Annotated in this window: 51 protein-coding genes (2 of these 51 running past the window's edge); 18 read left to right on the top strand and 33 right to left on the bottom strand. The window is 46.3% G+C overall.

Annotated elements, in window-relative coordinates; genetic code table 11:
- Positions 1-1,116, bottom strand: the 5' portion of a protein-coding gene (locus tag MMB75_RS20550) for a sugar ABC transporter substrate-binding protein (protein WP_045244962.1). 138 nt of this gene lie to the left of the window's left edge; only the first 1,116 of its 1,254 coding nucleotides appear in the window; it begins with the start codon at positions 1,114-1,116; the stop codon falls past the left edge of the window.
- Between the two features lie 572 nt (positions 1,117-1,688).
- On the opposite strand from MMB75_RS20550, the gene bglX reads away from it, so the two are divergent.
- The 3 genes from bglX (at position 1,689) to MMB75_RS20535 (ending at position 8,487) form a co-directional block, all read left to right on the top strand.
- Positions 1,689-3,863 carry a beta-glucosidase BglX gene (gene bglX / locus MMB75_RS20545; RefSeq protein ID WP_080942701.1) on the top strand — a complete coding sequence of 725 codons (2,175 nt, stop codon included), beginning with the start codon at positions 1,689-1,691 and terminating at the stop codon, positions 3,861-3,863.
- 13 nt (positions 3,864-3,876) lie between these two features.
- On the top strand, positions 3,877-7,317 hold the full coding sequence (locus MMB75_RS20540; protein WP_045244960.1) for a GH36-type glycosyl hydrolase domain-containing protein: 3,441 nt from the start codon (positions 3,877-3,879) through the stop codon (positions 7,315-7,317).
- Between the two features lie 165 nt (positions 7,318-7,482).
- Entirely contained in the window at positions 7,483-8,487 is a 1,005-nt protein-coding gene (locus tag MMB75_RS20535; protein WP_019685866.1) for a LacI family DNA-binding transcriptional regulator, read from the top strand.
- A gap of 94 nt (positions 8,488-8,581) precedes the next feature.
- On the opposite strand, the gene MMB75_RS20530 is transcribed toward MMB75_RS20535, so the two are convergent.
- The 6 genes from MMB75_RS20530 to MMB75_RS20505 form a co-directional block, all read right to left on the bottom strand.
- On the bottom strand, positions 8,582-9,259 hold the full coding sequence (locus tag MMB75_RS20530; protein ID WP_039276632.1) for a hypothetical protein: 678 nt from the start codon (positions 9,257-9,259) through the stop codon (positions 8,582-8,584).
- 90 nt (positions 9,260-9,349) lie between these two features.
- Positions 9,350-10,567, bottom strand: a complete 1,218-nt coding sequence (locus MMB75_RS20525) for a stalk domain-containing protein (RefSeq protein WP_025363770.1) — start codon at positions 10,565-10,567, stop codon at positions 9,350-9,352.
- Positions 10,568-10,929: 362 nt separating this feature from the next.
- On the bottom strand, positions 10,930-11,415 hold the full coding sequence (locus tag MMB75_RS20520; protein ID WP_017425683.1) for a cytochrome c biogenesis protein CcdC: 486 nt from the start codon (positions 11,413-11,415) through the stop codon (positions 10,930-10,932).
- Between the two features lie 39 nt (positions 11,416-11,454).
- Complete coding sequence (locus tag MMB75_RS20515; RefSeq protein WP_017425682.1) at positions 11,455-12,222, bottom strand: ABC transporter permease subunit; 768 nt, start codon at positions 12,220-12,222, stop codon at positions 11,455-11,457.
- Entirely contained in the window at positions 12,219-12,932 is a 714-nt protein-coding gene (locus MMB75_RS20510) for an ABC transporter ATP-binding protein (protein WP_039276627.1), read from the bottom strand. Before MMB75_RS20510 ends, MMB75_RS20515 begins: the two co-directional genes overlap by 4 nt.
- Entirely contained in the window at positions 12,929-13,342 is a 414-nt protein-coding gene (locus tag MMB75_RS20505; RefSeq protein WP_039276624.1) for a GntR family transcriptional regulator, read from the bottom strand. The genes MMB75_RS20510 and MMB75_RS20505 overlap by 4 nt, the downstream gene beginning before the upstream one ends.
- 213 nt (positions 13,343-13,555) lie before the next feature.
- On the opposite strand from MMB75_RS20505, the gene MMB75_RS20500 reads away from it, so the two are divergent.
- Complete coding sequence (locus tag MMB75_RS20500; protein WP_025363769.1) at positions 13,556-14,128, top strand: hypothetical protein; 573 nt, start codon at positions 13,556-13,558, stop codon at positions 14,126-14,128.
- Positions 14,129-14,387: 259 nt separating this feature from the next.
- Positions 14,388-14,933, top strand: coding sequence for a GNAT family N-acetyltransferase (locus MMB75_RS20495; protein ID WP_025363768.1), 546 nt, complete (start codon positions 14,388-14,390; stop codon positions 14,931-14,933).
- A 50-nt stretch (positions 14,934-14,983) separates the two neighbouring features.
- Here the strand turns inward: MMB75_RS20495 and MMB75_RS20490 are convergent, their stop codons facing one another.
- Positions 14,984-15,316, bottom strand: coding sequence for a hypothetical protein (locus tag MMB75_RS20490; RefSeq protein ID WP_016820215.1), 333 nt, complete (start codon positions 15,314-15,316; stop codon positions 14,984-14,986).
- A 186-nt stretch (positions 15,317-15,502) separates the two neighbouring features.
- Between MMB75_RS20490 and MMB75_RS20485 the strand changes: the two genes are divergently transcribed.
- Positions 15,503-16,327 (top strand): alpha/beta fold hydrolase, encoded by an 825-nt coding sequence (locus MMB75_RS20485; RefSeq protein WP_257126568.1) that lies wholly within the window; start codon positions 15,503-15,505, stop codon positions 16,325-16,327.
- A gap of 82 nt (positions 16,328-16,409) precedes the next feature.
- On the opposite strand, the gene MMB75_RS20480 is transcribed toward MMB75_RS20485, so the two are convergent.
- From MMB75_RS20480 to abnB, 3 genes are all read right to left on the bottom strand, one after another.
- Positions 16,410-16,625, bottom strand: coding sequence for a cold-shock protein (locus MMB75_RS20480; RefSeq protein ID WP_013308357.1), 216 nt, complete (start codon positions 16,623-16,625; stop codon positions 16,410-16,412).
- Between the two features lie 131 nt (positions 16,626-16,756).
- The gene (locus MMB75_RS20475) at positions 16,757-16,957 is read right to left on the bottom strand and encodes a cold-shock protein (RefSeq protein ID WP_007428290.1); all 201 of its coding nucleotides are present in this window, start codon (positions 16,955-16,957) and stop codon (positions 16,757-16,759) included.
- Between the two features lie 384 nt (positions 16,958-17,341).
- Entirely contained in the window at positions 17,342-19,777 is a 2,436-nt protein-coding gene (gene abnB / locus MMB75_RS20470) for an arabinan endo-1,5-alpha-L-arabinosidase AbnB (RefSeq protein WP_257126567.1), read from the bottom strand.
- Between the two features lie 430 nt (positions 19,778-20,207).
- Between abnB and MMB75_RS20465 the strand changes: the two genes are divergently transcribed.
- The 5 genes from MMB75_RS20465 to MMB75_RS20440 all read left to right on the top strand — a co-directional run bounded on the left by MMB75_RS20465 (position 20,208) and on the right by MMB75_RS20440 (position 25,605).
- On the top strand, positions 20,208-20,549 hold the full coding sequence (locus tag MMB75_RS20465; protein WP_017425676.1) for a DUF805 domain-containing protein: 342 nt from the start codon (positions 20,208-20,210) through the stop codon (positions 20,547-20,549).
- Between the two features lie 154 nt (positions 20,550-20,703).
- The gene (locus MMB75_RS20460) at positions 20,704-22,299 is read left to right on the top strand and encodes a spore germination protein (protein WP_257126566.1); all 1,596 of its coding nucleotides are present in this window, start codon (positions 20,704-20,706) and stop codon (positions 22,297-22,299) included.
- 35 nt (positions 22,300-22,334) lie between these two features.
- Positions 22,335-23,540 (top strand): Ger(x)C family spore germination protein, encoded by a 1,206-nt coding sequence (locus MMB75_RS20455; protein ID WP_257126565.1) that lies wholly within the window; start codon positions 22,335-22,337, stop codon positions 23,538-23,540.
- Positions 23,541-23,842: 302 nt separating this feature from the next.
- Complete coding sequence (locus tag MMB75_RS20445) at positions 23,843-24,964, top strand: GerAB/ArcD/ProY family transporter (RefSeq protein ID WP_257126564.1); 1,122 nt, start codon at positions 23,843-23,845, stop codon at positions 24,962-24,964.
- A 242-nt stretch (positions 24,965-25,206) separates the two neighbouring features.
- On the top strand, positions 25,207-25,605 hold the full coding sequence (locus tag MMB75_RS20440; protein ID WP_016820211.1) for a hypothetical protein: 399 nt from the start codon (positions 25,207-25,209) through the stop codon (positions 25,603-25,605).
- 74 nt (positions 25,606-25,679) lie between these two features.
- On the opposite strand, the gene pyk is transcribed toward MMB75_RS20440, so the two are convergent.
- Entirely contained in the window at positions 25,680-27,095 is a 1,416-nt protein-coding gene (gene pyk / locus MMB75_RS20435; protein WP_016820210.1) for a pyruvate kinase, read from the bottom strand.
- Positions 27,096-27,273: 178 nt separating this feature from the next.
- Between pyk and MMB75_RS20430 the strand changes: the two genes are divergently transcribed.
- Positions 27,274-28,062 carry an AraC family transcriptional regulator gene (locus MMB75_RS20430; protein WP_016820209.1) on the top strand — a complete coding sequence of 263 codons (789 nt, stop codon included), beginning with the start codon at positions 27,274-27,276 and terminating at the stop codon, positions 28,060-28,062.
- Positions 28,063-28,233: 171 nt separating this feature from the next.
- Here MMB75_RS20430 and MMB75_RS20425 read toward each other — a convergent pair whose 3' ends face one another.
- The 5 genes from MMB75_RS20425 to MMB75_RS20405 all read right to left on the bottom strand — a co-directional run bounded on the left by MMB75_RS20425 (position 28,234) and on the right by MMB75_RS20405 (position 34,638).
- Positions 28,234-29,652: a sucrose-specific PTS transporter subunit IIBC gene (locus MMB75_RS20425; protein WP_016820208.1), complete on the bottom strand. Its 1,419-nt coding sequence runs from the start codon at positions 29,650-29,652 to the stop codon at positions 28,234-28,236.
- 67 nt (positions 29,653-29,719) lie between these two features.
- Entirely contained in the window at positions 29,720-31,195 is a 1,476-nt protein-coding gene (locus MMB75_RS20420; RefSeq protein WP_045244959.1) for a glycoside hydrolase family 32 protein, read from the bottom strand.
- 181 nt (positions 31,196-31,376) lie between these two features.
- Positions 31,377-32,399 carry a LacI family DNA-binding transcriptional regulator gene (locus MMB75_RS20415; protein ID WP_090890786.1) on the bottom strand — a complete coding sequence of 341 codons (1,023 nt, stop codon included), beginning with the start codon at positions 32,397-32,399 and terminating at the stop codon, positions 31,377-31,379.
- Between the two features lie 168 nt (positions 32,400-32,567).
- Complete coding sequence (locus tag MMB75_RS20410; protein ID WP_257126563.1) at positions 32,568-33,410, bottom strand: aldo/keto reductase; 843 nt, start codon at positions 33,408-33,410, stop codon at positions 32,568-32,570.
- Positions 33,411-33,441: 31 nt separating this feature from the next.
- Positions 33,442-34,638 carry an MFS transporter gene (locus MMB75_RS20405; RefSeq protein WP_257126562.1) on the bottom strand — a complete coding sequence of 399 codons (1,197 nt, stop codon included), beginning with the start codon at positions 34,636-34,638 and terminating at the stop codon, positions 33,442-33,444.
- 140 nt (positions 34,639-34,778) lie between these two features.
- Here MMB75_RS20405 and MMB75_RS20400 point away from each other — a divergent pair, with 140 nt between their 5' ends.
- A complete protein-coding gene (locus MMB75_RS20400) occupies positions 34,779-35,144 on the top strand; it encodes a winged helix-turn-helix transcriptional regulator (protein WP_013368959.1) in 366 nt (121 codons plus the stop codon).
- Between the two features lie 78 nt (positions 35,145-35,222).
- Here the strand turns inward: MMB75_RS20400 and adhP are convergent, their stop codons facing one another.
- Positions 35,223-36,239: an alcohol dehydrogenase AdhP gene (gene adhP / locus MMB75_RS20395; RefSeq protein ID WP_016820203.1), complete on the bottom strand. Its 1,017-nt coding sequence runs from the start codon at positions 36,237-36,239 to the stop codon at positions 35,223-35,225.
- A gap of 241 nt (positions 36,240-36,480) precedes the next feature.
- Here adhP and MMB75_RS20390 point away from each other — a divergent pair, with 241 nt between their 5' ends.
- Together MMB75_RS20390 and MMB75_RS20385 are read left to right on the top strand one after the other, a co-directional pair.
- The gene (locus tag MMB75_RS20390) at positions 36,481-37,314 is read left to right on the top strand and encodes a carbonic anhydrase (protein ID WP_025363760.1); all 834 of its coding nucleotides are present in this window, start codon (positions 36,481-36,483) and stop codon (positions 37,312-37,314) included.
- 260 nt (positions 37,315-37,574) lie between these two features.
- The gene (locus MMB75_RS20385; protein ID WP_143069152.1) at positions 37,575-38,102 is read left to right on the top strand and encodes a hypothetical protein; all 528 of its coding nucleotides are present in this window, start codon (positions 37,575-37,577) and stop codon (positions 38,100-38,102) included.
- 107 nt (positions 38,103-38,209) lie between these two features.
- Here the strand turns inward: MMB75_RS20385 and MMB75_RS20380 are convergent, their stop codons facing one another.
- Positions 38,210-39,496, bottom strand: a complete 1,287-nt coding sequence (locus MMB75_RS20380) for a Gfo/Idh/MocA family protein (RefSeq protein ID WP_257126561.1) — start codon at positions 39,494-39,496, stop codon at positions 38,210-38,212.
- A 137-nt stretch (positions 39,497-39,633) separates the two neighbouring features.
- Between MMB75_RS20380 and MMB75_RS20375 the strand changes: the two genes are divergently transcribed.
- A complete protein-coding gene (locus tag MMB75_RS20375; RefSeq protein ID WP_257126560.1) occupies positions 39,634-40,470 on the top strand; it encodes a helix-turn-helix transcriptional regulator in 837 nt (278 codons plus the stop codon).
- 10 nt (positions 40,471-40,480) lie between these two features.
- Here the strand turns inward: MMB75_RS20375 and MMB75_RS20370 are convergent, their stop codons facing one another.
- From MMB75_RS20370 to MMB75_RS20305, 14 genes are all read right to left on the bottom strand, one after another.
- The gene (locus tag MMB75_RS20370; protein WP_017425663.1) at positions 40,481-41,311 is read right to left on the bottom strand and encodes a carbohydrate ABC transporter permease; all 831 of its coding nucleotides are present in this window, start codon (positions 41,309-41,311) and stop codon (positions 40,481-40,483) included.
- Positions 41,301-42,173 carry a carbohydrate ABC transporter permease gene (locus MMB75_RS20365; protein ID WP_017425662.1) on the bottom strand — a complete coding sequence of 291 codons (873 nt, stop codon included), beginning with the start codon at positions 42,171-42,173 and terminating at the stop codon, positions 41,301-41,303. The genes MMB75_RS20370 and MMB75_RS20365 overlap by 11 nt, the downstream gene beginning before the upstream one ends.
- Positions 42,174-42,211: 38 nt before the next feature.
- Positions 42,212-43,510: an ABC transporter substrate-binding protein gene (locus MMB75_RS20360; protein WP_151256113.1), complete on the bottom strand. Its 1,299-nt coding sequence runs from the start codon at positions 43,508-43,510 to the stop codon at positions 42,212-42,214.
- 268 nt (positions 43,511-43,778) lie between these two features.
- A complete protein-coding gene (locus MMB75_RS20355) occupies positions 43,779-44,336 on the bottom strand; it encodes a GNAT family N-acetyltransferase (protein ID WP_019685841.1) in 558 nt (185 codons plus the stop codon).
- Positions 44,337-44,413: 77 nt separating this feature from the next.
- Positions 44,414-45,448 (bottom strand): iron chelate uptake ABC transporter family permease subunit, encoded by a 1,035-nt coding sequence (locus tag MMB75_RS20350; RefSeq protein ID WP_019685840.1) that lies wholly within the window; start codon positions 45,446-45,448, stop codon positions 44,414-44,416.
- A 274-nt stretch (positions 45,449-45,722) separates the two neighbouring features.
- Entirely contained in the window at positions 45,723-46,172 is a 450-nt protein-coding gene (locus tag MMB75_RS20345; RefSeq protein ID WP_016820194.1) for a hypothetical protein, read from the bottom strand.
- 47 nt (positions 46,173-46,219) lie between these two features.
- Positions 46,220-47,191: an ABC transporter ATP-binding protein gene (locus tag MMB75_RS20340; RefSeq protein WP_172494045.1), complete on the bottom strand. Its 972-nt coding sequence runs from the start codon at positions 47,189-47,191 to the stop codon at positions 46,220-46,222.
- Complete coding sequence (locus MMB75_RS20335; protein ID WP_019685839.1) at positions 47,178-48,215, bottom strand: ABC transporter ATP-binding protein; 1,038 nt, start codon at positions 48,213-48,215, stop codon at positions 47,178-47,180. Before MMB75_RS20335 ends, MMB75_RS20340 begins: the two co-directional genes overlap by 14 nt.
- Before the next feature lie 59 nt (positions 48,216-48,274).
- Complete coding sequence (locus tag MMB75_RS20330) at positions 48,275-49,120, bottom strand: ABC transporter permease (protein ID WP_016820191.1); 846 nt, start codon at positions 49,118-49,120, stop codon at positions 48,275-48,277.
- Between the two features lie 4 nt (positions 49,121-49,124).
- Positions 49,125-50,075 carry an ABC transporter permease gene (locus tag MMB75_RS20325; protein ID WP_016820190.1) on the bottom strand — a complete coding sequence of 317 codons (951 nt, stop codon included), beginning with the start codon at positions 50,073-50,075 and terminating at the stop codon, positions 49,125-49,127.
- Positions 50,076-50,148: 73 nt separating this feature from the next.
- Positions 50,149-51,768: an ABC transporter substrate-binding protein gene (locus MMB75_RS20320; RefSeq protein ID WP_019685838.1), complete on the bottom strand. Its 1,620-nt coding sequence runs from the start codon at positions 51,766-51,768 to the stop codon at positions 50,149-50,151.
- Positions 51,769-51,927: 159 nt separating this feature from the next.
- Positions 51,928-52,290, bottom strand: coding sequence for a DUF1304 domain-containing protein (locus tag MMB75_RS20315; RefSeq protein ID WP_019685837.1), 363 nt, complete (start codon positions 52,288-52,290; stop codon positions 51,928-51,930).
- 135 nt (positions 52,291-52,425) lie between these two features.
- On the bottom strand, positions 52,426-53,937 hold the full coding sequence (locus tag MMB75_RS20310; RefSeq protein WP_025363748.1) for a methyl-accepting chemotaxis protein: 1,512 nt from the start codon (positions 53,935-53,937) through the stop codon (positions 52,426-52,428).
- A 259-nt stretch (positions 53,938-54,196) separates the two neighbouring features.
- Complete coding sequence (locus tag MMB75_RS20305; RefSeq protein WP_039276598.1) at positions 54,197-55,450, bottom strand: cation:dicarboxylate symporter family transporter; 1,254 nt, start codon at positions 55,448-55,450, stop codon at positions 54,197-54,199.
- A 211-nt stretch (positions 55,451-55,661) separates the two neighbouring features.
- On the opposite strand from MMB75_RS20305, the gene MMB75_RS20300 reads away from it, so the two are divergent.
- Together MMB75_RS20300 and MMB75_RS20295 are read left to right on the top strand one after the other, a co-directional pair.
- A complete protein-coding gene (locus MMB75_RS20300) occupies positions 55,662-56,966 on the top strand; it encodes a sensor histidine kinase (protein WP_016820185.1) in 1,305 nt (434 codons plus the stop codon).
- Between the two features lie 5 nt (positions 56,967-56,971).
- A protein-coding gene (locus MMB75_RS20295) for a response regulator (RefSeq protein ID WP_016820184.1) crosses the window boundary here: on the top strand, positions 56,972-57,671 show its 5' portion. The gene runs 230 nt beyond the window's last position; the window shows 700 of its 930 coding nt (coding positions 1-700); its start codon is at positions 56,972-56,974; its stop codon lies beyond the right edge, outside the window.

Below are 57,671 nucleotides of genomic sequence, written 5' to 3'. Positions count from 1 at the left end.
TGCTGCGGAATGATCCAGCTGTTTGCGAATCGTCAGAAGCATCGGATCACTCTTCAGTTTGGCATCTTCCCACGATTTAGTAGTCGCAGGCAAGTTACTGGACAGCTCCATCCATTTCAGTTGTGTTTCTGGTTTGCTCATGTAAGCCAGGAATTTGGCCGACTCCTCTGGGTGCTTGCTGAATTTCATAATTGAAAGGTTGGCTCCACCCAAGACGGATAGGTTGTTTACTTTGCCAGGAAGCTCCGCAATATTCCACTTGCCTTCCAGTTCTGGTGCCTTGCTCTTGATTTCTTTAATCATGAAAGGACCGCTGATAAACATTGGAACGATCCCCTCGCCTTGCAAACCTTGAACGGAATCAATTCCAATATCCACTGCGTTAGAGCCATTTTGGAAAAAGGTATTTACATACTTCACAGCATCTACAAACGGTGCTTGGTTGAATAGCGGATTGCCCTGCTCGTCAACCAGCTTGGAACCGTTCTGGAGAGCAAACATAAAGCCCATGGACTGCTCCTTTGCACTAAAGGAGATACCATATTTGCCTTTACCCCGAGCCGCTAGCTTTTGAGCAGCATCGGACAGTTCCTCCCACGTTTTAGGTGCTTCATTGTATCCAACCTGTTTTAGTAGGTCCGAACGATAGAATAAAACTCGCGTTTCAGTGTACCAAGGTACGGCGACCGGTTTAGCTTCAAATTGAGCCGTACTCACAGCGCCCTTGAAGAAATTTTTCGCTTCAAGCTCAGGGTATTTGCTGATGTAAGGCGTGATGTCTGTTAGTGCACCCGCAGATGCTAATTCCGGCACCCATGATGTACCGAGCTGGACAACATCTGGACCTGATTTTGAGGCAACCGCCGTGAGCAATTTGTCGTGAGCGTTATCCCAAGGCAACGCCTGTACATCAACGTGAATATTTGGATTTTCTTTTTCAAAATCTTTTACAATTTCAGGCAGCAACTTCCCTTCCGCTCCCATTCCCCACATGGTGATGGTCGTCTTGCCATTTGCATCTTTGCCCGACGAATCATCCTTGGATGAACAACCTACCAGCGCACCCCCCAGTAATAAGGTGCTTGCCAAAATGATCCCCAATGTTCTTTTCATCATACGAATTCCTCCCGAGATGATCAGTTTACCGATCATGCAATATGATAACGGATTCAAGCACATGAATTTTGCAAAAATTCAATAAGCGACTTCCAATGACCAAATATTGCAATTTGGAGCGACTAAAATCGAATTTTGCAAAATCCTGATACATGCAAATACATAGCAGTTAAAGCATACCGTTATAACAATTATGTTTAAAGCCTAAGGACCATACTCATCAATAGAAACGTTTCGATAGTCATTATAGAACAAATTGAAACCGTATTCAATAGGGATATTATTTTTTATTTACTTAGAATCACATCTCTTTTTCATTTATTTCAATCTTTATTACGCTATTTGTCCTATAAAAAACCCCCGTTTTGCATTTGACTCTCCATTTGGAAGCGTATATAATCCAACTGAGTCCAACAATAGAAACGTTTCGATTAATAATACAACAGAAGATTATGCTTCTATACTAGCTATTAGCCTGTTCAGCACTTTTTTGAATCAACTTTATCCAAAAAATCTCATGAATCTGAAAAAGAGAGCTGTTTTACCAACCATACAGCTTACGGAGGATTATGATGGAACAACACCTGAATTCCTATTTACAAAACATGACTCTTGAAGAAAAAGTTGACCAACTGCTTCAGCTTGTGGGTGGCTTTTTTGAAGAAGCGGGTACAGAGGGCCAAATTACTGGGCCTATGGCTTCTCTCGGCATCACAGAGCAGACGGTTCACAACGTTGGTTCCGTGCTCGGCCTTGCAGGAGCCCAGGAAGCAATTCGTGTTCAGCAGGCTCATTTGAGTAAAAACCGTCTAGGTATCCCGCTTTTAATTATGGCAGATATTGTACACGGCTTCAAAACGATTTTCCCTATACCACTGGCTATGGGTTGCTCATGGGATATGAAACTTGCAGAAGAGAGCGCTACTATCGCTGCTCGGGAAGCAGCCGTATCCGGTGTTCACGTCACATTCGCTCCTATGGTCGATCTGGTACGTGACCCACGTTGGGGTCGTGTAATGGAATCTACTGGGGAAGACCCTTATCTCAACAGTCAATTTGCCCGTGCGTTTGTGCGCGGATTTCAGGGTAATGATCTGACGAATGATACCGAGCGGGTAGCCGCATGTGTGAAGCACTTTGCTGCTTATGGAGCCGGTGAAGGCGGACGTGATTACAATACCGTAGATGTATCCGCATGGCAGCTGCGAGAGTATTATCTCCCTTCCTACAAAGCTGCTTTAGATGAAGGCTGCGAAATGGTGATGACGTCCTTCAATACCGTAGAAGGCGTAGCGGCAACGGGCAACAAGCGCCTGATGCGTGATCTGCTTCGTGATGAATGGGGTTTTGACGGTGTACTCATTTCGGATTGGGCCGCGATCAAAGAGCTTATTCCTCATGGCATCGCCGAGGATGAACGGGAGGCAGCAAAAAAAGCATTGCTGGCAGGCGTAGATATTGAAATGATGACCTCCTGCTACAATGGGCACCTGCCTGAGCTGATTCGCAGCGGACAGCTGGATGAAGCGCTCGTTGATGAAGCAGTGATGCGTATATTGAGGCTCAAACAAAAGCTGGGCTTGTTCGAGAATCCGCTACGCGGCGCAGACCCTGAGCGTGAACGTGAAGTGGTATTCTGCGAAGCCCACCGTGCGGTTGCTAAAGAACTAGCCATTAAATCATGCGTGCTGCTCAAAAATGATTCTGTGCTTCCATTGAATCGCAATCAACATATTGCATTGATCGGGCCTTTTGCAGAGAGCGGCGATATTCTGGGCTCTTGGTCATGGAGCGGTTCACAAGAGGAAGCCATTCGTGTTGTTGATGGATTCCAATCGAAAATATCCTCCTCGCTGCTCACGGTAGCGGCAGGATGCTCTGTAGACAACATAACAGAGGAGCAATATGCAGAAGCTCTGCATGCTGCCAGTCAAGCAGAGATCATCGTACTAGCGCTTGGCGAGCGCTCAGATATGAGTGGTGAAGCAGGCAGCCGTTCAAATATTCGCCTGCCGCAGGCTCAATTGGAATTGGTGAAACACCTGAAGACACTGAACAAGCCCATGGTAGCCGTACTATTTAATGGTCGTCCATTGGATCTGCACGGCGTCATTGAAGAAGCAGACGCTGTACTGGAAGCCTGGTTCCCTGGTGGCGAAGGCGGCGCGGCAATTGCCGATTTGTTATACGGTGATGCTGAACCTACGGGTCGTCTGACGATGTCCTTCCCGCAATCGGTCGGACAGGTGCCAGTGTATTACAATCATTTTAATACTGGACGTCCGCAGTTAGATCCGAACACAACAGAACGCTACGTGTCTCAATATCTAGACGTACCGAACGAACCTTTATTCCCGTTCGGCTATGGCCTGAGCTACACCGATGTAGCCTATGACAGCTTACAACTTTCAGGCGATACTCTTATTCCCGGTCAAGCACTGACCGTTAGAGTGCAGGTAACGAACACAGGAACACGTCCAGTCGAGGAGACCGTTCAGTTCTATGTCCGTGATATCAGCGGTGATACGGTTCGCCCCATGAAGGAACTGAAAGATTTCTGCAAAATCCTGCTTGCCCCAGGCGAAAGCCGGGAAGTGGAGTTTACAGTGACCGAGCCTCAGCTGCGCTATCATCATGCAGATTTGAGCTTTGACAGTGACAGCGGTGAATTCGCCGTCTTTACAGGACCTAACAGCCGAGATACTACTGAAGGCCGTTTTCGGTTAGTAAAAGAAACAGGAAAGTGAGGCGTTCCCTTTGATGAATACAAGTCTAGACCAAAATATTTTGCTGCGGGCCGGAGACCTGTCTTTTACCTTCTTAAGCAGCGGTGATGTGTACAAGATCGCTCACGGCTCAACGATGATCAACCAACTGTTGACCAATTCAGTCGATGGTTCCCTGAACAATCTGTACTTGAGACTGTATCGTCCTTCCGGCGTAAGCATCACTCCTCTGCTGGGAGTTCGTTCGCCCGGCATAATCCGACAAACGGATCAGCAGATTATATGGGAAGGTTTCACTGTCGGTGTAGGCTATCAGGTGACCTTCACACTCAGCCGCCTGGGAGTATGGTTCTGGGATGTAACCCTACAGGGCGATGATGTTGAAGCAGATATTGTGTACGGTCAGGATATCGGCATTGCCGATACCGCTGCTGTGCGCAGTAATGAAGCTTATTTGTCTCAATATATTGACCATACTGTCTATCATGATGAACAAAGAGGCTATACCGTTTGCTCACGTCAAAACCAGCCTCAAAGTCAGGCATTCCCATACATTCAACAAGGCTCGTTAACCCGCACTGTTGGTTACTCGACAGACGGATTTCAGTTCTTTGGACTTTCTTACAAGGAAACGAATGAGCCGGAAGCACTGCGCCACGACACGCTCGCCAATGAAGTGTATCAATACGAATTCGCTTATACGGCGCTGCAATCTGAGCGGGTAAAACTCGCTGGGGAAGCTCGCTTTACGTTTTACGGTCTGTTCCAGCCGAGCCATCCGGCTGCAGTGACGAAGCTGGAGTATCAGGACCTGGTAACCAAAGCACGCGATGAAGTAGCTGCCGTTCTAGCGGACGCTTCTGAGACCAGCATACCAGCACACGCGGCAAGTGATCTTCAGGCAGGGCGTGTGGCCCCAGCTCAAACCATCGGTGAACCGCTGCGCACACTGGACTTGACCGATGCCGAAGTGAATCAGCTTTTCCCGAAACGCCAGGAAGAAGAACGGGATGGCGATACACTACTTTCCTTTTTCACGGATAGCTATGAGCATGTCGTACTCAAATCCAAAGAGCTTCGTGTAGAGCGTCCTCACGGACACATTTTAATGGGTGGGCATTACTCTGGAGGTAAGGAAGAAACCATTACAACCACTTCCTATATGTACGGGGTATTCAATTCCCAGCTCGTGATCGGCAATACGAATTTCAACAAAATGATCACCAACGTTCGTAATGCGCTCAACATTCCTAAGACATCCGGTCAACGTATCTACGTCGGAATTCAAGGAAAATATCGCCTGCTCACCATGCCTTCCCTGTTTGAGATTGGCTTTAATTATGTGCGCTGGTATTACAAAACGGCTGACGATACATTCATTATTACAAACCATACGAATGCTGATAGCTCAGAAGTGCGGCTTCACATGCGCTCGGCAAGTGGTAAAGCCTATCCATTCCTGATCACTCAGCAAATGTGTATGCATGTGAACGAATATGAGCTTCCGTTTCATATGGAACACGAAGGTGATGACCTGCTCTTTAGAGCTGATTCCGCTTCCCTGAGCGCCGAGGCCTATCCCGACCTGCTTTACCGAATGCACGTAGAGGGCGCTCCATTACAGCATGTGAGCGACGCTCAAGCACTGCTACAGGGTGGAGCCTCTCCTGATGCATCCCTGGTCGTTTTGGAACTGGGCGACAGCAGCGAATGGACCTGCATTGTACAGGGCTGGCTGCATGGCCGCTCGACCGGAAAGGACCGAGCACACAAGGAGCTACACGCCTCCTTTGAAGATGAGCGCGAGCGCTACCGGGAGTATTTTGCCGAGCTTATGAATGGCTTCCATCTGACGCTTGGCCAACAGGAAACCAGCGAGCTATTCCGTGTGAACGCAGTGGCCTGGTGGTACACCCACAACATGCTCGTCCACTACTCTGTGCCTCACGGTCTGGAGCAATACGGCGGAGCAGCCTGGGGAACACGTGATGTATGTCAGGGGCCTGTCGAATATTTTTCGGCAGTGCAAAATTTTGATGAGGTTCGTTCCATTTTGCTAACTGTATTCAGCCATCAGTATGAAGACAGCGGAAACTGGCCGCAATGGTTTATGTTTGACAACTATACTCACGTGCAGCAAGAAGAAAGCCATGGGGATATTATCGTTTGGCCGCTCAAGGTACTGGGCGATTATTTGACCGCTACCCGTGATTACAGTATTCTGGGAGAAAATGTGCCTTACACCCATCGGCATACTTTCGATTATACCAAGCAGACTGCGCCCCTTATGGAACATGCCCTGAAGGAAATCGAATATATTCGAGAGAATTTTCTGCATGATACGTACTTATCGGCTTATGGCGATGGCGATTGGGATGACACCCTCCAGCCAGCCAATGCGCAGCTGAAGCAATACATGGCGAGCAGCTGGACGGTTGCACTCACCTACCAAGTGATTCGTAACTTTGCTGCTGCGTTGGAGCAAGCTCCAGTAAATGTAGTAAGCGAAGCTGATAAGATCGCACAAGATCTACATCAGATGGCGAACGGCATCCGTAAAGACTTCAATCGCTACATGCTGGAGAGCGGAATTATTCCAGGCTTTGTATATATGGAAGAGCCTGGTCAACCCAAGCTCATGCTCCATCCGTCCGACACCGAGACGGGAATCCACTACCGTTTGCTGCCGATGACACGCAGCATGATCAGCCAGTTGCTCACGCCTGAGCAAGCATTGGCTCATGAGCAGCTCATCCGCGAGCAGTTCCTCTGCCCGGATGGTGTGCGTCTGATGAACCGCCCTGCTCAATATGATGGCGGTGTGAGTTCGCACTTCAAGCGCGCAGAGCAAGCGGCCAACTTTGGACGTGAGGTGGGGCTGCAATATGTGCACGCTCATATCCGCTTTGTGGAAGCCATGGCCAAGTTAGGACGCAAGGATGACGCTTGGCACAGCCTGAAGCTCATCAATCCGGTCGGCATCCGCGCGACCGTACCGAATGCCGAATGGCGCCAAAGCAACGCGTATTTCAGCAGCTCGGACGGTAAATTTAACACCCGCTATGAAGCACAGGAACGGTTTGGTGAACTGCGGGAAGGAGCCGTACCCGTCAAGGGTGGCTGGAGAATCTATTCCAGCGGTCCGGGAATCTACATGAATCAGCTCATATCGAATGTCCTTGGTATTCGTCAGTCAGGCGAGGACCTGATCCTGGACCCTGTGCTGCCGGACGATCTCAACGGATTGGAATTTAAATTTTCCTTTGCAGGAAAGCCAATCACCTTCGTCTACCGCATGCTGCAAGAGCATACGAGCGGTGAGCAAGGCCGTGCAGTATTGAACGGTGCCCCTCTGGAAAGTGAGCCAGCCGATGATAATCGCTATCGTTCCGGTGCCTTGCGCATCAAACGTGAGACTTTCGAGCAGGCGTTAGCAGAACATGATGGTGTACACCGTCTGGAGATTATTTTATAAATCGAATGATGCATAAGCAAAATCAGGTATAGGCAACAAAGGAATGGCGATCTTGCGGGATCGCCCTTTGCTGCTTGCATGTAGAACTACGACATTTTGAATAGATATGTGGTTAATAATCCATATACAATAGCACATATAAGACGAACACAAGGAGGTGACGTTGTGGTCAGCATTAAAGATATCGCCAAACAGGCGGGCGTTTCCATATCTACCGTTTCATATGCTTTGAACGGTAGCGATAAGGTAACAGAAGAGACTTGCGCACGTATTTTGGCCATTGCCAAAGAGCTTAACTATGTGCCCAATGCCGCCGCACGGAATCTCAAGAAAAGGCAGACCAAAATTATTGGCGTATTCCTGACTGATTTTCGCGGAGACGTTTATGGAGATTTGCTGTACGGCATCAAGGAAATTTTGAACCGCAAGGGCTATGACCTCATTGTCTGCAGCGGCAAGCAATCACATCGAATGCTGCCAGAACGCATGATTGACGGTGCCATCGTACTGGATCAGACGTTTGATAGTCAGGAGCTGCTGAACTACGCCGAGCGCGGACATAAAATTGTCGTATTGGACCGCGAACTGAATCATCCTAACATTAACCAGGTGCTGCTGGATAACAAAGCAGGTGCCGCGCTCGCCATAGAGCATCTATTGGAATTGGGACACCGCAAGCTATATGTTGTGACCGGACCAGAAGGTTCTTATGATTCCTGGCAGCGGATGCAGGCGGTCAAGCAGACCATTGAGCGTAGCGGCGTCGCCGAGATGATTGAAATTGACGGCAATTTCGAGAAATCGGGCGGTGAGCAGGCGGCTGAGATCATTTTACAGCAGCAGGCTCGCCCAGATTCGGAACCTGTAGCTGTATTTTGTCTCAATGATGAAATGGCCGTAGGCTTTTACAATCGAATGGCTCAGTCAGAGCTTACCATTGGCAAGGATGTTCATATCGTCGGCTTTGATAATATCGAGCTGGCGCAATATATTCAGCCCCGGCTGACAACGATAGACTACTCCAAGCGCAAATGGGGCGCTGTAGCCGCTGAACAGGTTCTCAAAATCATTGCCGGGGAAGACGTGGAGCATGAACGGTTGTACGTTACGCTTGTCCAAAGAGAATCGGCAGGCGCGGCGCTCATCACCCAAGACCAGCAGGAGCACTAATGAATCGTACAGAAGTGCCCCCACCTACCCACTTCCAAAAAAAAGAACTTCCACTGTCCCAAAATGGGTAGGAAGTTCTTTTAGCTATACTTATTTAACCTAACAAAACCTCAAGTAAATTCGCCAACGACCGTAAGGGATTGGCAATCGTCAGCCCTGTCTCCAACTCCACCTGCAACGCAGCATCAACCATCGATAACTGTGCTACAGCCAGCCCTCTGCTGGGATCAGCCTTCCTCAATTCATGCAATGAACGAACCAGCAATTCCTCATACTCATCTTTACGTCCCTGCATAATCAGTTCAAAAGCGCCCTCCACCACCTTGACCTCTATTAAAGAAGAGAGGTCCGGCTTGCCTAATAGATTGGCCGTATGATAAAGACGCTTCATCGTGCCCTCTACGGTAGCCGGATTCGTGAATACCAAGGTTCGTGGCAGCAAATCATCACACATCTCATGAAATAGAGGCTCATCCAGTGCGACAATTGGCGTAGGCATTGACCCTTGAGCCTTCTCCGCCAAAGCAATATAATTCGTACACGTTATCAAAATAACGTCTAGATCGCTTTGAGACATCCAGCTCAGCTGCTCTTCTACCTTGCGACTGGCATCATCTGAAGAAAAATGCGGATCCGACGATACCCGGCGCATAAGTCCCGGTTCCACAAAATGTACCAGCTCCACCTCATAAGAAGCAAAAGCTCGTTCCACATAGGCAATGTTCGAATGATGCGCATGCAGGCAACCCACACGTTGCTTCAAGTCTTCCACCGTCCAACCCCCTGATATGTTTGCCCCATTTTAACAGGAACCTGACGGTCTGGACAGTGCCAATCAGATCACACGACGAGAGCGTATTCTTTAAAATTTACCGTTCGTATTTTTCCACTCTGTTTTAGCTGGAATCTCCTGAACTACATCCCAATGCTCGGCTATTTTGCCGTTCTCCACACGGAACAGATCATAGACAGCGGCTGAGATTCCCTTAGGAGATTTCAGTTCACTTACAACCAGCACGAAGTTGCCTTCTCCAAGAACCATATGCACCTGATCATATCCAATAGAAGCTCCTTGACCCGTAGCGGATAATGCTTGCTTCAGACTGGATACACCGTCACCAAAAAGAGGATTATGCTGAATGTACTGATCCCCATTATAATAGCTTTCCAATGCTGCACGATTTTTGCCAACCAGCACATCATCTACAAACTTGCGGATCAGCGTCTTGTTTGTCTCGGTTTGGTTGAGATCCGTGACTTGTGTTGTTCCGTCAATCATGGTATGTCCACTTGGATTGGTTGGAGCCGAGTCCTGCATGTTATCCCAATGCTCAACAATTTTACCATTGCTATCGAAGCGGAAAATATCAAAAGCAATGCTCGTTTTCCCTGCAATAGACTTTTTATAATGTACTGCTACATCATTGCCATCCTGAATAACCCGCTGGACTTCAACCAGCACATTGGCTCCCTTGGATTGGCTAATCCCTTGCAAAAAGGCATCTCTCCCGCTAGCAAAGCTCGGATTATGCTGAATGTACTGATCTTTGCTGATCCAAGCCTCAGCTGCTTTCGTATCGCCCGTTTCAAAGCTCTTCAGAATCTCTACAACCTTATCCTTATTACTCACCCCGATTTGCAAGGTCTGGCTGGCCGGGTCCCAAATCACTTGCTTGCCCCACGCTTCTTTGACGACATCAACTGGTACATAGGTTACCCCTTGCTTGGTCAAAATGGTCGAGGTGGACAGTGGTACCTTAATCCCGTTGATTTGCGCTTCCGGACTGCCTGATACCAGTACAACCGTCGCTTGATCATAACGAATCGTCGTACTTTGACGCGCCGTATTGAATGTAATATGCTTGGCGTCCAGCGGAATTCCTAAACTAGTAGCCAATTGTCTCAGGGGGATCAACACCTGCTTATTTCTCACGATAGGCGCAATTTTGTAAGCCTCCTTCTTGCCATCTACCCAAACCTGGATACCCGTAGTAGGTTTTACGTCGGCTGCTAAAGCCGGTACAGCAGAAGACAGAACGAGCAAGCCAGCAAGTGCAGCAGTAACCGTATGTTTTTTCATGAATGTAAGCCCCTCTCAACCTGTAAAATAGAGTATGGAACGCAATTTCTCTTTATGTAACTAATGTGGTTGCAGTTAACTACGAAGGTATGAACTCTTCCCCACCTATCTAACTTTAAACCCCATTTAAATCATTTGAAACCTTATTAACCCTCCTTTGAATTTTTATACTTATGACCGTTGTCATGCAAGTCACAAACCTTCGAATAAAGGATATGGAAAGCAATAACAATGTATGATCATCCTCATTATTTTATTATAAATAACATGTACTAATGAAGTTAGCTCAAAAAAAGCGGCTCCTATCACCAAGCGAATGGACGCTTTTTGAATAGAAAGCCGCTGTTACCTCATTCATATTGTTATACAGATAACGTCCTCCGAAACTTGATAAAGCTCCCAATTCGCCAGATTGAGATATATACCAGCGCCATCGTAATGGCCAGCATGCTAATTTCGGTCGTACCCAAACTACTGAGGTATTGAGTCAGAACAACCCGAATCAAAATAATAGCGATAATAATATACTTAAAATATTGGTTCGGCTTGGGATAGATGAGACCGTCATCTCGTCTTTCATACGCCGTATGCAGCAAAATAACGTAGCCAAACAGAGCCCCTAATAACCCAGCAACCAGCAGTTCCCAAAAGGCGGGAGGCGCGTACGTTTGACCAGGAATATGCATCAATTGATATACCGATATCATCATAGCTGGGAAAGCGATAAACATAGGGAGCAAAATCCGAAATCCTTTTCCCTTTACCGGGCCCCTTCGTCTTTTGGTTCTCAACCAAATCATCAGACCCACCAGAACAGCCATCAATGCATAGATAAAGATTGTCGCCATGGTGAAATTCCTTTCTAATATAGAGTCATTTATCCTAAGTTAAATCGACAGTTTTTTCTCCAGCAAATAAGCGTTCAAGCGGATCAATGCATATGCAGCAACCCAACTAATCAACACCGCAACCGGAAAATGCCAGGTAAAAGGAAACCACTGTCCGTTGTGAACATGATGAAACTGCTCATAAATCCGCTGATCGCCTGACCAATAAAAGACGCTTCCTCCACCCATCAAAAGAATCCACAGGATTGGGCTAAGCGGCCGCAAGGTGCTGTATTTGGTACTGGCCGTCAGCAGACCCAGCGCAATAACCAACGGCGTAAAGGCGATAATCATTACAAACCAGTTTAAGCCGGCTATCATAAAAGACGCTGCATCCGCAAACGTATAAGCCTGTATGGTCGATGAGATAAATAGCGCGTATAGAGAACCTACTACAAACAAGAGCAATATCACGACAATGGTTTGTAAAATAGCAGCAATCCATTTGGCGCTAATTAGCCACATACGCGGATAGGGAAGGGTCAGCCACCATCCGTAGGTGTCATTTTCCCATTCTCTTCTCAGCATTCCCACACCCATGAAAACAATCATGTACGGCAAGCCCAGGGTGACATACCACAGCCTTGTCAATTCGAGTTGGTTGTGAAGAGCGAAGTACAAGGAGATCGCGAACGCCGCAATTAGAAATAGTGAGAAATATACAAGTCTCCACGATCTGGGCAGTCGATTGCGGCTTTGCTTTCTCCAGCTTCCTTTATTTCGAAATTCATGGCGTATTAAATCTTTGAACAGCCCGGATGAATTCACGCCTTCCACTCCCTTTTGTACAAATTGCGGAACACCTGGTTCAGCGAGCCATGCTCTGCACGCAGATCATCCGATTCACCAGACCATATCACTCGCCCGCGGTCCATCATGACCGTGTAATCAAACAAGCCTTCCACTTCCTGAATATCATGTGTGCTAATGAGTATAGATTGTTGCCGATCCTCCAAATAATCAATAATCCCAGCTACGATCGCTTCTCTAGAGAGGACATCAATGCCTACAAAAGGTTCATCCAGGATCATAAGCGGTACTTCTCGTGCCAGGCACAGAATCAGCAGCACACGCGCCTCCTGTCCGCGACTCAACCCGGCCATCTTTAGCTCCAATTCCACATCCATATGGTCAGCAAGTTTATAGGCATCCTTTAGATTGAAGCCAGGCAAAAAGGACTTCCCCCATTCCAGCGTCTGCTGAACTGTATGATTGGGATACCAGCGTGCCCGGTCAGGAAGATAGGATATATTCCGGTTGGTTTCCCAGCCAGGCTGTTGGCCCAGCACCTGAAGCTCGCCCCCGTCCGGCTGAATTAACCCCGTGATGGCTCGAAAGAGGCTGGACTTCCCGCAGCCATTGGGCCCAAGCACACCTACAATACGTCCTGCTGGAATGACGACATCCAGTTGGTCCAATGCTTTTTTATTTCCATATTGCTTCATCAGTTGCTTTGCGGTTACCACAGACTCCGTCATGCCTTTTCGCCTCCTTCCTTGTGATCTCCGTCCTGTCGGCTTCTTATATATTGCTGTACATCTTCCCAGGATAATCCCAGGCTGCTCATCTGTCCGAGAAACTGTTCGATATACGACATAGCCAATTGTTCCCGAAAGCTGGCAATCCGCTCACTGGACGAAGTTACATACGTACCCAGACCGCGTCGCTTCTCAGTCAATCCGTCCCGTTCCAGCTCCTGATACGCCCGCATCACGGTATTCGGATTCATACGCAATTCCTGCGCCAGATCACGCACAGATGGCATTTTGCTTCCCATTTCAATCTCTCCTTTAGCAATGGAGCTTCGTACTTGATTTAATATTTGTTCATATAATGGCTGGCTAAAGTCTATTAAAAATCGGAACGAGCCAACCCGTTGTTCTTCCATGGGTGTTTCCCCCTAATTCGGCTGTATCTATCGTGCCTTTAGTGTATTATATCACTTAATACACGTAATACAATAGCAATTCGTTAAAATGCTAGTCCTGCCATCCAAATTCCATTCAGTAAATGCTCAGCTTGCGCTCAGATAGCATTCAAGTTAATCCCTTATGATGTATCACGTACCAAACAAACCATAAACGAAAGGTGGAAAATGAAGATGAAGAGCACCAAGAAAGCAATTTTGGCCGGAACGATGGCGTTGGCATTTTTAGGAGGCGGAGCGCTGTACTCCACAGGCGCAGCCCATGCTGCTTCAACTACACCTGAGAAGGCTCCTACTGCAAGCAAAGCACAGGCACCTAAGGGAAACCCTGGCGATGCTAACGGTCCACAAATCGCAGGAGGAAACTATGCTGAGAACAAGGCTCTCCTGAAACTATTGAAATTGTCCTCCAGTCAGTTGGATACACAGTTGAAGGCTGGTAAATCCCTTGCTACGATCGCCAAAGCACAAGGCGTGAGCGTAAACTCCGTAATTGATGTGATGGTTTCGGATATGAAGTCAAAACTCGCTACGGAAAAACAAAATGGCAAGATTACCGCAAGCGAATATAATCAGCGTGTTTCCAATCTGAAGCAAATGATTACCGATATGGTGAATGGCGTTAAGCCCTCTAAGCCACCAGTAGACGGGGCTAAAGGAGAAGCAGGTAAAGCTCCAGCTAAAACAGATGCGGCTAAGGCACCTGCTAAGCCAAATGCAGCTCAAGCCTCTGCTAAGCAAAAATAGCTACAGCTTCTGTTTTCCAAAAGCTGTAGCTCGATAAGTCACATTCATAAGAACCATTTGTTAATCTGACACAGCCACTCCACAATAATAAATCTCCATCCGGCCTCCCTGTACGGATCGAGAATGAATAAGCCTGCCCTCTGCTACGATACAACAGAAGAGGACAGGCTTATTTTTCATGTACTTGATACAATATGTGGTAAACTAACTTAAGCCAGAGATCACACTTTTTATCCTGATTCAGCAAAAGGAGTATGTAATGAAAATAAATAAACAGGAATTTCATGTACAAGGAGTAAGCTATATCATTAGATCGGCTATGATTCAAGATGCGATGAATTTGTCTGAAATCCGCTTACGGATGGATGGAGAGACTGAAAATTTAGACAGAGAAAAGGGAGAAGCATTCATAAGTACATCCGGTTTTGAACAGCTTATTAAAGCCGATACAGAGCACGCCAAAAATCTATTTTTAGTTGCGGTCGTTCATGATAAAGTCGTTGGATTTTCAAGATGTGAAGGTCATGTTCTGCGTCGATTCGCTCATAAAGTTGAATTCGGTGTGTGTGTACTAAAGGATTTCTGGGGGTATGGAATCGGGACGAATCTTTTGAAAGAGTCTATTTCCTGGGCAGACTCTAACGGCATCCAGAAAATGAGCCTACAAGTTCTAGAAACCAATAATAAAGCCATTGAACTTTATAAAAAGCATGGATTTGAAATCGAAGGGTTATTAAAAAACGACAAGATTCTCTCAGATGGTCAATACTACAACACCATAATCATGGGAAGATTCCATAACTAAAAAAGATCCTGTTCCACAGGATCTTCCATCATTTCGAGGCGATATTGGCCCTAGTAGCGATAATCATCGTAGGGATTGCGATTACGATAATGGTCTCGCGGCTGTTGGGCTGCGGTAATCATCAAAAATATGCCTGAGAGCAGGTGCATTAACCAGCCTACAAATGGAATCCACCCAACAACCGAGGTCACAATCCCTAAAATAGATCCATAATAAGTCTCTTTATTAGTCACCGATAGTACCAACGTAACAATGTGGAAAATCAACATAAAGAACAATACAGTATACGCAGAATTTATGACGAGCAGCCCGCCCAAAACAGGAATAGCAAAAAATAGCTCCAATCCGCCCGTAATCCATTTTAATGTTTTTGATGGTGTCATTGTTCCACTCTCCCAATGCTGTTTCATTCCATAAGTATATCCTATCCCCATACAGGATGACATACATATTTTACTAATTTTATACTTGTATAGCGACGACCTCACCCCTTTTTCGAATGAGCTAAGCCCTGACTACATATATGTGAGAGAGAACGAAATTTCGTGATTTTTAAAGGGGGGAGCATCATGGGATATTATATTGAAGTGGAACGTGGCGTTAAGCTGTATGTAGAAGATATAGGAGAAGGCATCCCTGTTATGATGGTGCACGGCTGGCCACTGGACCATCGAATGTACGAATACCAGGTTGCCCTGTTGCCTGCTTACGGATACCGCTGTATTCAAGTAGATCTTAGGGGGTTCGGGAAGTCTGATCGACCATGGCATGGCTACAATTATGATCGACTGGCAGACGATCTCCTGGCTGTTATACAGGCCCTTCAATTAAGCCATATACGGCTAATCGGTTTTTCTATGGGGGGAGCAATTGTCACGCGCTACATGAGCAGACATAGGGGATGGGGTGTTGATCAGCTAATTTTGATCGGAGCTGCCACGCCTCGGTTTACCCCAACCAGCGACTTTCCTTACGGTACTCCTGTCGCAGAGGTAGATAAACTCATCAAACAAGCCTATACAGATCGTCCGCAACTGGTAACATCATTTGGCGAAATGTTGTTCGCCAAACCCGTCAGCCAGAGTTTACGTGACTGGTTACGTGATCAGGGCTTTGCGGCTTCGGTTCATAGCATGGCTTGTACTTTGTATTCACTGCGTGACTCTGATTTACGGCCCGATTTGCCATGTATACACGTGCCTACGTGGATTCTACACGGCAAGCTGGATCGGGTCTGCCCTTTCCCTCTAGCGCTCCAAACTCAAAAAGGAATTGCCGGCTCCAGGCTTATTCCTTTCGAACGAAGTGGTCACGGTGTATTTTATGAGGCACTACCTGAATTTAATTCCACCTTACTGAGCATACTATCCCCATCCTCTATACACCCTAATTGAAAGCCTGTTCTCAGAAAAACAAAAAAGACGCCTCAGCGCCGTTATGGCTATGGGGCATCTTTTACTACAAACATGTATCCACTTAGGATTGTTTGGTATGATTAAAGCTCGTATTGTTTAAAACAGCCAGCTTTTTCTCGCCCTTCACCATGGCAGAACCGCAAATGGGGCATGTCGGCTCGACAGAAAAAGCGAAGTTATCCCGCATCCAGCCGTTGCATGTATCACTGGCGCAATTCCAAACAGTTGTAATTTCCTCAGGAATTTCATCCATTGGCTTTTTCCGTGAATTGTACATAAACATCCCTCTTTCTTCATGATTTATAAAGCGATAAGATGTAATCAGTTCAAAAACGGTCTTGTGAACAGATAAAAACAAATGCCCCAAACGCTATGTTCGGGGCATCTGAAGTAGGCTGTAATTTAAAATTACAGTTTTACAACGTTCTCAGCTTGTGGTCCACGGTTTCCTTCAACTACGTTGAATTCTACGCGTTGGCCTTCGTCCAAAGATTTGAAACCTTCGCCTTGGATTGCGGAGAAGTGTACGAATACATCGCTTCCACCTTCAACTTCGATGAAACCGAAACCTTTTTCTGCGTTAAACCATTTAACTGTACCTGTTTGCATGGAATTACCTCCAAAATATATTTATATGACCTTTATTTTTTACAAATAAAAATTCACATATTGCACAAGGTTATTTCAACCTAAAACAATAACCCTCTACAATATGTGAATCTCAGGTCACAATTTCAATATACTCATATTACCATAAGTGTATTGAAAACGCAAGCACTGGAGAATTTAATTTATGCAGAGTGCTTATGTCATCTATTGCTGCCTCAAGCTGTCTTCATTAGACAAGAGTGAGTCATTAACGCCTACTTAAAACATTATATCCGCAATTGCTTCCTATTATACCAGTAATCAAGAAATAAATATACACAACGTTGCGCAGGAGATGAACTTCTTGAGAAAAAGTCCATCCCCTGCTTTGTTTGCTCATTTTAATTACAAATCCGCTAGTGCTTTAATTTCCTCTGCTGTCAGCGCTTTGTTATATAACTGTACCTCGTCCATGCTGCCGTTAAAGTAGGCATCAGCGACAAAGCGGCTTTTACCGAGATACGCTTCGTTTGTCAGCAACTCATTAGGGTTAAAGGTAATACCGTCATTTACAGCTACTTCTTCACCATTTACATACAGCTTCCCTGTATTCCCCTCCAGTGTAACCGCCACATGGGTCCACTGGTTTAGAGGTAATGATGATTTGGAGAGCAGGCTCTGATCCGTACCTTCATGGATTGTAAACTGGAGTACACCGCTTCCTTGGGAAGGGGTGAGGAACATATGACGAGCCTGGCCGTTGCCGAAATCAAAAATCCGTTGCCAAGCGGCTCCGCCCTTCCAGTTCACCCACGCGGAAAAGGTAAAGTCCTTCGCATCCGTTACCGTGTTGGGCAGCTGCACGTAACCATCCTTGCCGTTCAGGGCAAGAGCACCGCCAAGCTTCCCATCTTTATTCCATGTGGCACCACCATAGGCCTTACCGTCGAGTTGATTATATGTGCTGTCGACAACCGAAGTTCCTTGATCCTCACTCCACGAGTAACGTGCGAGCTGAGGGCCTTGAGCCTGCTCGGGAACAATGGCACTAAAACTCTTCTTTGCTGTAGCTTTGTCCTTTTTAATAGTCGCCGTCAATGTAACTGCTGCAGGCTGGGAACCGGCTTCTGGACGGTACACTTCACCAGTGACAGAAATAATCTCAGGGCGGGAAGATTCCCACGAAATCGTGGTATCTTGTGCAGCTTGAGTAGGTAGCGTGAGATCATAAAAAACGTTGCTTGTGTCGCCTAGACTCAGATCCTTCTGCACCGCAGCTACAATCTTGCTGGCCTTCAGGTCAGGCTTTAGCGAACCCCATACTGCAACACCCTTGGAGGACAGTGCGGTAAAAGCAAGGGTTTTGGCTCCCGTGTCTGGATCACGGTGCCGCAGGAATACCCCTTTGTACTTCGCACCATCTGCTGTAATTTCCAGCTGATTGTCTGCCCCCAGCTTCCATGTACCGTTCACTCCGCCAGACAGTTTGCCACCGTGATCCAGATTGACGGTAACAGCTTGCTTAATATTGGCCGAAATTTCCTTCCCGTGATTTACATACGAGTATTGGCCGATGACATCCTTCTCTGACAGCTTTTTCAGTGAATCCTCATCTCCTGAATAACGATAAGGAGCAACTACAGGCCAACCGTCAGCGTTCATGAACATTTCATGTACACGCACTTCAAACTGCTCACCTCTCCCCGGAAAACGGGAATGAAAAATGACAAAATGCTTTTTCGTCTTGGGATCATAATAAGCCGAGTTGTGTCCGGGCGACACATAGCCTGTACCCAGCCCTGTTCCCGGATCACCAATTTCTCTTGGAATTAGGTAATTACCTATTAACTTGACGCCGTATGGCTCAATGGAAGCGTCATCAAAAAGAGGTTTGTCAGGATTCGCTTTAACCTTGATCATGTCGTTGCCTTCAGCATCGTAGAAAGGACCATCCGGTGTTTTGGACCGAGCCACACGCAAGTTATATCCGCCATCCGCTGACAATCCGCCATAGGACAGGAACAAGTAATAGTAGTCCGTTTGTGGACTGTATTGTATGTACGGCCCCTCCATACGAGCATGGTTACCGCCCGTCAGTTTTTTCCCGTAGCCTTGGCCTGGTAAAGGCTTCCCTGTTTTTTCATCCATCTGCATAATGAAAATGCCTCCGGAGTAGGAGCCATATACCATCCACAGCTTGCCGTTCTTATCATAGAAAGTGTCAGGGTCTACGGCATTGGGATGCTTGGTTGCGTCATAGATCGTCCCATCTTCACTCGGTTGATCCCACATACCGGACTTCAGGAAAATTCCTTTATTCTTATAAGGTCCTTCAATTTTATCAGCAACCGCTAGGCCCATAGCTGAACGCGGGGAGTCTCCTTTACAAGCGTTATAGTACATATAGAACTTGCCATCCGCCAGTTGAATGACATCCGCTGCCCACAGCGTGTCTGTCTGCGCCCAATCCAGCGCTTCCTTTAATTCCTCTTTGACGTTGGGAATCAATGCATTACCATTTGCCACACCTGTCGCAATTGTATCCCAATTCATGAGGTCTTTGGATTTGGCAGCCGCCAGATGTGAACCAAAAATGTAAAATGTATCTTTCACTTTCAGGATGGATGGATCATGTACGGAAGTCTCCTTGAAGGAAACAGCCTTTTTACTTTGGCTTAAAATGTTATCCAGACCTTGAGCTTGAAGGGTGGTTTGCTCCAGACTTTGAATCCCAGCTGTATCTGAATTGAGTGTGGACTCGGCGCCCACCAAAGAAGCAGGCAACAACAGTGCACCTGCCAGAGAAGCAGCCGTTACTTTACGAACAAATAATTGCTTCATAAATCAATCTCCTCTCGTTTTGAACATTCCTGCTAACATAAAACAATAATGAATAAGACGTTCAGGATTATGTTTGTATTAACATCTCCACTCTTAAATTAAATGTTGATCATCCTCCTCTCTGAATTAAAGCGCTTTCAACCAATATGAAAAATAAAACCTCCTTTTGTTAAGAAGGACGATTCAAACCTGGCGGTTAATCGTATCTCTATATTATTCAATGAATATGGAAAATTCAATATGTGATTTTATATTTTTATAAATTATTCGTTTAATTATTAACCTTAATAAATGTGTTGCTTTAATTCCTAGTTTAAAGTTATAATTTGACAAGTAAAATTCTATATGTTACCTGCCGATATATCTAAAAAGAATTGTTTTACGATGAACACAATACAAATATTTACATTTTATGAGGAGGTGAAAATTTATGCAATGGTATTTAAATGGATTAAAAAACTATGTAGGATTCCAAGGTAGAGCAAGACGTACAGAATACTGGATGTTTGTTCTATTTAGTGTAATTGCCAGTTTTATAGTCGGTCTGATCGATGGTCTTTTGGGCTTAACTCCAATATTGACTCTCATCTACTCTCTGGCTGTCCTGTTGCCATCCTTGGCAGTTCTTGCTCGCAGACTGCACGACACGGGTAAAAGCGGTTGGTGGATTCTGATTGCTCTTGTGCCATTCGGTGGCATTGTACTGCTTGTATTCGCATGCCTAGACAGTCAGCCTGGCGACAATAAGTATGGGAAAAATCCTAAATTGTAATTTGATGTAGTTGGTCTAAAACCTCTTTCACTTTTGTGAAGGAGGTTTTTTTATACCCGCTTTTCCCCTATCGAAATTCCAGCTATAAGTTTACCAAGAGACTCCAGCGTCCATACTGGATTAAAAAGTATCCTCAAAGAGAGGAAGAACGTGCATGCGTTTTCGGAAAAGAACCCCCCTTAACAAATTTAGAAAGGCACCCGTTCAGCAAAGCGAGAGTAAGTCTGAACATCCCGCAGAACAGCTCAGTGCAAATATCGGAACCAATCTTCAGCAGATCAGACAAGCGCTCGGCAACAGCACCGACATCGTCATAAGAGAAATTCGAATCGGCAAGGACGGTGACCAGACCATTGCGATCCTCTATACCGACGGTTTGGTGGACCAAAATATAGTCTCCGACTTCATTATGGAATCAATGATGCTGGACAGGAGCTTGTCCAGGAACGTGGAATGCCGGATTCAAGCCTCCTCTAATGTCATGCAAATGTTGAAAGATTACGCCCTTACTATTGGCAGCATCCGGGATATTACTGACTTTGAAGCCTTGTATAACGCGCTGTTGTCGGGGGATGCAATCATTTTGATTGAGGGTGAGACGCAGGCAATATCGGCCAGCGCACGTGGATGGAAGGATCGGGGGGTCACCGAGCCTGCCTCAGAAAATGTCGTCCGTGGGCCTCGGGAAGGATTTTCTGAGACATTGCGTACGAACACAGCCTTGATTCGACGTAAAATTAAAGATCCGAATCTATGGCTGGAGACCAAACAAATCGGTCGTGTAACCCAGACCGATGTCGCTGTCATGTATATAAAGGGGATTGTGAACCCTAAATTGGTTGAGGAAGTACATGAACGATTGAATCGCATTGATGTAGACGGCATTCTCGAAAGCGGGTATATCGAGGAATTAATCCAAGACAAAACCTTCACCCCCTTTCCGACAGTATACAATTCGGAACGCCCAGACGTGATCGCCGCCGAGCTGCTGGAAGGAAAAATTGCGATCCTGGTGGATGGTACCCCTTTTGTGCTTGTCGTGCCTGCATTATTTGTTTCCTTCCTGCATGCGGCGGAGGACTATTATCAGCGTGCAGACATTAGCAGCTTCATCCGGGTCCTTCGTTATACCGGAGTTTTTATTTCCCTGCTCGGTCCGTCCTTATATGTTGCCATCACTACATTTCATCAGGAAATGCTGCCGACCTCACTGCTAATCGGTCTAGCGGCACAGCGGGAAGCTGTCCCCTTCCCCGCCTTTATCGAAGCACTCATGATGGAACTGACATTTGAAATATTGCGGGAAGCTGGCGTTCGCATGCCCAAATACATCGGGGCAGCCGTCTCTATCGTCGGCACACTCGTCATTGGACAAGCTGCTGTCGAGGCGGGCATCATATCTGCGGCAATGGTTATTGTTGTATCGATTACTGCTATTTCCAGCTTTGTTCTTCCTGCCTACAATATGTCCATCGCTTTTCGTATGCTGCGATTTCCCTTGATGGGACTTGCCGCTTCCTTTGGGCTGTTCGGAATTATCGTCGGAGGCATTGCCCTGATCCTGCATATGTGCAGCCTTCGTTCATTCGGCGTTCCCTATATGACTCCCTTTGCACCTCTCATACCGGCAGACACCAAAGATACCATCTTTCGATTCCCTCACTGGATGATGATGTCACGTCCCCGGTTAGTCGATCAGAAAAATGTCAAACGTCGAAACAGCACTCCGCCCCGCAAATCACGGGAATAGAACAAAGAGAAACTGTCAGAAAGGAGTGGATCATCATGAAGCGGAAGAAGGCGTTTCTCTTCCTGATTCTTGCACTCGTCTTAATTCTGACAGGCTGTTGGAATCGTAGAGAGTTGAATGAGCTTGCCATCGCCGTCGGTATGGGAATCGATAAGCAAGGAGATCAATTCCGGGTCTCTATCCAAGTGGTGGATCCTGGCAAAGCATCGGCTAAAAAAGGAGCAGGAGGCGGGGCTCCAGCCACCTTGTATACAGAGGAGGCGGACACCATATTTGAAGCGATCCGGAAAATAACAACAATTAGTCCCCGGAGAATGTATTTTTCTCACCTGCGCATATGTGTTATCGGTGAGTCGTTAGCTGCCGAAGGGATGGCAAAATCTTTAGATTTACTCTCCAGATATCATCAGTTCCGCACTGATTTTTATATTGTAGTGTCCAAGGACGTTAGTGCGGAGGATACGTTGAAAATTATGACGCCTTTAAATCCGATTCCCGCCAATGACCTTTTTTCTTCCCTGGAAACATCACAGAAAAACTGGTCGCCTACTACGACGGTAACCTTGGATGAATTGATTGCAGCTATGACTAGTGAAGGAAAGCAGCCTGTGTTGACAGGACTTCGGATCATTGGCAATAAAGAAATGGGAGAAACCAGCAACAATGTGCAAAAGATCGCTCCGTTCAGTCGTTTACAGTATTCAGGACTTGCTGTATTCAGAAAAGATCGACTAATCGGATGGTTAGATGAAACTGAAAGTAGGGGCTATAATTTTATCCTTGGCAAAGTGCAAAGCTCTGTCGGTTACGTTGCTTGCCCTAGAGGCGGCAAAGTCGTCTCCGAAATCATTCGCACCCAAACCACTGTAAAAGGAAGCTCCTATAGGGGAGAGCCCCAGATTCATATTAAAATGCAGGTTGAGGCCAACGTGGGAGAAGTCGAGTGTACTGACCTCGATTTGACCAAGGTAGGAACGATTTATGACATTGAAAAGCAAGAAGAAGAAAAAATAGAAGATATTATGAAGTCGGCCGTTAGAAAGGCCCAACAATCGTACAAAACGGACATATTCGGATTCGGTGAAGCCATTCACCGCGCTGCTCCGAAGACTTGGAACAGACTGAAACAAAACTGGGATGAGGAATACTTTACAGAATTACCCGTAACGATCAAAGTCGATTTCAAGATTCGGCGCTTGGGCACCATCGGTAGCTCCTTTATGAATGATATGAAAGAGTAATTCCTCACTCCACAAAAGAAGGTGTTTTGCAAAGTGCTATCTCAAATCGTAAAAATCATCGGCATATTCCTCGTCGCTGCTGTAATTAGCTTAATTGAAGTCCCCGACATGTGGAAAAAAGGATTTAAAAAAGAGCTTTGGTTATTTTTCATCCTACTCTTTTTTGCGGTCGGAATTAGTTGTGCCAAGGTATTACACTGGCTCATTCCCACCCCCCTGGATTGGATAACAGCCATATATAGACCATTCAGCAATTTCCTGATCCATATGGGCCTAATAAAATAAGAGGAGGTGAAAAACGAGTGCCCGCACAAATCAAAATCTCAGCACGACAAATCATGATCATATCTGCTTTATTTACGGTCGGAAGTGCAATTCTCATCGTCCCTTCAGGGATGGCACTTGTAGCCAAACAAGATGCGTGGATTGCCGCGCTCGTGGGGGTCGGGGCTGGGCTTCTTATCTTGTATATGTACAGCAAGCTTGCGGCGCTTTATCCAGAGATGACCCTGATTGAGATGATGGAAACCCTACTCGGAAAATGGTTAGGCAAAACCGTAGGTTTTCTATTTTTCACCCTACTATTCATTAATGCTCCTGTACCGGTGTTATTTTATTTAGGGAATTTTATGACTACTCAAATGATACCGGAAACGCCGATTCTAGCGGTAAATATTCTTTTTGCACTTATCATAGTATTCGCTGCTCGGCTGGGTCTCGAAGTCCTGGCTCGTTCGGCCGAACTGTTGTTTCCTTTATTTACTCTGCTGTATATTTCTTTTGTAGGTTTAGTGGTATCCAACATTAAGCTGGAAAATGTCCAACCTGTATTGGAGGCAGGAGTAGGGCCGATTTGGCCTGCTGCCCTGTCCTTTTTTAGCACAGTATTTATACCTCATATTATTTTGCTCATGATCTTCCCTTCTTCTATAAATCGTTCCGATCAAACCCGTAAAGCTTTTTTCATAGGAAGCCTGATTGGCGGATTGATGCTGGTCGTGGTGGTTGCATTGACAATTTTGGTATTTGGTCCTGACTTAACGGCAAGAAATATATATCCTAGCTATGCGTTAGCCAAAAAAATTAGCATTGGCAACTTTCTACAGCGCATCGAAGCCATCATGGCTACAATGTGGTTTATTTCACTTTTTTTTAGAATCACACTGTATATGCACACCACAGTGACAGCAATAGCCCAAATCTTTTGTCTGAAAAGCGATCGGCAACTGGTGCTTCCCCTCGGGATGTTATTAGTCATCCTGTCCATCATCGTGTATCCTAATGTCCCTTACCAACAAACCTATGATACAAAGACGTGGATTCCCTATTCTCTATCCATTGGGTTGTTTTTCCCCTTACTGCTGCTCTGTATTCATGGGATACGAACAATCTGGTCAAAGAAAAAAACAGCATCCAAAGGGTAAATCACACTCATTTTTCGTTATCTGCGAATTTTTTTAGTGCTACCTGTTTACAATCTTCTCTTTTAGTTTATTTTAAACGAGTATTAAGCTGGCGCTAAGATTGGGCGTGTATGATGTATTTAAGAATCTGGTAACTACATAAGCCGGATGGGCTAAAGGCATAAACATCACTCCCGTTGGATATCCATATACCGTTCCACCCCGTCAGAAATTTAATGAAACACAAAAGGAGATTTACACTTATGAATCGAAAACGAATGTTGGTCATCTGCACACTGTTGCTGGCGTTATCTATTGGGCAGTCATCTACTTGGGGAAGTCGGGCTAATGCTGCTGCACTGGCTCCAGAGAGAGCCCTGCATGTACAGGACAATGAAGCTTCCAAGGATGATGATCTGTTGAAAGCACTGGGTATATCCTCGGATGAGCAATTATATGATGCGTTATATAATGGTCAAACCTTGGCTGATATTGCACAAACCCATAATCAGGATGCTCAGGCTATCGTTGATCTACAGGTAGCTCAGTTGACGGAGCAGTTGGATCAACGACTGGCCAATAAGAGCATTACCCTAGAGCAATACCAAGCCCATAAGGCAGAACTGACACAAGTCGTTGCCAAAAGTGTGTTCGGGCTGTAAGCCTAGACACGACCGAACATCAAAAAGGCGCTGAACCCTTAGAGGATCAGCGCCTTTTCTGTATTTGATATAACTTACGCTTGATATACCCGAATCAGATTGGTCGTGCCTGCCTCAGCGACAGGGACGCCTGCTGACAGGACTACAGTATCTCCTTTATGGATATATCCTGCATTCAGCGCGTTACGGATGGAAGATTCGAACATTTCATCCGTTGTGGCTACCTTATCCCCTTTAATCGGGAATACACCGGACAACAGGCAAATTTTAGCGAATACCGTGTTATTCGGAGTAACCGCAATGATCGGTGCCTTCGGACGATATTTGGACACCATACGAGCCGTGAATCCACTGGCAGTCGAGGTAATAATCGCTTTGGCATCCAGCTCCAGAGACGAACTCACCGCACCCTGACTAATGACTTCAGTAATGTTGGTGCTTTGGCGTGCTCTGCGCTTATCGAACTGCTCCTGGTAATCCAATTGTGATTCTGCACTGGCAGCTACCGCAGCCATGGTCCGTACGGATTCAACAGGGTATTTACCTGCAGCAGATTCGCCCGACAGCATCACTACGTCAGCTCCCTGCATAACGGCATTGAACACGTCACTAACTTCAGCTCTCGTCGGACGCGGGTTCACCTGCATGGACTCCAGCATGTGAGTAGCAACGATAACGGGCTTGCCGACCAGATTACACTTGTCGATCATTTCTTTTTGCATCACAGGCACGTCTTGAATCGGCACTTCCACGCCCAGGTCGCCACGAGCTACCATAATACCGTCCGAAGCTTCGATGATATCATCCAGGTTTTCCATACCTTCGGCATTTTCAATTTTGGAATAAATCTGTACATGCTCGGCATGATGTCCCTTCAAAATCTCACGGATTTCACGGATATCGTCGCCTTTACGCACAAAAGAAGCCGCAATAAGCTCGATACGCTGCTCCACCCCAAATTGAATGTGCTTCACGTCGCGCTCTGTTACGCCTGGAAGAGTTGTATGAATCCCTGGCAGATTCACACCTTTTCTCGGCTTCAAAATACCGCCGCTTACGATGTTACAAATCATCTCGGTTCCTTCGATGGAGGTTACAGTCAGATCAACCAAACCGTCGTCGATGAGAATGCGGTCACCTGCTTTGATATCCTTCGGCATATCTGGGTAATTCACCGAAATACGATGCTCGTCCCCCAAAATCTCTTCCGTGGTCAGAATAAGCTGGCTGCCTGGCTTCAGTAGAACAGATGCCTCCTTCAGCTTGCCAATCCGTATTTCCGGTCCTTTAATATCCATCATGACAGGGATACAGGTATTCATTTCCTTCGCTGCCTGTCTCACATTTTCAATACGTTTAACATGATCCTCCAGCTCCCCATGAGCCATGTTCAAGCGAGCTACTGTCATACCAGCCTGGATCATTTCTTTTAACAAATCAATGGAGTCGCAGGCAGGTCCCATAGTACAAATAATTTTCGTTTTAAGCATAGTAATGTCATCCTCCTGAATGTCTTTACTGTATAACTTCTTCTCCACTTTGCTTCTCTATCTACATTAAACTTATATAGTCCTATTCTACCTGTACCCGTTCACCAAGACTATGAACTATAGTATGATGGATGTATTACAGTATGATGAATGTTGAAGACATTGGAGAGTGAGTTTTGTGATTACATTGACGGGTATACGGCAGGACAATGGCGTAGACTGGTATGAAAAGGCTGGTGCAAATACCGACAACGATGACTTGCTATTCATTTTGGTCACCTTTGGCAAATGTGTATATTGGGTGAACGATAGCAAGATCATTCTGGGCAAGGGTGAAGCACTGCTTTTACCCGCTCATCTGAATTACTATGGCAAGAGCATTCCTACGCTTTTCCATACCAAGTATGTGATACATTGCCGCAAAACATGTACGAACAGCACACTTCCCATACTGAATACAGACCAGCCGTTATGGATCAAGCCCGGATGCTACGATTTGCTGCATGAACGGATCAAATCGATGTATTATCAATGGACTGAACACCCAAGCTACTACGCCCTGATGGCTGACTGTCTGCTGACCGAAGCCATGATTTATATGAACCAGGAATGGGACAAAGGTACCGTTCCTCGCGATAAAGAACGGCATGTAGAACATATGAAACAGTACATTCAGAATCACTACAGGGAAAAGGTAACCAAAGAAGAGCTTGGTGATGCCATTCGCAAAACCCCCAATTATGCCGCGACACTGCTGCGTGAGGTTACAGGCCAAACGATCAGCGAGCATGTACATACGCAACGTATTAAAACCGCTATCTACATGTTGACGGAGTCGCGGCTAACGATTCGTGAAATTTCGGAGTATGTGGGCTATAGTGATGTGTCCTATTTCCATCGGATCTTCAAACGGTTGACAGGTTGCTCGCCGTCCGAGTTTCTGGATGAACGTTCCTCCATCGTCTAATCTGATAGCCTGAAGCGGAATTTCACAGATAAAAAAATGGCCGCTTCACATCGAATGCTGCTCTAGTTATCCTTTTTTTCATTAAGGGACAAGAGCGCTCCGTGTAAAAGCGACCATTATATTTATAGTTACACGCATGAATCTGCGTATATTGGTGCTGACTGAATGATATTATTTGGAGGAACCCGCTGTTTTGACTTTGTCCAGCATTTTATCGTTAAAGCCAAACATCCAAGTCAGGACAAAGGATACTGCCATAGCAGCCAAGTTCGCCAAAATATAAAACGGAAGCTGATGGTTCATGTAAAGCAACGTACCTGGAATAACCGTAACCGCCATCCCTGTAGCCGCCAAATGCAAGACCGAAGCAATAAAACCACCAACCGCTCCGCCGATGAGACCCATGACAAAAGGCTTCATATATCTCAGGTTGACCCCGAAGATAGCCGGCTCTGTAATTCCTAGGAAAGCAGAGAACGAAGAAGGAAGCGCCAACGCTTTCAGCTTGCTGTCCTTCGTTTTCAGGCCAACTGCCAGACAGGCAGCTCCCTGTGCAGCCATTGCGCAGGTAATAATAGCATTGAAGGCATTTACGCCGTTCTTTTCAAGCAGTTGAATCTCCAGGAAATTAAATATATGATGCACACCTGTAACGACGATAATCTGATGCAAAAAGCCGATGACGATCCCTGCAATACCGAAAGGCAAATCAAGTACAAATATGGTTCCGTGCAGCACCCATTCTTCAAGTGAATGGAAAACTGGACCGATAGCAAACAGTCCCAAAGTGATCATAATCAACAGTGTTAAAAATGGTGTGAGAATCAGATCCAGCGCTTCAGGCACCCGTTTGCGCAGCGCCCGCTCCAGCTTGGCTCCGATCAAGCCCACGAAGAAGGCTGGTAATACCGAGCCTTGATAGCCCACCACAGGAATGAAACCGAACATCGTCAACGGATGGGCTGAGCCGTCCGCAACACTATACGCGTTAGGCAAAGCTGGGTTTACCAGCATCAGACCGAGAACGATACCCAGCACCGGACTGCCGCCGAATACTCTAAAGGCTGACCATGCGACTAACGCAGGCAAAAAGGCAAAAGCCGTATCCGTTAATACCTGTGTATATAATAAAAAGTTAGGTGAAATATCCTGCGGCGTCATGCCGAGCAATGCGAGAATTTGCGGCTGAGTGAGCAAACCGCGCAGTCCCATGAACAGCCCCGTAGCGACCAGCACTGGAATAATCGGTACAAACACGTCGCCAAAGGTGCGGATAGACCGCTGGAAGACGTTGCCCTCCTTTTTCGCCTGACTCTTCACCTCTTCTTTAGATGAACCCGTCACGCCAAGCTTTTCAACCTCATCAAAAATCCGATTTACCGTTCCTGTACCAAAAATAATTTGATATTGACCTGAATTGAAGAAAGCCCCCTTAACCTTGTCGATCTCCTCAACCTTTTTCTGATCAATTTTCTCTTTATCATGCACCATAATGCGCAGGCGCGTTGCACAGTGAGCAAACGAAGCGATATTTTCCTTTCCACCGATCGCCTCGATCACTTCTTTAGCTATCTCTCTGTTTTCCGCCATGATGTTCATCCCCTCGTTCATTCCGTTATGTTTGATGATTAACGATCCACTTGATGAATTAGCCTACTCATGTAAAATTCCATTTTACCGCTTGGAAGAGAGCCTCTCCCTTGTCGGCAAAAAAGCGTATTTCGTCACTCTCTGGGTGCGGAAAAATACGACTGGTGAACACTTCTTCCCCATCATTGACGAAAATCTCAACTGAAGATGTATCTACAAACAGATGAAGTTTAATATGATCCTTGTCCCATGCACACTGCCGTACTTCACCGTACGAAGTGGCTACAGGCTCACCCGATTGCGTACGATCCAATACAAGTTTACGGCTAACGGCATTATATTTAATCACCGTTTTCTCCGTCTCACTCGCACGGAATTCAATACCGAATGCCTTGGCATCCAAAAGATCTACTTCGCAGATCATCTCATAGGCAGTACCCTTAAATCCTTCGTAGGTTTTGCTCTCTGAGGACAACGTGTCAGCTACCCGATCCTCACTATTTCTACGCAGCGTGGTTAATTCGGGGATAGGCCGCTGCAAGAGTTTTCCCTCATGAAGCGTAAGTTCCCTCGGTAATGTCAGACAGTGGGCCCATCCGTTCGGATCTGTCGGATATTCGATATCCGGTAGCCCCATCCAGGCCACCATAATACGACGCCCCTGCGGGTCAATCATCGTCTGTGGTGCATAGAAGTCGAAGCCCCGATCAAGCTCCTGGAATGCGCCGTGCTCCAGTGTTCTTGTCTCTGTATCCAGCAGTTTGCCGATGACGTAGCCCGATTGATAAATATTGTGGTTTTCATCCCCTGAAGGCTCCAAGCCCTGTGGAGAAAAGACCAACACACCCGCTCCATTCAGTTCAAAATAATCCGGGCATTCCCACATGTATCCAAACGATTCCAGCCCCGTGCTCAGTTCTCCCTCGAACTGCCAAGTGTGAAGATCCGTTGAACGATAAAGGACAACGCAGCCTGTTGAATCTGTTCTTTGTGCACCAATCACACAGTAGAAACTATCGCCGTCCTTCCATAGCTTGGGATCACGAAAATGGTCTGTATAACCTTCTGGCACATGGCCAATAACAGGATGCTCCCACTTGGTAATGTGACCGCTCTCATCCATAACAGCCATGCATTGATAAGGATGTCTGATCCAGTTTTCGTCACGTGTATTTCCTGTATACATCATGTATAATTTGCCCTCATGCTCCAGCGCGCTGCCGGAATAAGCCCCATGCGAGTCGAAGTAGTCTCCAGGTGTGATGCCAATGCCTGCACTATGCCATGTGACCAAATCTTTGGATTTCAAATGATACCAATATTTCATCCCGTGATCGGTTCCTAGTGGGAACCACTGATAAAATAAGTGGTATTCGCCTTGATAATATGAAAATCCATTCGGATCATTGAGCAAGCCTGTCGGTGGTTGGATATGAAACGACTGCCGCCACGGACATTGCTCCACCTTTTTCTGCAAGCTTGCTATTTCACCGGGCTCAGCCTGCTCGATTAATCGATACTTTTGTTCTTTTGTCATTTTCATAGGTGTACCTCATTTTTTTAAAACTTAGATTTTTGGGAACCGGTTCCAATGCGATGAAAAAAATTAAACGGAACCGGTTCCTATACAATGAAAAAAATATACTCATCCATGGATTTGCAACCGATTCCAATTGTGCAAGAGTGCAATGGAACCGGTTTCGAAGAAATTATAATCCACCTGCTCAGCGTTTGTCAACGCTTTCTCTTTCAATAAGGGTATAATCCATGACCGTCACTTGCTCTACCGTTTTATGTTCTACCAGCCGTACAATGTTTTGGGCTGCTACACGTCCAGCCTCCATATACGGGTATTGAACAGTTGTTAGCGCAGGGTGAATGACCTCCGTAATATCGTATCCCCCAAAGCCAGTGACCGACAAATCCGACGGAATGGTAATTCCTCTGGAATAAGCCGCGTTGATTACCCCAAGCGCGATATTATCCGTAGCACACACCATCAACGATGGCTTGAATTGGTCTAAGATGGCAGATGCAGCAATCCGTGCATCGGACATTTTAAACCCGGTTTCATAGTACCTGATATCATATCCTGCGACTCGCATCGTCTCGTCCGTATAACACGTAGCAGGTAACGCATCGCGAACAGCCTGCCTAAAGCCCTCTTTGCGCTGCACACCGACAGCAACGTCCCTTTCAGTAACACCGACATAGGCAATTTCACGGTGGCCCTGTGACAGGACATATGCACCGATATCATATCCGGCACGATAATCATCATGGATAAGGCTATGGATCTGCTCATGTTGTTGGCCTACCAGTAATACCGGAATACTGATGTCTCGAATCGCGGTCAGGTGGTCGTCTGTAATTTGAGCAGCCAGCAGAATGATGCCTGAAATTTTTTGTCGTGCGAACTCATAGATCGCTTCGATTTCACGCTTTACATCCTGACTCGTATTAGAGATCAGCATCTGGTAATGCTGGGAACGCAGTTCCTCATCAATCCCCATTAACGTATGTGATGTCGCAAAGGAATCCAGCCGTGGCACGACGGTTCCGATAATGTTGGTCCGTTTAGCCTTCAAACTTTGGGCAAAGGTATTGGGCACATACCCCGTGGCCTTAACCACCTTTTCAATTTTACGCTTAGTGTCCAGGCTGACAGATCCGCCGTTCAAAAAACGGGATACGGTGCTCTTGGATACACCAGCCATTTGGGCTATATCTGCAATTGTCTTATTCATGAGGTCCCCCGGAGATTTTCATTTTCATAAGCGTCCAAAACTTCTCTTTTCATATAATTCTATAATACCATATGGCAGGATTGGATTGCTGTAGCTCCAGATTCATCATGCACAAAAAAGCCGTCCCTTCCATGAAGAAGGAAACGGCGTTTTATGATGGACTGAATTTTAAAAATCAAAGTTGTCCGGATCTGGACCTACCCGAAGATTGGCATTTAACGCCTGAATTTGATCCATATCCTCACGCGTCAATTCAAAGTCAAAAATATCGGCATTTTCGACGATTCGATGCGCCTTGGTGGACTTGGGAATAGTGACGACTCCCTGCTGTACATCCCAGCGCAAAATCACTTGAGCCACCGATTTACCGTGCTTGTTCGCTATGTCTTGCAGCACCGGATGATCGAGCAATTGACCCTGCATGAGCGGGGACCAGGCTTCCATTTGAATGTTGTTCTTTTGACAGAATTGCAGCAGCTCGGTTTGGGTTAGCTGCGGGTGAAATTCCACCTGATTGACCATTGGCTTGATTTCTGCATCCTGCATGAGATCTTCCAAATGGTGAATTTGGAAATTGCTGACTCCGATGGCCTTAATCCGTCCTTCTTTATACAAGGACTCCAAAGCTCTCCAGGCTTCTTTGTACTTCCCTTGAACCGGCCAATGAATCAAATATAGATCCAGATAATCCAGTCCCAACTTGTCCAGGCTTGCTTCATAAGCTGCTCGTGTCTCTTCATAGCCTAAATCTGCATTCCACACTTTGGAGGTGACGAACAGATCTTCTCTGGGCAGATTATTCTCCGAGAGGGCTTCCTGAATAGCCTGCCCCACACTGTTTTCATTCGCATAGATTGCCGCTGTATCTATACTGCGGTAGCCATGCTTTACAGCAGCCTTCACAGCATTGACCAGCTCTGAACCTTCTTCTACTTTAAATACCCCGATGCCAAACCAAGGCATGCGAACTCCGTTGTGCAATGTTGTTGTGCTTTGTAGGTTTTGTGTCATTTTGTATCTTCCTCTCTATTTTTTAAAAGTTTTAGCCTGCCAAGGCGGTTGTATCCCTTTTTTCGAGCATACGACTCCAGGCTGTCAGTAGAACCGCCACCAAAACCATTACCCCACCGACCCAAGTTGTATGCATGAGACCCAGTGAATCTGTTACAATTCCTCCCACATACGCTCCGATTGCGATCCCTGCATTAAAAGCCGCAATATTAACAGCAGAGGCGACATCGACCGCTTTGGGTGCAAAACGTTCGGCTAACATAACTACATACACCTGTAGACCAGGCACATTCATAAACGCAAGCAATCCCATAAAGAAAATCGTCACCAGACCTGCCGTTTGAAATGGCACGGTAAACCACAGCAGAAACAGGATCACAGCTTGAATCAGAAACATGTAAAACAAAGCTGAAAGCGGTCTGCGATTCGCAGCTTTTCCACCGATGACATTCCCGATAGCAATGGCGATTCCATACAATAAGAGAATGAATGTTACCGTATTTTCTCCAAAACCGGTTATGTCATGAAGTAATGGAGATAAATAAGTAAACACGACGAATGTGCCCCCATATCCCAAGGCAGTAATGATAAATGCAAGTAGCAAGCGACCATTCGTAACCAGTTTGACCTGCTCGCTGAAAGGAGTCTTATTCCCTTTTCGGAGCGTAGAGGGCAGCAGAATCAGATTGGCAATGAGGGCCACAACACCGACGACCACAATAGCCATAAATGCAGCCCGCCAACCCCATTGCTGCCCAACGTAGGTGCCCAATGGTACCCCTGTCACGGTGGCAACGGTCAAGCCGGAGAACATAATCGAAATAGCACTCGCCCGCCGATCATCGGGAACAAGGTCGGCCGCGATGGTGGACCCGATGGACATGAACACTCCATGGGAGAACGCCGAGATGACACGTGCAATCAGCAGCAGGGTGATTCCACTAGAGACCGCAGCAAGGCTGTTGCCTGCTATAAACACAATCATGATCCACAGCAGTAGCGTTTTACGAGGAACACTCGATGTTAACGAGGTCAACACAGGTGCCCCAATGGTAACCCCTAATGCATACAGCGTTACAGTTAGTGCGGACATTGTTACGGATATGTGCAAGTCTTCAGCGATCAGGGGAAGCAATCCTACGCTGATGAACTCAGTGGTCCCAATGGCAAAGGCGCTTACGGCTAAAGCCAGTAATGGCCAGATACTTCGTTTGGATTCTGGCGACATGTTTTTCACTCCTATCTATAGTAATCTTCGACCAGCAGATGTTATTATGAGTTATTCAATCAATTATGAACAGTACGTACTTTTTAGTGATATAGGTACCAAAAAGTACCCTAGAGGCGACATACACGGAGGGATCGGCATTGGGAAAGAAAAAATACAATATCTCTGTTGAGGCGACATTAGAGGTGATCGGGGGAAAATGGAAGTGTGTGATTCTGTGTCATTTGACCCATGGAAAGATGCGAACAAGTGAATTAAAGCGCATGATGCCTTCCATAACACAAAAAATGCTGACTCAACAGCTTCGTGAATTAGAGGAAGACGGCATTGTCAATCGGATTAGCTATAATCAGGTTCCACCCAAAGTGGAGTACGAGCTTAGTGAATATGGATGTAGTTTGAAAAGCATTTTGGATTCACTTTGTGCCTGGGGAGAAAGACATATTATTAAAGAATACGGGGATAAATCTGCGGTTTTGGAGGATAATATTCTGAATAAGCTGTAAAGCAAAAAAAAGCGTCTGCACTAGATCAGCAGGCGCTTTCTCTCTTACAATTCCAAGAGTTACGAATTGGACATCATTTTATTTGGTAAAATCAATGACCATACGTCCTTGGATCTTGCCATGCTCCATCTCTTCGAAGATTTCATTGATGTCTTCAAGCGGACGTTTTTGTACAAGAGGAACAACTTTACCTTCTGCAGCAAACTGGAACGCTTCTTTAAGGTCTTCACGAGTACCGACCAAAGAACCGATTACTTGAATGCCGTCCAGAACCAGACGCGGAATGTCCAGATCCATTTTATCGGTTGGAAGACCTACAGCTACGACACGCGCGCCAGCCTTCACAACGTCAATGGCTTGGTTGAAAGGTGTTTTGGCAACAGCAGTAACCACGGTTGCATCCAGACCAGCACCGTTCGTTAATTCCTTAGCTCGGGCGACTGGATCTTCTTTCATGCTGTTAACAATATAGTCAGCACCAATTTTTTTGGCCAGTTCGAGTTTTTCATCACTGATGTCAAACGCTACAACTTTAGCATTGAATACATTTTTGGCGTATTGCACAGCCAAGTTACCCAAGCCGCCGATACCGAAGATACCGATCCATTGTCCTGGTCTGATATCGCTTACTTTAACTGCTTTATATGTTGTAACCCCTGCGCAAGTTACACTACTTGCAGCGGCAGGATCAAGATTATCTGGTACTTTGACCGCATAGTCAGCTGTGACAATACATTGTTCTGCCATTGCACCATCTACCGTGTATCCGGCATTTTTAACTTCACGACACAAAGTTTCCCGTCCGGTTAAACAATATTCGCAGTGACCGCAGCTTTCGAACATCCAGGCAATACTTACGCGATCGCCAATTTTAAGACTGGTCACTCCTTCACCTAATTCAATGACTTTCCCAATACCTTCATGTCCCAGAACTCTGCCTGTGACATCACCGAAATCTGCATTTTTTACGTGTAAATCTGTGTGGCAAACCCCACAATATTCAACTTGGACTAACGCTTCCCCATGTTTCAGGGAGCGCAAAGGTTTCTCTTCTACACTAACTTTCTTGTCTTTTGTAACAATTGCTGCTTTCATGTAGATCTCTCCTTTGAGTGGATATGGAATTATTTTGTAATGCACACCCCACTATTATAGTTACTTCCCCCAAAGAGGACAAACAAAATTTCACCACTCCATTATTCTCTCTACACCCCGGTAATAATAAGCAACCATTTCTACCTTTTTCCTAAGTCCTTGTACCCTTGCAGGAACTTTGTACAATAATTTACAATGTAAAAAGTTTCACATACTCTATTTGGAAGAAGGATAAAGAAACATGAAAAAACATTGGAGAGGTTGCTTGTTCAGCATATTTTCCATAATCTTGGCACTGTCGGTAACAGGATGTACATCACCCGCCACTTCTAGTACTACTCGCGCATCATCGTCATCAGCTAACAACGCTCATGCAGTTGTTCAGAAAAGCCCGCACTGGTCCTACGAAGGGGATGAAGGACCGGAGCATTGGGGGGAGCTGGAAAAGGATTTTGTCGCTTGTGGTAACGGTCAGGAACAATCTCCCATCAACATAGAGCATTCCCATCTGGAAGCTTCGCATACGCAGCAGCCGTTGCAGGTTCATTATTCAACCACTAAAGTATCCATACTAAATAATGGACATACCGTCCAAGTCAATGCGGCTAGTCCCAGCAATAATATTGTCGTGGACGGCACTACATTCACCTTAAAGCAGTTCCATTTTCATCATCCAAGTGAACACCAAATAGACGGTAAAAATGCTGAAATGGAGCTTCATTTTGTTCATCAAAGCGACAACGGAAGCACAGCTGTCTTAGGGGTTCTTATACAAAGTGGCAAAGAAAACAAGGCCTTCAACCGCATCTGGTCCAAACTGCCAAAGGGTATCTCTCAAGAAGCGAACTTGGAGGGAGAAATAAATCTTGCCTCGCTGCTGCCAAAAGACCTGCACTCCGTTCGCTACAACGGATCACTGACTACCCCGCCATGTACAGAACATGTGAATTGGACGGTATTGGAACAGCCTATTGAAATGTCCGCAGACCAAATCAATCAGTTTGCTGCCATTTTTCCCGACAACCATCGACCTGTACAACAGCTGGGAACCCGTGAGCTGAAGACCGATAAATAATAAAATATGTCTGGACCAAAGTCTTCAGGCCAGTAGTAATACTGACCATCTTCATCACAGCGTCAGGAATCTTCACGATCAGATCAAGAGACACAGCCCCCCTCTTTCGGGTAGTTTCACTGTGTCTTTCCCACCGGTTGCCTTGTCACTCACTATAATATAAACGGGAATATAGTAGAAATTATGTGCCGATAACTAACACTCTCTAAATGAGAGCCACATACTTTATACTAACTATTTATAGTAAAGGAGTTGGCAAGATGTCTGTTAAAAGAGTTAGCCGCCGGACTAAAAAAGTTGTCCCTCCAATTCTTAGATATCGAACTAAACGTCAAACTAAATTTAGAGTTACTCAAGTACGTAACGGGAGTTTTGAAAATAGTTCCTTTTCGCCATGGCGTCCTGTAGGTAATGTATCTCTCTCGCGCGTTCGTCCTCATACAGGCAGGGCAAATGCCCGCTATTCGGTTCTGCCAGGTCAAAGTGCATCATTAACTCAAACTCTTTCTCTAAGTCCCTTTCGTTCATATCGATTAACATTTTTTGCTGAATCACCAAGTTCCACTGGTATCCTCCGGGTTAGACTTCTAGGTAGCACATTTTCAGGTGGAGTACTAAACCTCATAAGTATTCCTTCAGGAAGATACCAAAGTTATAGTTTGACTATTCCAGCAGCTTCTTTATTAGGCCGTTCAGTCTTTAATTTAGAATTCCAAGTTACTGGTACAGGAACAGGTTCCCAGCTGTCAGTATTAAATCTTGATACTGTTTCTATGGTTTCTATATAATAAACCAAATATAAAGGCCGCCTTATATATAATACAAACAAGAAGCCTCCTCATTCATCTGATAGAGGAGGCTTCTTGTTATTAAAGTTGCTGTCTACTTACCATCGTTATAATCGCACCAGTTGCTCCACCTTCACCGGCAGACCTGTGCGCATAGAGCGGTTGGCAGCGATGCCTGTTAAAATGGACCATGCGCCATCAATATGGGAGGCCGCACGATGAAACCGATCCTCTGCCGGCTTATCGAAAATATCCCGCAGCATGACCGGATCTCCTCCGCCATGTCCCCCCACGCCTTCCTCTACTTCGACCTCGTAAGGTGCTGCAAAGTGAGGATAGATCGTGATGGTTTTCTCTTTTAGCGCCCCCTCATCTGCCTTGCTGCCACCGGAATTAACATAGGATTGCTCGGACACCCGAACTTCCATCCGTCCCTTGGTGCCGTTAAATACGATGATAAAGCCCTCCCAAGGCATATAAGCGTTCAGTGAATAGTTCATTACCGTTTTATTCTGATACTTCACCATGACACTGAGCGTATCCTCAATACTGATATTGTCGCCAAATACGCTTTGGTCCCGCACATATCCATCCTCATGCTCCGCATCCAGATACATACTTTTTAGATGCTCGTTACGATCCAGGTGTAAGGCAAAAGGGTCATTCTCCGCCGCCTTGCTGCCGTAAGCCCGTTGATAGAACTCCGTCACGCCACGCTGCTCCGCATTCTCCCGGCCATAAAATTTCAAATCACCCAGCGCATACACCGTCTCCGGCTTCGAGCCAAGCCAGAAGTTCATCAGATCAAAATGATGGGTTGATTTGTGCACCAACAGACCGCCGCTATTGCGCTTGTCCCGGTGCCAGCGGCGGAAATAATCCGCGCCATGCTGGGTATTCAGCAGCCATTCAAAATTGACTGATAAGATGTCACCCAGTGTCCCGTCCATGATAACCTCACGGATTTTCGTATTATGCGGGGCATAGCGATAGTTAAAGGTGACGCGCAGTTTCCGTCCCGTGCGTTCTATAGCATCCAGAATGTCTTGGCATTTGTCCTCGTCAACTGTCATCGGCTTCTCGGAAATGACATCACAGCCCAGCTCCATCGCCCGGATAATATACCGATGATGCACCCGGTCAATGGTAGTGACGATGACGATATCCGGCTTTGTCTCCGCGATCATCCGATCAAATTCGTGAGCTTTATAGGTTGGAATCAGCTGGTGCTCGTATTTCTCTTGCAACAGCCGATTGGCATAGTCCATTCTCGTCTGGTTGACGTCACAGAACGCGACTAGCTCTGATGTATCTTTGAAAACGGTAACAACTTCACCGTAAAAAAATTCAGCTCTTCCTCCGGTGCCCACAAGTGCATATTTGATTTTAGCCAATAGGTTCACACCCTTTACATGAATTACTTCTATTTTATAGTATAAGAAAGAGCGAAATCTTCGCTTTTATTGTGAATCGGTCCAAAAAGTATGCATATATTATCCTCATGAATATTTTCATAAAGGAGCACGTCGTTATGATCGCCACTCCCCATTTTGCTATCGAGCAAGCGCTTCGGACGGTGCCATTTAGCATGTCTGCTGACCATGTCCATCAAGCGTATGAAATCTATTATCTGCTGGCAGGAGAGCGTTACTACTACATTAATCAGCGTGTATACGCACTACAAAAGGGCGATCTGATCTGGATTAGCAAACATGATTTCCACCGTACGAGTAACAAAGGGAACGGCAGCCATGAGCGAATTTTGATCAACTTTGATGAAGCGTTTGTAGGCTCGTCCACGTCTGTCACTCCATCCGGCGATCAGAATCACCTGCTATTGCCTGAAAAAAGCTTTTTGCTTCGCCCCTCTGCAGCAGAACAACGCGAGTTGGAGCATCTGTTCCAGCAAATGCTGGATGAATACCATCAAGAGCATGCCTACCGATATATGTATCTTCAAAGCCTGCTGCTGCAGCTACTGATACGAATCCGCCGCATACAATCAACGGCTCCGGACACCATAGCGCCTGAGCGCAGCGAGAAGCAGCAGCGCGTGTACTCGGTGATTGAGTATCTGCATATCCACTATGCCGAGAAGCTATCGTTGGAGCAACTGGCAGGACACTTTTATATTAGCAGCACCTATCTGTGCCGCATTTTCAAGCAGACCACAGGTTTTACGTTGGTCGAGTATCTTCAGGATGTACGGGTCCAGCAGGCTCGGGCGTATTTGAAGGAAACAAACTGGAAAGTGACCGCCATTGCTGAAAAAACGGGCTTTGACAGCATTGCTCACTTTGGCCGTGTATTCAAGCATTTCACCGGGCGTACTCCGTTACAGTATCGGAAAGTACATAAAAAGGAGTAGGGAAAAGCCCCTACCCCTTGATGCCTGTTAAGGTAATGCCCTCAATAATTTGCTTTTGGGCGATGATGTAGACGATGAGCACCGGGACGACAGAGATGGTGGTACCTGCCATCATCAGTGACCAATCGGCGGTATATAGTCCTTTGAAATTGTTGAGCAAAAGTGGAACTGTAAATTTCTCTGGTGTATTGAGATAGATCAGCGGATCAAGAAAGCTGTTCCAGGCACCCAAAAAAGTGAAAATCCCGATCGCCGCCAATGCCGGACGAATGAGTGGCAGAATGACACTCCAGTAAATGCGAATGTATCCCGCCCCGTCCATGACTGCTGCTTCCTCCAGATCGCGTGGAATTCCCATGACGAATTGACGGAGCAAAAACACCGCGAATGCATTAAACAAGGCTCCAGGTACAATCAGCGACCAATGCGTATCCAGCCAGCCGATACGATCCATCACCAAGTATAGCGGAATCATCGTTACCTGCTTAGGCACCATCATCGTAGCGAGGAACAAAATAAACAATATATCGGAACCCGGAAAACGGATTTTAGCAAAGGCATACGCTGCCATAGATGCGCTAATCAGCGTCGCTGTCACGATGATAAACGTAATGTAAAAGCTGTTCATGTACGCCTGCACGAAGGGCATGGCCTCCAGCGATGCCGGATAGTTGCTCCATACAAACGGATCGGGAATCCATTGTGGCGGAACGACAAAAATTTGAGAGATATCCTTTAAAGAACTGAGGATGGTCCACAAAAATGGAAAAAACATGATTAAAGAGCCGACAGCGAGCAGCACATGGCGCAGGAGCATCCTGCCTCTGCAACTAATCTCCATAGTGCACCCACCTCTTTTGCATTTTAAATTGCAGCAGTGTAAATATGAGAATAATCACGAACAAAATCATTGCCGCTGCCGCACTTTCTCCCATCGTGAAATCAATGAATGCCTGATCGTAAATGTGATACACAAGCGTATAGCTTGCTTTGGCTGGCCCGCCGTTTGTCATGACGAACGCCTGATCGAACACCTGAAAAGAGCTGATGACCATCATAATGGTGACAAAAAAGGTTGTTGGTGACAATAGCGGCAATGTGATATACCTTAGCTGCTGGAACTTACTGGCCCCGTCAATTTCGGCTGCCTCGTAATAGCTTTTGGAGATGCCCTGAAGTCCTGCCAAAAAAATGACCATGTTGTATCCCAGTCCCAGCCATATGCTAAGTAGAGCAATCGACGGGATCACCCAATGCGTATCGGTAAGCCACATCGGGCCTGCAATGCCAATCGCTCGCAGCAAGTGGTTTAAAATGCCAAATTCACCATTCAGTATCCACATCCAGATGACCCCCACCGATACCGAACTGGTTACGACTGGCATGAAAAAAAACAAGCGATAGATTTCCCTGCCCTTCACTTTATTGAGTACGATGGCTACGAGCAGAGCCAACACAATCCCCACCGGAATGACCAGCACCATATAGTACACCGTATTAATGAGCGCCTTCCAAAAATCAGGATCAGATAATTGACCTTTAAAATTGTCCAAGCCGACAAACAAAGGTACCCCAAAACCATCCCAATTGACAAAGCTTAAGTAAAACGCATACAGCAAGGGCAGCAGTGAAAAACATAACAGACCAAGAAACTGGGGGCCAATAAATAGATAGCCCCACAGCGCTTGATGCTTTTTCTGCATCTTGTCACCTTCCTCCCTGGTCACGGCGCATCCCGTGTTTACTTGACCGCCTTGGATATGATCTGGTTCAACTTCTCAATAGTTGTCGCAGCATCCTGCTTGCCCAGGAACATCAGGTCAATGGTTTCCGTGATATCGGAGTTCAACCCCGGCACCTGTGCATCATATGCTAATGCGGAACCATAAGCATGCCCTTTATCACGTCCCTCAGTCAGATAGCCCGAGTGCTCAATCGTCGCCTTTTTCATGATGCTCTCATCTGCGGCAGCAAGCGTACCCATGGCATTGCCACCTTCAACCAGCCGCGCCTCCTGCCCTTTCACAGAGACGTAGAAGGCTGCCAGCTTCATGGCCTCTTGCACATGCGGACTATTTTTGTTGACAGCTACATATGCAACCGGGATGGCGACAGGCTCATTTTTACCAGTGTTGGAGGGCCAGTAGATATAATCAAAGTCGAGGCTTTTATTTTGGCTAAACAAGGGCTCCAGCCATCTTCCTGCCGCCAGCATGCCGACCTGATTGGACATGAACATGGCATCTGCCCCCTGCCCTTTTGGGAGTGAGCCAAGGTATACCGCATTTCCCTTTTTCACCATATCGTACATAAAAGCGAACGCTTCCTTGCCCTTTTCATTGTGGTCCAGCACATACTTGCCTTGTTCATCAAAGATCCGGCCACCATTCGACCATACCCATGAATACCAGTGAGCCCACCAGTTTTCCGCAATATAGCCCTGCTTTCCGGCGGCCTTCAGCTTGGATGTAACCTCCTCAAAGGCGTCCCAGTTCCACTTGCCCTCATCATAGTATTCCTGCGGTGTTTTCACACCTGCTTCCTTAAATACCTTTTTGTTGTAGTACATGACCATCGGGTTTGAGTCAGGAGTGACCCCATAGATTTCCCCATCACGCTTGGCCGGACCCCATAATCCTTCCGGAAAATCCTCGGCCTTCACGTCACTTGCCTCACTTTTTAAAAATTCACCCAAAGGCTGCACCTGTTTTGCTCCGATCAAACGCGCAATCGTCGACTCATATGAATAAAAGACATCCGGTCCGCGACTTCCCTGTAGCTGTGTCAACAGCTTTTGCTCATATTGGTCTCCCGGTACTGGTACCAGCTTAACTTCGATATTCGGATTCTCTTTTTCAAATGCATCCAGTGCCCGCTGATACACCTTCACCTCCGCAGGGTTACCCCAAACCTGCATCGTAAGCCGCACCTTTTGTCCATCTGTATTCTCTATTTTGGGAGAAGTGCTGCATGCCGTTGCAAGTAAAAACAGAATGCTGAGGAAAAATCCAATTTTTATCCAACTCATGTAATTGTCCACCTTAACCGCCTCCTGTAGCTTCGCATGGTTGTATATCACCCTTCTTTGAAGCGCTTACAAAACTTTCCCTATCATCATATGTAGAAGGAGAAAGCGCGATATCCCCATTTTCATTTTTATATAATTTTTTTTCTTTTGAGTGGCTCTGATATGACAGTAACCAAGAGAAAGACATCACGAGGACGTAAAGGTCTGCACAACAAAAAAAAAGAAGAATGCAGATCACCTGCTTCCTTCTTTTGTATTCCTTCAATTATGATTTCGTTTTCTATGACTTTATTAGCATCTTTTCAAAAGTGTTATAGCCATTTGTTTCGCCTATATAAGTATAGCCACATTGTTGGTAAAAACCGCTAAGCTTGTCATTGCCCGCAATACAATCCAGACGGATTCGATCCTTGCCTGCGAAGCGGATACCTTGCTCAATCCACTGCATAAGCTCACGGCCCAGTCCCTTCCCCGTGTTATCGCGATCTACAACCAAACGATGCAGATACACGGAGGTACCTCCCTCGGAATTCATCCCGTCTAATCCCCACAATCTACAATCCCAAGCACTGGGCTGCTGCTGCAAGATCACTGCGCCTGCCAAGCGATGATCGTCTGAGGTTCGGAAAATAACCACTTCTCCGCGTGAAATAGCACCACCCAGATTGTGATCATCTTCTCCTTTTAGTAATTTGCCCCATTGCGTGGAACCCTTGCTGTGCAGCCATCTGGCCGTCTTTAAAATTAACTCCTGAATCTCAGCCTGATCTTCATTACTTGCCTGATAAGCCACTAATCCTGGTTTGACGGATGGATCGACAATCGTCATTGATGTCATGCTGCACCTCAACTCTATTTTTTTATGTATAAAATATAGCATAAAAAAATAGAGTTTGATGCTCTAGCTAATAGCGTTCAGAATTTACCATTTTCAAGCATAGAGCTTCTTTGCCATTCTCTCCACATCATAAAGATCAAAAGGGGTATGCCGATGCAGGCCAGTACTGGGGTTAAGGGCAACCCAACCGGCTCATGGATTCTAGCGGAAATGACTTTGGCCAGCATCAACAACCCGCCTCCCCAAAGGATGGAGCCCAACAAGAGAAGCCGTGGACGCTTTCCTATCATACAGCGCATGAAATAAGGCACAATAAGCCCTATATATCCGATGGTACCACATGCCCACACCGTAATGGCGGTCAACACAATTGCGAAGGGAATGTACAGGGGTTTCAGCTGCTTGGGGAATGCGAAGACAGATCCTGCGACGAGAAGTGTAACCAAGGTAAGCCAAAACGTAAATGACCCTTCTCTTATTCCCCACCCTCCCACAGACATTGCCCACTCTTGCTGATTTTCTCCAAATAGCACAATAAATCCAGAGATTGAACGAAGGGCTACATCAATAATGAAACCAATCATGAATAAATGAATTCCCGCAGACCGTCCTCGAATGAAACGGATTCTATTTAATGTAAATACAATGAATCCCCCAAATACCGCCCCTGCAATACAAAGGGCCATACCACCAAGAGAGTCTATGTTCATTCCCAGTAAAAGGACAATACATAACCCCACCATTGCCCCAGGCATAAGTCCGGTTAAGGTGGGTGATGCAAATGGATTAGCTATTCGTAGTTGTAAAAGAGTGCCTGAAACGGCCAGACCTCCTCCGAGCAACAACATATCCAAGGCAAATGGCATACGAGTTTGGTATACAACTTCCTTCAATATGGGATCAGGATTGGAAGAAAACAACACTTCCCATAACTCTGCATAGCTGATAGGAAATATACCTGTGGTTAGCGATAGGAACAAACTAAAGATCAATAAAGCGAACCCTGTAACCAGGGTCAAAACTATTCTTTGTGGACGTGGTGGAACTGCGTTCGGTTCAGCAACGATCGTCCCACCTCCACATTCACTCCTATGTATTTCTTGTTCACTCATCAGATTTAAAAGGTCCCCTTTCCTCATTTCCCATAAAATATAAATAATACTATACTTTTATCGGTCATATATGGTGAAAAATGTAACCTTTCTAATCATTTCAACTGATGATATCCATATGAGGAAAGATGGAAGGGACGTGAATGAGGTGCCAAGCCGTAAACCTATTTTCTAAAGTATGAAAAGATGAAGAAGCATCGTATTAAAAAACGAGCTGACCTCCCGGTCAGCTCGTTTCAAATCCTGGTAAAGTGTGCTGCTCCATATTCACAATTTAATTCGTCTGTGCAGCAGGCACAATGCGGTACAATCCTGCAGTATCGCCAGTCGCGGGCCGTACCTCCTGAATGACCCAACCTAACGACAGCACCTGTTCCAGCCGATCATATTCGGCCTGCGTCAGTTCGGATGTGACAGCTTCGCTTCCTTCCTCCAGAGACAGCTCTGGCTCACCTCCAAGCGCCACGGCAATCCACGTACGAATGCCACGGATCGTATTATATTTGATCTGATACCCGTCTGTTACCGCGCTGACAAACACCTCCGGTTCATTGGCCGCCAGCCCGGTGGCAAGCTCCGCATAATCAAATTGTCCGTCCGTTGGCAGCTCATTTTGCTGCACCCGACGGATGAGTTCCTCAGGGGACCAGCCTAATGAACGTAAAGATTCCAGCATGAGCGCGTCCCACTGGGAAATACGTACTCTTTTCGTTGATTCAGTCATCGTTTTTTACCTCCTATAGGTTATGTACACGTACAACCAATCTTAACCTAACGGCTAACCGGGTACGCCACATAATGTCCGGGACTAATTTCTTTCAGCTCGCCAGCATCGTTGCTATCCTTGTCCCATACCCATGAACCGTCGGGTTGAGCCAAGCTATTCTGCCGCTCGCCGACCGCTCTCGGATCAGGCACAGGGATGGAGGAGAGCAGCGCCTGCGTATAGGGGTGAGCGGGCTGCTCATACAGTTCATCTGCGTCGGCTACCTCCACCAACCGTCCATGATACATCACGCCGATTCGATCCGAAATATGCCGCACCATCGACAAGTCGTGAGCGATGAACAGATACGTCAGTCCGAACTCCTGCTGGAGATCCTCCAGCGTGTTAATGACCTGCGCCTGGATGGACACATCCAGCGCCGAAATCGGTTCATCACAGACGATGAACTCGGGATTCACGGATAAGGCACGAGCGATGGAAATCCGCTGGCGTTGACCGCCGCTAAACTCGTGCGAATAGCGGTACAGGTGCTCTCGCTTCAGCCCTACCTTCTCCAGTAAAGCCACTACGGCATCCTTACGCTCACTGCCCTGATGCAATCTGTGAATATCCATCGGCTCACCAATCAGGTCAAGCACGTTCATACCCGGATTAAGCGAGGAATATGGGTCCTGAAAAATGCTCTGAATACGCCGACGTAGCGGCTTGAGCTGCTTGTCATTCAGCTTGGAAATATCCTGACCGTCAAAGCGTACCGTACCTTCCGTATAATCGTATAACCGTGTCAGGCAGCGTCCAACTGTCGATTTGCCACTACCGGACTCACCAACCAATCCGAACGTCTCGCCGCGCTTGATGTGGAAGCTTACGCCGTCAACCGCCTTGAGCACCTCGGAGCTGCGCCCTAACAAATCCTTTGCGGTCACAAAATGCTTCTTAAGCTGGTGTACCTCCACCAAGGGCTGATCCTCACCCGCCACATGGTTGGCCTCTCTCAACGCTTCATTCACCGTCATTCCCCTCCTCTGCACGACCCGCTTCGGACGTCTCGTAGACTCCGGCAGGCACGGCGTCCGGCTCGTTCAACCAGCAGGCTGCTCGCTGGTCAGAGCGCAACTCCACCATTGGCGGCCGCTCCACACAGCGGGCAAACGCATGCGGGCACCGTTCCATGAACGGACAGCCTGATGGCGGGTTCACCAGATCCGGGGGCGTGCCCTCAATCGGCACCAGCCGCTCACGGAAGCCGTTCGTACGCTGGGGTACAGAGCGCAGCAGACCCTGCGTATATGGATGCCCAGGACGATAGAAGATATCGTCCACACGCCCCTCCTCCATCACCATGCCTCCGTACATTACGATGACACGGCTGCACACCTGGGCGACGACGCCCAGATCATGGGTGATCAGGGCAATCGCCATATCGGATTGCTGCTTGAGCGTCTTGAGCAGCTCCAAGATTTGCGCCTGAATCGTCACATCCAGCGCTGTAGTCGGCTCATCTGCAATCAGCAGTTCCGGACTGCACGAGAGCGCCATTGCGATCATCACCCGCTGACGCATCCCTCCGCTGAATTGATGCGGGTATTGATTCATTCGACGCTCCGGTTCAGTAATACCTACCTGTCGCAGTAGCTCCACAGCTGCCTGCGTAGCTGCTTCCTTGCTCAATCCTCGATGCCTGCGAATCACCTCGACCAGGTGATAGCCTACTTTTTTGACCGGATTCAGCGAAGTCATCGGGTCCTGAAACACCATTGCGATTTGGTTACCGCGTATTTTACGCCATTGTTTTTCTGTCAGCGCGGTCAAACTTTCTCCACGGTAACGGATATCGCCGTTCAGCCGCTTGCCGGGTGGGGCAATCATCGACATGATCGCTTTCGCCGTAACGCTTTTGCCGCTACCGGATTCTCCTACAATTCCTACCGTTTCTCCAGCATCAATATGAAAGCTAACCCCTCGAACGGCCTGATTCTCCCCCCCACGAGTGAAAAACGAGACCTCCAGCTGTTCGACAGACAGCAGATGTTCTGTCATTGTGTTTTCGCCCCTTCCTGTCGCTCCTGGAGCCATTGTTAATGGATCTATGCTGTAAATCACCGTTTTACTAATTTGGGCTCAAAGCCTACACGCAGTACATCTCCCAGTACATTAAAGCTCAACACGGTCAGTAAAATAAGCAATCCCGGAAACAATGCCATATATGGTGCCTGTGCAATATAACCTTGGGCATTATTCAGCATACTGCCCCACGTAGCGTTCGGCAGTTGAACACCAAAGCCGAGAAAGCTCAGTGATGATTCCATCATAATGGCTGAAGCGATATTGTTCGTCGCTCCTACGATAATGACTGGAATCAGATTGGGAACGATGTGCTTCAGGATAATGCCAAATGTACTTTGTCCTGAAGCCTTAGCGTATAGTACATACTCCCGTTCGCGCAGCGTCATCGTCTCTGCCCGCACCACCCGGGCGATATTCATCCACATGAGCAGGGCGATAATGACAATGATATTGCCAACGCCTGGCTTCAAAAACACACTAAGCAGCAATATAACTAGAAAAGACGGAATCGACATGATTAGCTCCAAAATCCGCATAAGCAGGTTGTCAATCCACCCGCCAAAATAGCCGCTCACAATGCCTACCACTGCACCAATACTGGTCGCAATAATCATAGAGGCAAAGCCCACCAGCAAGGATACACGACCGCCATACAGCGCTCTTGTAAAATAGTCCCGACCGTAATCGTCCGTTCCAAACCAGTGTGCGCCTCCCGGTGGTTGGAGGCGCTCCAGTACGTTCAGCTTATTCGGGTCCTGCGGTGATAAAAATGCGAAAATCGCTCCCAGCGAGAATACGATCAATAGTATGAGGGCGACGGCGCCCATTTTGCTCGTCATCAGCTCGATCCCGATGTTGCGCCATTTGCTCCGATTCATGTTTTCACCTCGTTGATTTAATTCTCGGGTCCGCCATGCTGTACAAGATATCTGCCAGCAGATTGCCCAGGATCAGCAGCAAAGCGGAAAATAAAGTAATCCCCATAATGACGGGATAATCCATTCCTTTTACAGCCGTCATGCCCAGCGAGCCAATGCCCGGCCAGGAAAATACCGTCTCCGTCACAATGGCTCCCGCTACCAGATCCGCAACCGACATACCAAGCAGCGTAATGATGGGCAGCAGCACATGCTTGAGCACGTGTCGGAACAAAACCAGTCGCTGTCCAGATCCGAACGCGTACTGTATCTGCACGTACTCTTCCTTAAGCTGCGTAATCGTGCTGGAACGGATGTACCTCACATAGACGGATAGAAAGCCAAAGGCCAGTACAAAACATGGCAAAATTCCATGCTTGATTACATCCAGCACCGAGTCCGTTCCGATCGTACGCATCCCTGTACTTGGAAGCCAATGCAAATAAATTGCAAATAGATAAATAAGCAAAATGCCAAGCCAAAACAATGGGACAGAAATACCGATGTACGACATTAGATTAATGAGCTTGTCGATCCAGCGATTCCGATTGGCCGCAGCAATCAAACCAAGTGGAATTGCAATCAACACAGCGAGTATGATGGAGGCGCCCATTAACCCCGCTGTCGCCGGGAGACGGTCGAGAATCTGATCCAGTACAGGCTGATGATTAATTAGCGAATAACCTAGATCTCCTGTCAGGCTTTTTTTAAGCCATAATATGTACTGTACATAAGCGGGCTGGTCCAGCCCCAAGCTATGCCTCATTCTTTCAATATCTTCCAGATGCATATTCGGTGTAACAAAAGAGAGAACCGGATCACCTGGAGCCAGCTTGATCAAGCCGAAGCAGACGATGGACACAAAAAATAGCATCGGTATAACTTGCAGCAACCTTCTGGCGATGAGTTGTCTCATACGTTTTCCTTCCCCTTGCTGTTTTCGAAAAAAATAAGCTGGTTACCCCAGCTTATTTTTTGAAAACCCTGTCTTATTTGTGATAAATTTTGGACAAATCCTCGAAAATCACGACCGGCTTCAACACAGCCTGATCAATACCGCCATACTGCTTGTCGAAGGCCACAATCGTTTTGGTGTATGCAATTGGGTAGATAACCGCATCATCAGCCAAAATTTCTTGTACCTTTTTATAAATTTCTCCACGTTTAGTCGTATCCGACTCACCCGCGCCCTCTTCCAACAACTTATCTACTTCTTTATTAGAATAATGCGAATAGTTGGAGGACGATCCCGTGCTATACAAAATACGATACGCGTCAGGGTCATACCCCATGATATAGCCGCTGATCGCCAGATCGAAATCCTTGGCATTCGTATCAACGAATTTTTGCGACCACGCTGAGGAATCCATACTGTTCACATCCAGCTGAACGCCAATATCCTTGAACTTCTGCTGGATATACAGCGCCTGTGCTTCCTGAACCTTGTTGCCGCCCGGAATGATAATGCGCAGCTTCAGCCCTTCAGCGCCGGCCGATTTCAGCAGCTCCTTCGCCTTGTTCACATCATTATTGAAAAATGCAACATCATTCGTGTGATACAGTACATCCTGTGTCAAAGCGGACTTTGCAGTATCTGCATAATCTTTGGAGCCATACGATACCTGGATCAATTCATCCTGATTCAGTGCATAAGAAAGCGCCTGACGTACTTCTTTTTTGTTCAACTGCTTTGTATCACTGTTTTCATTAAACATCAGGTAAGCCAAGCGGCCTTCGCTGTAAGGGAAAATGTCAAACTTATCTGTCGCTTTAATGGTGTCTACGTTTTGTGGGTCGAGATAGTTTACATTGATTTCACCATTTTGCAGGGCTAAATTGGCAGCATTCGAATCTTTAACAATCCGATATGTCACAGAATCCAGATGCGGCTTGCCGCCAAAATAGTTATCGAACCGTTCAAGTGTAACGTACTCGCCAGTTTTGTACTCTTTAAATTTGAAAGGACCTGATCCAACCGGAGTGTTGTTTTTCGTGCTTTTCTCAATATCCGCTTCATTCTCAAAAATGTGCTTCGGAATCGGGGATACCTGTACCAGGGCCGCCTCAAAAGCTGGGGCTGGCTGAGGAAGCTTGAAGTCCACCGTCGTATCATCAACCTTGCTCGCCTGTACTGGCTTGCCGTTGACCATAAAATTACTTCTCAAGAAGCTGTGCTGCTTCTCATCTAAAATTTTGTTAATCGTGAAAACGACATCGTCAGCTGTCAGCTTCTCGCCATCATGCCAAGTCAGATCCTTTTTCAGTTTTAGTGTATAGGTCAACTTGTCTGCCGAAGGAGTCAGGCTATCTGCCAAATAAAACGTCTTCTTGCCATTGTTCACTTGGAACAAAGGTGCAAATATCGCTTGATCTATCGTCAGACTTACCCGGTCACCCGCATAGTTCGGATTCAGCACCACCGGATCGGCTTGCACGCCGATAATCAGGCTGCCACCATCTTTGGGCTGTCCGTTATCCGCTGTAGTTGCATCTGTGCCAGACGCACTACCATTCGTCGCAGACGAAGATCCCGAATTTCCGCCGGAGCATGCACTTACTACCAACATTAATACGATGAATACGAATATACCTGTCAAATTACGACGCATCGCTCTAGCCTCCAAATTCTTTAAGTATGTATTAAAAAATATTATAAATCGGAATAGTCGGATTTACAATCGTTCAAAAACTGTTTATTCCCCTTGTCATTAGCATTGCAGACATTATGTGATCGAATTAGCAAAAAAGACACCCGTTAAGGGCGTCTTTTAGAAGACCAGCAAACTGATTAATGCCAAGATGGCAGGCAGACCTTGCTTTAATAAAATAGACTTATTAGCCGTTAATGCACCATACACTGCAGCCACTACTACGCAAATGACAAAAAATAATTCGATTTGCCGCCCGATCACAGGATCGGGATAGATCAAGCCCCACACCAATCCAGCAGCCAGAAATCCGTTATACAGCCCCTGATTGGCTGCCAAGGACTTGGTCACTCCTGCCAGTTCCTTCGAGGTACCGAACGTACGCATCGCGCGTGGAGTCGTCCACAAAAACATTTCCAATACTAAAATGTACACGTGCTCCAGCGCTACAATTCCAACCAATATTGAACTAAGTAGGCTCAAATCGCTTCCTCTTTTCCACATGAAATTACTCTGAGGTCATCTTAGATTGATCCTCAAAAGTATAGTTCATCTACCAAAAGCAGTAAAGAGACCGAGCCTATGGCCCGGTCTACTATTTACATGAAGTCTAAAGCCTTACATCGTTCTCGCAAAATCCAACAAAGCTTTGGACATACTGTTGATCTCGTCCGTAGATGCATTGACTTGCTGTGTTAGCGCGGCTTGTGTTTGTGTCAGCGTAGACATATTCCCGATGTTGTGCAGAATTCGCTCGATGAGTGTTTTCATTTCGTCCAGACTGGTCTCGATATTCCCGGTCGCATCCGCACTATGGATGGCAAGTTTTCTGACTTCATCTGCAACTACTGCAAAACCCCGTCCCTGCTCGCCTGCACGCGATGCCTCGATTGCAGCATTCAGACCCAATAGATTCGTTTGATTCGCAATCTCTTTAATGAAGTTCGAAATGTTTTGCGTCTCTTCTGCACTGACTTTGGCCTGATTCGCTGCCTCTGTCGATTGCTCTTGAGCCGTAGCCAATTCCTGTGCCTGGTTACTAACCGAGTTAACACCGTTCACCATTTCTGTAATGGAATCGGATAGATGCTGAATTTTGAGCGTAAGCTCGTCTGCAACAGCCTGCTTTTCCTTTTCCACTGTGATATCACGGATGGTTCCGGCAATGCGAATAGGCACTCCTTTGCTATCGCGTATGCTTCTTCCACTGTTTTGATACCAGCGATATTCTCCATTTTTACTTTGTAAGCGACATACCATATCATATGGCGTACGATCTGAATAGTCATTTAAATGATCAACTACAGCCTTAAACGCATGCTCGGCATCGTCAGGATGTATGCGTGAACTCCAACTGCTTAGTACACTCGGGAAGTCCTGCTCATCCCTAAAGCCCAAAGTATGGCGGAATTGCTGGGACCACCAAAATATATTATCCGGGTTCTCAATGTCTCCATCAGCCAGAATGACGTCATATGGCGCCTCCACCAAAACACGGTTGATGAGATCATATCTTGTAACTAGCGCCTGAAGCTCCTCTGACTTAATCTTCTGATCGTGCACATCCAACAGAGCGCCCGCAATACGAAGCGGCACTCCCTGCTGGTCACGGATCGTCGTTCCGGTAGCCCGGAACCAGCGATATTCTCCATGCTTCAGCCTCAAACGATACTGTACGTCATAAGGGGTTTTCCCCGTAGTATCCAGTAAATGATCAGACAATTCTGCCAAAGATCTGTCATAGTCTTCGGGGTGTAGTCGAGATGACCAGCTGTCCAATACATTGGGGAATTCCTTTTCGCTCTGATATCCCAGCATAGAACGGAATTCTTCTGACCATGTGAACGTATTACTTGGATTGACGGGATCACCCGCAATGACCTCCATGTCCCATAAGCCAATCTCTATCGCCTTGGTAACAAGCTTCAAACGGATATCAACATGTTGAGCATCATTTTTCATGGACTCTATCGCTTGGTTGACATTGTTTGCGATTTCTTGAATTTCAGGAGATGCTGAGGAAACCTGTATTGCAGCAGAATAATCCTTTTGCTGTATTCTTTGTGAGAGTTTGCGGCTTTCTTCTACTAAAGGAGCAAGTGATTGAGACTCATTTTTCTTGAGAAACATATATGATCTTCCCTTCTAAGCCAGTTATATAAAACGGTATAATTTAATATCGGAATTTTATTAAGAATCATTATAAATAAATCTATAATCACATAGGTATTAAGACTTATTTTTCGTGTCCATATACCTATATATCCATACAAAAAACATCGAAAAATGTCGAAAAAGGAAGTGTGTTAACAAGTTTGGAAACAAAAAGAACACCTCTGCATTACTTCGCAAAGGTGCTCTTGGTATCCACTATTCGGTTCAATGTATCTTATTTAATTGAAGCAACGTATTCCTCGCCTTTTTCTTTATCATATTGTCCTTCCCATTTGGACATGACTACAGCCGCAAGCGAGTTCCCTAAAACATTGACTACCGTACGCGCCATATCCAGAATACGATCAATACCAGCGATAAAGGCCAGACCTTCCAGCGGGAGATTCACTGCTCCCAGCGTAGCGAGCAACACGACAAAGGAAGCGCCCGGCACGCCTGCAATACCTTTGGAGGAAATAATCAGCACGAGTACCAGCGTGATTTGGGTCGTGATCGGCAAATCAATGCCATACATTTGGGCAATGAAAATTGCAGCCAGTGCTTGATACAGAGTGGAGCCGTCCAGATTAAAAGAATATCCGATCGGAATGACAAAGGATGTGATTCCCTTCGGACACCCGAATTTCTCCATCTTCTCCATGATCTTAGGCAGGACACTTTCCGAGCTGGCCGTCGAATATGCAAGCAACAGCTCACTTTTCAAAATTTTAACCATAGTCCAGAGACGGGTACCGCAAAGCTTGGCGATAATTCCAAAGACAATCACAATAAACAGTAACATGGAGCCATACACTGACAGTACAAGCTTCAATAACGGCCATAACGAGGCTAATCCAAACTTGGCCACTGTCGTGCCAATCAGTGCAAATACACCGAACGGAGCGAGGCGCATGACCTGATTGGTTACCCAGAACATGGCGTCGGCTACACCTTCAAAGAAATTCAGCACAGGCTTGCCCTTGTTACCAATCGCAGCTACTCCTAGTCCAAACAACACGGAGAAGAATATAATAGCCAGCATATCTCCTTCGCCCAGGGCTTGAATAACATTGGTAGGTACAATATGCACAATCGTATCTATAAAGCTATGGCCTGACTTTTCCGCAGTCTCCACATAGGAATGGATATCGCTCTTGGCCAGGTGGGACATGTCCACGCCCTCACCGGGGCGAACCAGATTGGCAACAAGCAGACCAAACAGGATCGCAATGGTCGTTACAATTTCGAAGTACAGAATCGACTTCCCGCCGAGTTTCCCCAGTTTCTTCATATCTCCGACGCCGGCTACACCAATAATGAGCGTTGAGATTACAATAGGTACGACAATCATCTTGATTAAGCGGATGAAAATATCACCGATCGGCTTTAAGTAGACTTCCACCCCTGAATTGCCGTAAAATAAGGCACCAACAATAATACCTAAAGCCAGACCGATAAAGATTTGCATTGTTAAATTAATCTTTTTCACTTCATGTCCCCCCTGGCTGGTTTGTATATTTTTGCAGTATGCAGCTCTTAATATTCAAATGATGTTATTTATACTACAATCCGAACTATAAAAACCGACAGTTATCTACACATGTATTTGTTTTTTTCTATAAATTCACAAGTATTAATGCTAAGCCTGTGAATTTATCTTACATTGACTTTCTGAAACAAATACCCGGAGGTGAATATGGATGAAGCTAAATACCCTTCTTTTCCTGCTGATGCTTATCTTTGTACCCCTAGCAGGTGAGTTGAATATTCACCCGTTCGATAATACATTTCGTCTCAGCTTTGGTACGCCCGTATTTTTTTTCTTTCTGTTATCTATACGTCATATTCCACCTGCATTATCGGGAGTGTTTGCAGGGATAGCAGTAGTTGCATTTCGTATTTCACTCAATCATTACCTTCATCCCGGCTCTTCCTTTGAAGAATTAATGACCTTGCATGGACCTACCTTTTTTTATTATATGGTTTATGGCCTGCTCTTTCAGGTTCTTAACATTAATGCTGAGCCTTACCGCGCACTGCGTGTGGGCATCCTCTCTGTGGGAATTGAGGTTGCCGCAAGTGTGGCGGAGCTTAGTGTACGGCGAAGCATTGATGGTGATTTCTGGGACATCGTTAAGATCAGCAAAGTGGCTTTTATGGCCATGATCCGCAGCTTCTTTGTGCTTGGGTTCTATAATATGATTCGATTAAATCAATCTGTTCAGCATGAAGAGGCACAAAGACAGCAAACGGAGCGAATTTTACTCCTGGTATCGGACTTGTATGAGGAGTCAGTCCAGTTAGGCAAAACTTTGTCACATGCAGAGCAAATCACCCGTGAAAGCTATGAGCTATACCGCGAGCTGCAGCAGGATGAATCTCTGAAAGATAGAGAACATTACGCCAGACAGGCACTTCGTATTTCCGGACAAGTCCATGAGATTAAAAAAGACAGCCAGCGGATTTTTGCCGGTTTGTCCAAGCTCATTGATTCGGAAAGCGACGTGCATTATATGACCTCACAGGAACTCGGCGAGCTGATCGTCCGAACGAACAGCAAATACGCCCAATCGCTAGGCAAGTCTATCCGTTTCACGCTGAATTTCGATCCTTTGTTGCCCAAACTGCATGTTTATACAGTTCTCACTCTAATTAACAACCTGACCTCCAATTCAGTAGAAGCGATGAAAGACAGTGGAAGGATTGACGTCTCGATTCATTTTCTACCAGGACAAGAGGATATAATATCCTTTAGTGTCACCGATAACGGTCCAGGTATTCCTCAGCGCAAACGGGAAATGATCTTCACACCGGGATACACGACCAAGTATGATGAGGGAGGACAGCCTTCGACCGGCATGGGTTTATTTTATGTGCGTGAAGTCGCGGAGAGTCTTGATGGAACGCTTGAACTACTACAGAATGAAGATGAGCATACAGATAGATTACAGACCACTTTTAGAATCATATTACCTTTACGGAAACTGACGGAGAAAGGAAGATAGCCCGGATGCGTTTTTATATTGTAGATGACGATCAGGGGATTCGTTCTATGCTGGCAGACATTATTGAAGACGAGGGTTTAGGAGAGGTTGTTGGGGAAGCGGAGGATGGTTCCTACGTGAATAGCGGCCTGCTGGAGCTGAACCGAATTGATGTATTGCTGATTGACCTGCTGATGCCGCTTCGTGACGGCATTCAGACCGTGCGTGCACTCGGTGATCAATTTAGCGGAAAAATCATTATGATTTCTCGGATTGAATCCAAAAACATGATCGGTGAGGCGTACTCACTCGGTATTGAATATTATATTGCCAAGCCTTTAAACCGACTGGAAATTATTGCAGTTATCCAAAAAGTAACCGAACGCCTGCGTATGCAGCAATCGATTACAGATATCCAGCGCACACTGCAAGGACTGTCGATGTTCACATCGAATGGCCCATCAGCGACACTGGAACCGACCCGAAACATTGTGAGTTCGGGACAGTTTCTGCTCTCCGAAATGGGAATGATCGGCGAAGCCGGAAGTGTGGATTTACTGGATATGTTGGAATACTTGGACCAATATGAGGAGGAAACAGGCAATCTATCCCCCTATCTGTTTCCCTCGCTAAAGGATATATTTGCCAATATAGCGTTGAAACGATTAGGAGACTCAGCTTCAGCAATAGAGCTAAGCAAGGAAATCAAGGCATCGGAGCAGCGTG

The organism is Paenibacillus sp. P2(2022) (assembly GCF_029522175.1).
In the GTDB taxonomy this organism is placed as follows: Bacteria; Bacillota; Bacilli; order Paenibacillales; family Paenibacillaceae; genus Paenibacillus; species Paenibacillus polymyxa.
Note: the sequence above shows the minus strand (reverse complement) of the source record. Positions and strands in the feature narration are given on the sequence as shown.

Excerpts from the sequence above, each read along its gene's own strand:
- MMB75_RS20405 (WP_257126562.1), bottom strand. The coding sequence starts at position 34,638 with ATGTCGCCAGAATCCAAACGAAGTATCTGGCCATTACTGGCTTTAGCC.
- MMB75_RS20510 (WP_039276627.1), bottom strand. The coding sequence starts at position 12,932 with ATGACGGAGTCTGTGGTAACCGCAAAGCAACTGATGAAGCAATATGGA.
- MMB75_RS20495 (WP_025363768.1), top strand. The coding sequence starts at position 14,388 with ATGAAAATAAATAAACAGGAATTTCATGTACAAGGAGTAAGCTATATC.
- MMB75_RS20520 (WP_017425683.1), bottom strand. The coding sequence starts at position 11,415 with ATGGCGACAATCTTTATCTATGCATTGATGGCTGTTCTGGTGGGTCTG.
- MMB75_RS20325 (WP_016820190.1), bottom strand. The coding sequence starts at position 50,075 with ATGAGACAACTCATCGCCAGAAGGTTGCTGCAAGTTATACCGATGCTA.
- MMB75_RS20420 (WP_045244959.1), bottom strand. The coding sequence starts at position 31,195 with ATGAAAATGACAAAAGAACAAAAGTATCGATTAATCGAGCAGGCTGAG.
- MMB75_RS20485 (WP_257126568.1), top strand. The coding sequence starts at position 15,503 with ATGGGATATTATATTGAAGTGGAACGTGGCGTTAAGCTGTATGTAGAA.
- adhP (WP_016820203.1), bottom strand. The coding sequence starts at position 36,239 with ATGAAAGCAGCAATTGTTACAAAAGACAAGAAAGTTAGTGTAGAAGAG.
- MMB75_RS20310 (WP_025363748.1), bottom strand. The coding sequence starts at position 53,937 with ATGTTTCTCAAGAAAAATGAGTCTCAATCACTTGCTCCTTTAGTAGAA.
- MMB75_RS20300 (WP_016820185.1), top strand. The coding sequence starts at position 55,662 with ATGAAGCTAAATACCCTTCTTTTCCTGCTGATGCTTATCTTTGTACCC.
- MMB75_RS20355 (WP_019685841.1), bottom strand. The coding sequence starts at position 44,336 with ATGACATCAATGACGATTGTCGATCCATCCGTCAAACCAGGATTAGTG.
- MMB75_RS20525 (WP_025363770.1), bottom strand. The coding sequence starts at position 10,567 with ATGAAAAAACATACGGTTACTGCTGCACTTGCTGGCTTGCTCGTTCTG.
- MMB75_RS20375 (WP_257126560.1), top strand. The coding sequence starts at position 39,634 with ATGATCGCCACTCCCCATTTTGCTATCGAGCAAGCGCTTCGGACGGTG.
- MMB75_RS20500 (WP_025363769.1), top strand. The coding sequence starts at position 13,556 with ATGAAGAGCACCAAGAAAGCAATTTTGGCCGGAACGATGGCGTTGGCA.
- MMB75_RS20385 (WP_143069152.1), top strand. The coding sequence starts at position 37,575 with ATGTCTGTTAAAAGAGTTAGCCGCCGGACTAAAAAAGTTGTCCCTCCA.
- MMB75_RS20440 (WP_016820211.1), top strand. The coding sequence starts at position 25,207 with ATGAATCGAAAACGAATGTTGGTCATCTGCACACTGTTGCTGGCGTTA.
- MMB75_RS20490 (WP_016820215.1), bottom strand. The coding sequence starts at position 15,316 with ATGACACCATCAAAAACATTAAAATGGATTACGGGCGGATTGGAGCTA.
- MMB75_RS20540 (WP_045244960.1), top strand. The coding sequence starts at position 3,877 with ATGAATACAAGTCTAGACCAAAATATTTTGCTGCGGGCCGGAGACCTG.
- MMB75_RS20455 (WP_257126565.1), top strand. The coding sequence starts at position 22,335 with ATGAAGCGGAAGAAGGCGTTTCTCTTCCTGATTCTTGCACTCGTCTTA.
- MMB75_RS20415 (WP_090890786.1), bottom strand. The coding sequence starts at position 32,399 with ATGAATAAGACAATTGCAGATATAGCCCAAATGGCTGGTGTATCCAAG.
- MMB75_RS20370 (WP_017425663.1), bottom strand. The coding sequence starts at position 41,311 with ATGGAGATTAGTTGCAGAGGCAGGATGCTCCTGCGCCATGTGCTGCTC.
- MMB75_RS20390 (WP_025363760.1), top strand. The coding sequence starts at position 36,481 with ATGAAAAAACATTGGAGAGGTTGCTTGTTCAGCATATTTTCCATAATC.
- MMB75_RS20330 (WP_016820191.1), bottom strand. The coding sequence starts at position 49,120 with ATGAATCGGAGCAAATGGCGCAACATCGGGATCGAGCTGATGACGAGC.
- MMB75_RS20480 (WP_013308357.1), bottom strand. The coding sequence starts at position 16,625 with ATGTACAATTCACGGAAAAAGCCAATGGATGAAATTCCTGAGGAAATT.
- MMB75_RS20340 (WP_172494045.1), bottom strand. The coding sequence starts at position 47,191 with ATGACGGTGAATGAAGCGTTGAGAGAGGCCAACCATGTGGCGGGTGAG.
- MMB75_RS20475 (WP_007428290.1), bottom strand. The coding sequence starts at position 16,957 with ATGCAAACAGGTACAGTTAAATGGTTTAACGCAGAAAAAGGTTTCGGT.
- MMB75_RS20320 (WP_019685838.1), bottom strand. The coding sequence starts at position 51,768 with ATGCGTCGTAATTTGACAGGTATATTCGTATTCATCGTATTAATGTTG.
- MMB75_RS20410 (WP_257126563.1), bottom strand. The coding sequence starts at position 33,410 with ATGACACAAAACCTACAAAGCACAACAACATTGCACAACGGAGTTCGC.
- MMB75_RS20365 (WP_017425662.1), bottom strand. The coding sequence starts at position 42,173 with ATGCAGAAAAAGCATCAAGCGCTGTGGGGCTATCTATTTATTGGCCCC.
- MMB75_RS20425 (WP_016820208.1), bottom strand. The coding sequence starts at position 29,652 with ATGGCGGAAAACAGAGAGATAGCTAAAGAAGTGATCGAGGCGATCGGT.
- bglX (WP_080942701.1), top strand. The coding sequence starts at position 1,689 with ATGGAACAACACCTGAATTCCTATTTACAAAACATGACTCTTGAAGAA.
- MMB75_RS20465 (WP_017425676.1), top strand. The coding sequence starts at position 20,208 with ATGCAATGGTATTTAAATGGATTAAAAAACTATGTAGGATTCCAAGGT.
- MMB75_RS20350 (WP_019685840.1), bottom strand. The coding sequence starts at position 45,448 with ATGAGTGAACAAGAAATACATAGGAGTGAATGTGGAGGTGGGACGATC.
- pyk (WP_016820210.1), bottom strand. The coding sequence starts at position 27,095 with ATGCTTAAAACGAAAATTATTTGTACTATGGGACCTGCCTGCGACTCC.
- MMB75_RS20345 (WP_016820194.1), bottom strand. The coding sequence starts at position 46,172 with ATGACTGAATCAACGAAAAGAGTACGTATTTCCCAGTGGGACGCGCTC.
- abnB (WP_257126567.1), bottom strand. The coding sequence starts at position 19,777 with ATGAAGCAATTATTTGTTCGTAAAGTAACGGCTGCTTCTCTGGCAGGT.
- MMB75_RS20335 (WP_019685839.1), bottom strand. The coding sequence starts at position 48,215 with ATGACAGAACATCTGCTGTCTGTCGAACAGCTGGAGGTCTCGTTTTTC.
- MMB75_RS20460 (WP_257126566.1), top strand. The coding sequence starts at position 20,704 with ATGCGTTTTCGGAAAAGAACCCCCCTTAACAAATTTAGAAAGGCACCC.
- MMB75_RS20505 (WP_039276624.1), bottom strand. The coding sequence starts at position 13,342 with ATGGAAGAACAACGGGTTGGCTCGTTCCGATTTTTAATAGACTTTAGC.